Genomic DNA, 57,671 nt, shown 5'->3' on the forward strand with positions numbered 1-57,671 from the left:
CTACTCTCGATAATACATCAGCCCCATTTTCTTTGGCAGCTCTTACCGTAGTGACATTAAGTCTTGAGTCATTGAACTGAGCATCGTAGTAAGATATTCCTCCTTTGAGATTTTTCTTTTTTAAGGAAGCAAAATAATCCAATGCGGTAGCTTTGGAAATTCTTTCATGTCCAGGAACGACTGACCTACCAGCAAGAATGTCATACATGGTAAGTCCAATGGAATAAAATGGTTTCTCCCACCAAACATAAGTTGGTAAAACAAATTGTAGTGGTTTTACAAGATGAGGTGCATTTAAAAGAAGGCGTTTCCTTTCCGAAAGAGCCTCGTAAATTAGTTTGAAATGGAACTGTGCTAAGTAGCGAACGCCACCGTGGATGAGTTTGGTAGAACGAGAACTGGTTCCTGCCGAAAAATCTTGTTTTTCTAGGAGTGCTACCTTATAGCCGCGTAAACTTGCATCGAGTGCGGTACCGGACCCAGTGGCTCCACCGCCAAGAACTAAGACATCGTAGTTCGTTGTTTCTAATTGTTTTAGGGTTTGTTTTCTTTCATCTAAATGGTTCATAAGGTTTTTTACGTACTTTGGTGGTTGCCTATAGAGATTATACGGTTAGTATTGTCAAAAGTCACCATTTCGACCATCGAAAATTTTTTAAATTTGTTATGAAAACTGAAAGAGAATTGAACCAAGAATTAGATACCATTCGCCGAGGAACTGTTGAGATCATCAGTGAGCCAGAACTTTTAGAAAAAATCAAATCCAAACCGGCACTTACCATCAAAGCAGGTTTTGATCCGACAGCTCCCGATTTACATTTAGGCCATTTTGTTTTACTCAGAAAATTAAAACACTTCCAAGACCTAGGTCATGAAGTTTGTTTTATGCTCGGTGATTTTACCGCTATGATTGGTGACCCAACGGGAAAATCGGAAACAAGAAAACGTCTTTCCAAAGAAGAGGTTTTGGAAAATTCCAAAACCTACCAAAACCAAGTTTTTAAGATTTTAGATCCCAAAAAAACCAAAATCCTTTATAACTCGCATTGGTGTTCGGAAATGAAGTTCGAAGATGTTTTGGTTTTAACATCTAAATATACTGTTTCTCGAATGTTGGAAAGAGACGATTTTACCAAACGCCACAAGGCAGGAACTCCTATTTCCATGATTGAATTTTTATACCCACTCGTACAAGGGTATGATTCGGTTGCCATGAAAGCGGATGTGGAACTGGGTGGAACGGATCAAAAGTTTAATATGTTAGTTGGTCGCGACTTACAGAGAGAATACGGACAAAAACCTCAATCTGTCATTACCTTACCTCTACTTGTGGGACTGGATGGTGTGAAAAAAATGTCCAAGTCACTTGGTAACTATGTTGGTGTGACTGAAAAACCAATTGATATGTACGGAAAAATCATGTCGATTTCGGATGATCTGATGTGGAATTATTTTGAATTACTCACCGACCTTCCCGTATCGGAGATGGAAAAAAGAAAGGAAGGCATTCGTTCCAAATCTCTTCATCCCAAAGAAGTCAAAACGGAGCTTGCTCTTCTTGTGATGGACCAACTCCATCCAGAAGAAGAAAATAGAAAAGCTGTGGAAGAGTGGACTGCCATTCACAATACAAAAAACCGAGCACTACCGGATGAGATTCCCACAGAAACTTTAGATCCTTCTTACTTTTCCGAAAAACCTCCACTTCTGGTTTATGTTCTATCTCAATTAAAATTCATTCCCAGTGTTTCGGAGGGGCGTCGGCTCATCCAAGCGGGTGGTTTGTATTTGGATGAGGAAAAAATCACTGACCCAGGCCTCACTTTGGAGCCGGGAAAGGAATACCTCATCCGCCAGGGCAAGAAAGGAAAATTTTTAAAGATTAAGACTTAAAGAGGATTGTCGCCTGTTTTAGAACGACAGGTCAAAATCCGATATTAGAAAATAAGGAAAACCAAATACCCGCATGTCTCTCGATCCGACAAACGAAGAAAAGGAAATTCAAGATATTGTTCATGAACTTTCACAGGATATCGAGAAAGACAGGTTGTTTGCAAAAAAACTAAAGAAACTAGCACTTGTCTCTGCTCTGACATTTGTCGGAATCACTGTCCTTGTTCTTTGTGGGTATTTACTTTATTTAAGTCTTAGTGTTACCAAACTCGAAACTGAAGTTAAAGAAAAGGAAAGGAACTTAAGAGAATTAGAACAATCTCTTTTTTCTCTTATGTACCAAGAGCAACTTCGGGAAGAATATGCTTTGGCGGGGGATACCGAACCCGATACAGAACTTGCCAAACAAGTGGAAGAGAACATTCAGTTTTTAAAAGAAGTCAGTCAAAACTCTAAAGGTCGAAACATCCTTCGAGGAAATGAATCTCAAAAAGAAATTGCGCTTACTTTTGATTTAGCAACGGGAGAAGAACTTCCCGTTTTATACAATTATATCAAAGAACATAAAATCAAAGTGACTCTATTTCTTTCCAACGAAAGACCTTCTGATATTAATGGTTCTTTTTTTATCCGTAATAATTTAGATTATATAAAAAAAATGGCAAAAACAGGCTCTGTGGAATTCGGAAATCACACTTGGTCCCATTTCAATTACCAAAGGTCTGTGACGGAAACCTCATTAAAAAAGAGATTGGTCCTAGAATATTTATCCAAATCGGTTTTGGATCTACCTCGTATGGCAGAAGAGCTAAAACGTGTGGAAGATACCTTCCATTCCCTCACCAAACAAGAGTTAAAAAAGTATTACCGACTTCCTTACGGAGCCCTTAGCCAATTGATTTTGGATGCCCACGCAAGTCTTGGTTATACCGATCATATTATGTGGTCCAATAACTCAAAAGGATCTCTTGATTTACCTGATTATATCAGCAAACAATTCCTTTATAAAAAAACATCCAAAGGTAAAAAGGAAGTGGTTCGAAATCCCCATTACAAAACGGGCGAGGAAACTTTAACCTTTTTAGACAACTGGGAAAAAGCAGATCCGAACGGAATGAACGGTGCCATCATCCTTATGCATTTAGGTGGGCCAAGAAAATTTGATAAATTGATTTATATCCTTCCTACCTTCATTGAACGAATGAAGGAAAAAGGATATAAGTTTGTGACTTTATCTGAAGTTTTAAATGATAAAAAGGATTAAATTTTAAATCCTACTAAAGTCTTCTATCTTTCTCTCTAAATGCAGGTTCGTACGTCTCTTTTTTTTTAGTTTTCAAAAGGTACATTCATAAACTAGATTTTTTGATTTTGATCTACTGCGCTACGGTTCTCATCCATGTTGCAGTAAATCAGAGAATCGAATTTATCTTATACGTATCCTTTCTTTCTGGATTGTCTTGATTGGAATTTTGTTACTACCCAATCCTTAAACATATAAAGGTTGAGGTAAAATACCGGCACCATAATGAGTGTGATAAAGGTAGCAAAGGCAAGCCCCCATCCAAATGCTAAAGCCATAGGAACAAGGAATGGATCTTTTCCACCAATTCCATAAGCTGTAGGAAGAAGGCCAAGAACAGTTGTGACTGTCGTAAGCATAACGGCTCTTAGACGAATGCTTCCGGCTTCCACTAATAACTCAAAAGTGGATTTACTTGGATCTTCGATTCGTAACTGGTTGGCACAATCCACAAGAACAATGGAGTCATTGACGACCACCCCCGCAAGTCCGATGATTCCAAGGAAGGCAAGGAAAGAGAAAGGTTGTCCGTGGATTAAAAAAGCAAAAATCACCCCAATGACCGCAAAAGGAATGGCACTCATCACAATCAGTGGTTGGGCAAGCGAACGGAAAAGGGAGGCAAGGATCATATAAATGATAAGAAGTCCCACAAGGAAGGCCCGGCCCAAGGAAGCCATTGATTCTTCTGTATCTTTGTTTTCTCCAGAAAAACGAACCGAATACCCAGGGTATTTTGCGATAATTCCTTCTGTAAGTTTTTTTGCTTCCATATTGACTTGTCTCGATGTCGAAATTGTTTCGTCGATATTAGAAGTTACGGTTAACAATCGTTTGCCGTCAAGATGGTTGATGGAGGCTCGTCCTGGGTTTCTATCATAGCTTGTGAGCCTAGATACTGGAATTAAGTTTCCTGTTAGGTTATTGACATAAACTTTGTTTAGGTGGGTTAGAGAGGAACGGTATTCTTCTGGAAAACGAACCCGCACATCCACTTCCTCATCAGCACGTTTGATTTTTGTGGAAACCGTTCCTTGTAAAGCTGTATTAATAGCAAGAGAAACCGATTGGACACTGACTCCAGCAAAAGAAGCAAGTGTTTCATCTACAGAAACTCTGATTTCATCTTTTCCTTCGTTAAAATCATCTCCAATATCGGTGACTCCATTGATTTTGGCAAGGGCGGCTTTGTATTCGGCACCAATTTTAAGTAAGGTGGCAAAATCATCACCTTTGATTTCAATGGCCACAGGTTTTCCTACAGGAGGTCCACCTGCCAGTTTTTCAAACTCTAAATTTACGAGTTTTCCTTTTAACGGAATATATTCTTTGGGAATTTCGGACGTAGGGAGCGGGTTTTCCTCATTTTTTCCAAGATTTTCTTTGGCTAATTTTTCTTCTAAAAGTTGAAGTGCCTTTTCGTTTAACATGAATTTGGTGTTTTGTCGCACCACTTCTATGATTTTTTCTGTTGACCTCTCTCTATTGTCATCGGGGGTTAAATACACCATAACTTGTGCATAATTTTTTCCACGTTTGGTAAAAGGATCATTGGGATCTTTTTGAATGATCCCCACTCTGGAAATATAATTTTCTACTTCCCCTTCAGGAAGTTTTCCCACGGCATTTTCAATGGCTCGAATGAACCTGTCCGTTTCTTCTAGTTTGAGCCCTGTTTCTGCAGTCACTCGGACTTGAAAGGTTTCAATCGCACCAGGGAAAAGTTTGAATTTTCCAAATTTTACTTGGATGGCGAGTGAAAATACAAATAGACCCATAAGAAGACCCACCATCTTCCAACGGTTTTTGAGAGCAAAACTAAGCAGTGGTAAATAAGTTTTTTCTTTAAACTTTATAAACCAATGAGACTCTTCTTTGACTTCTCCTTTCATATCACTTGCTTTACTCACATCATACAAGTGGGAAGGCAACATAAAGAAGGCTTCAAAAAGGGAACTACATAATGATAAGATAACCACAAGTGGGATAGAATGGATGAATTTTCCGAAAATCCCTGTCATAAATAACATGGGTCCAAAGGCAGCAATGGTTGTTGTGACAGTCGCTGTTACGGGGGCAAGCACTTCGCTTGTTCCACGCATGGCTGCTTCAAATGGTTCTTCTCCCATTTCTAAATGGCGGTAAACGTTTTCACAAATGATGATGGCATCATCTACCAAAATCCCCACGACAATGATAAGCCCCATCATGGAGATTAAATTTAAAGTTAATCCCATATAGTTCATGGCAACAAAGGTCATAGCGATGGAGATCGGGATTCCTAGAGCTGTCATCAGAGCCATTCTCCAGCCGAGAAAGACAAATAGAGAAGCCGTTACAAGGAATAGTCCAGATACGGCATTGGAAGTTAAAACCCCAAGTCTTCTACGTATGTATTTAGATAAATCGTTTACAAAGGCATGTTTGACGGTGCCACCAGTAGACTTTATGAACTCTTCTACCACTTTTTTGGAATCGTCTACCACAGTGATGGCATCGGCTTTTTCTCTTTTGATAACAGTTAGTGCAATGGCAATGTCACCATTGGACTTATCTAAATATTCAGAGTCTTCAAATCCTTCTGTCACACGAGCTACATCCCGAATTCGCACGGATCTCCCAGCATCATTCGAACGAACAAAAACATTCTCAATTTCTTCTGCGGTATCAAATTCACCCACAGTGCGTACTATGATTTCTCTTGTTTTTTCGTTAATATTCCCACCAGGAAAATTAATGTTTCGTAAACGAAGTGCATTGATGACTTGTGTGGACGATAGGGAAAGTGCTCTTAGTTTGTCTGGATCTAAGTCCACTTTCATTTCCCGTTCTCTCCAACCTCGTTTGGTAATCCTTGCAACGGATGGCAGATCCTTTAGTTTTTCCTCTAAAATTTTTGCCTGGTCTCTGAGTTCTTTTGCGTTTAACAGAGGTTTACCGTCTTTTGTGGTAGAAGACAAATGAATTTCAATGACGGGTTGTCTTGCCGTTGTGATTTCTGTAACTATGGGATCATCCACATCTTCTGGCAAATCCTGGATCCGGTCAATGGCTGACTTTAAATCATCGACTACTTTTTGAGTATTCTTTGTATTCGGATCAATAGTGACAATGATTCCAGATCTGTTTTCTAATGAAGCCGATCGGAATTCTTTGATTCCATCTACTTCTTTAATCGCATCTTCCAAAGGTTTTGTGACTAATTTTTCAACATCGGCTGGTGCGGCACCAGGATAGATTGTTGTGACACTAACAATATCAAAGTTGATATTGGGAAATGCTTCGCGGTTCATCGTGGCAGCCGTAAATCCACCGACAAGAATGATGAGAAAGGTAAGAAGGTTTACAAATAAACTCTTCGAAAGAAAATACTGAACGATGGATGAGCCCATAAAACTCCTTAAGGAGAAAACTTTTTAATCTAACAATTTACCTGCAGTATCAATGTCTTCGTTATAACCAAATAACTTTGTACTTTTGAGGCGATCTACATAAAGAACACCGAATAGGTGGTCGCACTCGTGTTGTAATACGATGGCCCTGTAACCTTCAATGATTTCTTCATGTTCCTGGAAATTTTCATCCCGCCATTTCATTTTGATTTTACTGGGTCGTTCTACAAATCCGCGCATTCCCGGAACTGAAAGACAACCTTCCCAAAAACCTTCCCCTGGAGGAGAAAGTGGAGTAATTTCTGGATTTAAAATGATTTGGTTTGGAACTTCTGGAGTTCCTGGGTATCTTCCGTTATCATCATCCTGTCCAACAACTACTAGTTTTTTTAAAACACCAATTTGCGGTGCGGCTAAACCAACACCATCTGCATGACGCATGGTTTCAAACATATCGCGGATCAGTTTTTTGAATTCCTTGGTTTGGATTTCGGTTTCAGTTACGTCTTCGCTTGTTTGACGGAGTAAGGGATTACCAATCTTGAGGATTTTTCTAACAGCCATAATCTAATATGGAATAGATTGAAAAAGGTCACTGATTGATCAAGTGATCTCCAATCTAAATGAAAAAGAATTTGACAGGGGAGGCTTTGAACTGTGAAATTCCGGGAGGGATTTTGGAGACGAGGGGAATCGAACCCCCGACCTTTTGAATGCCATTCAAACGCTCTCCCAACTGAGCTACGTCCCCTTGTGCTAATCCAAGGTGAGTGAACGCGTTTGTCTGTCAACAGAATCCCAAAATGGCTAAGGAACCAGAGATGTTATGGGACAAGATACGGTAGAAGAACTGACTAAAAAATTGAAAATCCAATCGGATATCATCAAAGGCTATGAAAAAGTTCTTAGACTCAATGAACAAGAATTAGCCAATGCTGATGAAATCATCCGTATGTACGAACAGATCATTGATTATTCACGTATGGAACTCCGGGAAGCGAAAGAAACTGTGCAAGCCAGTTCCATGGTATCCAATCTTAGTCGAGACGAGCTGATGTCAGCCTTCGACAAAATCAAGTCTTTGGAAGATGCTAATCGTAAACTAAGAGAAGAATCACTCAAATTTAACAAAGATTAAACCATTGAAACCAAGCTCTCTTCCGCCGATCATTCGAAAACATAACGAAGGCGGATTTTACCTTTCCTCATCGTCCGAACTGGATGACTTGTACCATTTTATCCTTGGTCAAGCAAAACGCTTAGTTTCGGCAAAATCTGCGGCTTTTTACTTCCGAAATGAAAGGGGAAACTTAAGCCGTTTGGGTTTGGTAGGTGATAAATCGAGTGCTGGTTCAATTGCAAAACATGTTTTTAAAACCAGAAAAAGTATTTTAATTAAAAAAGGATCTCATATCAAAGATTCGGACGGACCTGTTGCCGAATCGTATATTGCCTGTTATGTGGGAGATGAGATAGGAGATTTGGCGCTCGGAGTTTTGGTTCTTGAGGGAATCAAACATTTCCAAAATTTTTCCGAACAAGATTTAGACTTAATCAACTATTTTAGTGCCAATCTCAATGCCTTATTTAAAGACACTGTCCTTTCGGAAAGAGAACCACAATTTTTTAATTCGCTTACTACTTCTATTCTCCTTCTTATCGATAATGCCAATATCCATAACAATAATAATCGACTGCAGTACTTTTTAGAAGAAATCATTCGGGTTGCTGTTCTCATCAACACGAGTGTGGAATTAGAACATGTTCTTGTAACGGTGATGGAATCTGCAAAATCAGTGTTTCGAACCGAAGCAAGTTCCTTACTTTTATTAGATGAAAAAAAAGAGTTCCTAAATTTTCATACGGTCACTGGGGAAAAAAGAGAAGAAGTCGCCAAAATTAAGGTCCCTGTGGGACAAGGAATTGCAGGAACTGTGGCTGTGACAAAACAGCCAATGATCATTAATGATGCACAAAACGACAACCGTGTCTTTCGTGATGTAGATAAAGCTTCTAATTTTATTACTAGAAATATTTTAGCAAGTCCCCTCATTGTGGGAGATGAGGTAATTGGCGTCATCGAAGCCATCAATACCATTGACCGAAATAATTTTAGCCAAGATGACATAGATACCTTTTTGTCCTTTTCCAGTGCTTGTGCTGTGGCCATCCAAAAAACAAGATTACTCGAAAATCTAAATGAAACAAACTTAGAACTCAAACAAAAACTTAGCACTTTGGAATCTATTTTTGATTTGGGACAAGCAGTACTCGAATCCCATGACGAATTGGGTTTGATGTCCAAAACTTTAAGTATTCTCACCAAAGAGTTGTCATGCGAAGATGCAGGAATGGTCATCATAGAGGAAAAAAACAAAAACAGAATCCAGGTGTATGCAAGACAACTCGGTATTGTTAGGGAATCATTTTTTCCAATGCAAGAGAGCCGACTTTTTTTAAGCCTTATGGAGTCAGGTCATCCGCGAATGGCCGTTGTTTCTTCACAGTTAGAGGAATCTTTTTTAGAATTAGAGTTTTATACTTTAAAGAAAAATTTTTTGATTTTGCCGATTGCCCCTCGAGGAGGGAATTTACGTGCCGCTCTTTATGTCAGTGGAAAACAAAATGCTCATTCTTTTAATGAAACAGACCTTAGGATGTTAAAAACACTTTCTTCACCGCTGGCAAAGGCCTATGAAAACCTTCGATTAAACCAAGAAATCATTACAAAGAAATCGATCGAAAAAGAAATCGAGATTACAAGAAAAATCCAAAATAATATTTTACCCAATTCTTTATTGCAGTCTCCCTTATTTGATTTGGGTGTGATGTCGGTTGCCGCCAAAGAAGTGTCAGGTGATTTTTACGATTTTCACTCCTTTGGGGAGGATCAGTTTTCTTTTCTCGTTGCTGATGTGTCTGGAAAAAGTTTGCCCGCTGCCATTTTTATGGCCATGTCAAGTTCTATCATTCGAACTTTGTCTCGGACTACAGATATTTCCCCATCCGAACTTTTGTTTCGGGCCAACCAATTGATTTATGAAGATTCCCAATCCGGGATGTTTGTTACCTTGTTTCTTGTGAATTACCAAAGGCGAACGCGGACTTTAAAATTTGCCTCGGCAGGTCATAACGACCAAATTTGGATTCGTAGGGATGGAAGTTTTGAACTTTTAAAGGGTAAGGGGGCCCCGCTAGGTGTGGTGCCACAAACCAATTACCAAGGGGGAGAAATCCAAATTGAACCCGGTGACATTTTGGTTTTTTATACGGATGGTGCCATCGAAGAGAAAAACCCCGATGAAGAAGAATATGGATTGGACCGTTTTATCGAGTTTATTATTGCGAGACGGAAAGATTCTTCCCAAAACATAGTGGAAGCGGTATACGATGATATCCGTAAGTTTTCTCGGTCTGAAGACCAATATGATGATTTTACGGTAATGATCCTAAAATTTGCGGAAGTAACGAGTTTTGAAATTTCAAAAGTATTTCCCGCTCATCCGGATTCAATTCCCCAGTTACGCGATTTTATTTCTGAACATTTGGAAGGGAAAATCACAAAACCCTTTGCATTCGATGATATTCTGATATCTTTGGATGAAGCAGCGACCAATATAGTCATGCACAGTTATAAGGATACAGAACTAATCCACCCTAGTTTTGAATGTAGGTTGGAACTCCTTGGAGACAATCTCAAAGTTGTACTGATTGACGAAGGCAAACCCTTTGACAGAAAAAAAGTTCCTAAACCTTCCGTGGAAGCCAATTTAAAAGGCGAAAGGAAGGGGGGATTTGGCGTTTATCTTATGGAGACTCTGATGGACAAGGTGTCCTACGACTTCAACGGGAAACAAAACATAACCTATTTGGAGAAAACTATTGTATGAACGAAGAAAAAATTGGAATCCATTCAGAAGCGGTTGGGGACAAAGTGGTTGTACATGTCCAAGGCAATTTGGATGTCCACAATACACATAAAATTGAAAAGGACTTAATGGCCCTTGTGAGTGCCGCAAGAAAACCAGTTGTTTTCAATTTAAGTGATGTGCCTTTTATCTCTTCTGCCGGACTTCGGTTGCTCGTCACAACACTCCGTCTTTGCCAAGAACAAAAAATAAGCATTTCTATCTGTGGATTGCAACCCGCGGTCGAAAAAGTATTCGATATCATTGGAATGCAGCAGCTATTTACAATTTATCCTGATTTGAGCTCTGCTCTGAAGTAAAAATCACTTTTCTAAGTGATCCTAAACAAAACATTGGAAAAAACTTATGGAAACCAAGCAGTATTCCCTAAACAACCCGTTCAAAGAATCCAAGGCTCCGGAAACACAAACCGGAATTTATGATGATGCACTCAAACTAGGAAAGGAACTCATTGAGAAACCCTTCCTTGGAGGTGGCGAAGATAGAATCCGCGTCCAACACTCCAAAAACCGGATGACGGTTTGGGAAAGAATCAAAGTCCTAACTGACGAAGAACCTAATATCACTTATCAAAACTGGGGTCCTAATTTAGATGGAGCCTCTATTGTTACAGGAATTTTAAATATCAAAGGTCGTGATGTGGCGGTCTACGGACACGACTTTACTCTACGTGCTGGATCCATGGATGCCACAAACGGAAGTAAACTTGCTCGCCTCATCCAAATGGCTGGAACTCATGGGATTCCACTCATCGGGATGAATGATTCGGCAGGGGCTTATGTTCCTGCAGGAGTGGGTGGACTTGACGGATATTCAGAAGCATTTACAGCACTTCGCAAAATCAGTGGTGTCGTTCCTTCCGTCATGTTAATGTTTGGTTTTAACGCAGGTGGGGGAGCTTACCTTCCACGCCAAGGATCCTTTATGATCCAATGTGATAATACTTTCTTCGGACTCACAGGACCTGGTGTTGTGAAGTCAGTCCTTGGGGAAGATATTTCTGCGGAGGATTTAGGGGGACCAAAAGTACATGGCCAATCGGGTGTGGTTGACCTTGTGACAGGTGATGAGTTAGGATCACTGCGAACCGCGATTCGTCTTTTATCTTATTTGCCAGACAATAACCATAGTTTTGCGCCGTTTTATCCAACATCAGATCCGGTTGACCGATTTATTTACGAAGAAGATATTCTTTTTAGAAAAACATTCAATTCACCTACCGGAATGAACACTCCTTTTGACATCACACTTTATTTACAACAAATCTGTGACCATGGTGAGTTCTTTGAATTACAACCACAAAGAGCAAGAAACATCGTAACTGCCTTTGGTCGAATTGGTGGTCATGTTGTGGGTTTTCTTGCCAATAACTCTGCTGTATCCTCAGGTCAGATAGATATCGGGGCCTCTCGCAAAGGAACTCGTTTTGTTCGTTTCTGTAACTTATACAATATCCCTATGGTATTTGTAGAAGATACAACAGGATTTTTACCAGGACGTGACCAAGAACACAATGGGATCGTTCTCGAAGGAAGAAAACTTCTAGATTCGATCATTGACCTTCGCACTCCAAGACTCACTCTCATCATTCGTAACGCGTTTGGTGGTGCTTATGCAACGTTTAACTCCTATTTTACGGGAGCATCCATGGTGTTTGCGCTTCCTACAGCAAGGATTGCAGTTATGGGTCCAGCTGGAAAAGAGTATGTTTACAAAGATGAAATCACGAGTATTCAAAAGGAATTTTTGGCCAATGTGAAAAAGGGAATGAGTGAAAAAGAAGCGATCACCATTCGAGATTCTAAACTTTTTGAAATTGGACAACGATACGAAAAAGAACTCATGAATCCAAAAGAGGCACTTTCTCTTGGTTCCGTTTCCTCCATCATCCTACCAGGTTATACAAGAAACGTATTATCGAAAAACTTGAATTTCCTAATGTCAAAATACAAACCGGCGGAAATGTCCGGTCCTCAAAGGGAGTTTGAATAATTTCCATGTTAGATAAGAATTTAAAACGCATTCAGTTCCAAGAGTCCGAGTCCGCATGGATTCGTTCCTTTACTGTAGAATCGATCAAATGTCTCATTGTTTGCCGTGGTCCTGTTCGAAAGGAAACGATGGATGTATTTGATGCCATTGGTGTGAAAGAATATGGAATTTTATTATCTGAAAAAGATTCCATTGTTTATCCAAAAGCTCTTGCACCAGAACTTCGTAACTTTCGATTCCCAGAAAACATTCACCGAGTTCCTGATTATATGGGAGCGGGGAAAGAAGAGAAAGAACAACGCATTCACCAAATTATTGGTATTGCCAAAGACAATGGATACACTCATATCTTTGCTGGTTACGGATTTATGGCAGAAGATGCGGAATTCATTGAAGCCATTGAAAAAACAGGGATTATTTTTATGGGACCAAGTTCCCATGTTGCCAAAGGTGCCGGTGCCAAAGATGAAGCAAAGAAACTTGCAAGAAGTCTTAATGTATCTGTAACGCCTGGTGTTGATAATATCACAGCTCTTGCTTTACTTCGTAAAACTGGAAATTCAAAAGATGGACTTTTGAAAGTTGCAAAAGAAAACAATCTAAACTTTTCTTTCAACGATTCCAAGTCATTGGAAGACAATGCGGAAGATTTACTCCAACTTTCTTATGAAAAAACCATAGACATCACTTCTATCCCTGATTTACAAAAAGAGTCTTCCATCCTTTGTGAAGATATTTGGAAAAAATATCCGGGCAAACGAATCCGATTCAAATACATCGGTGGTGGTGGTGGAAAGGGACAAAGGGTCATCAGCGAAAAATCAGAAATTGATGCTGCTGTGATGGAAATCCTTGCTGAATCAAAAGTCACTGCGGTTGGTTCGAATAGAAACTTCCTGATCGAACTTAATATCGAAAACACTCGCCACAACGAAATCCAGCTCATCGGTAACGGGGAATGGTCTTTATCACTGGGTGGTCGGGATTGTTCCTTACAAATGCACGAACAAAAACTTTTGGAAATTTCACAAACTGTGGAGTTATTACAAAAAGAAGCAGATCTCGTTCGTTCTACCAATGCCAAAAAAGCTGCCATCCTCGATAAGGATGTCCAAACTTTAAAGGATATGGAACACCAAGCGGAAGTGTTTGGTAAGGCCATTCGTTTGAATTCCGTTTCTACGTTTGAATGTATCGTAGAAGGAAATAGTTTTTTCTTTATGGAAGTTAACACAAGGATCCAGGTGGAGCACCGTGTTACAGAGATGGTGTACAAAATGAAGTTCACCAATCCAAACGACCCGAATGATTTTTTCTATATCGATTCTCTTGTGGAAGCAATGGCAGTTCTTTCCATCCACGGACCAAGAGTTCCAAAACCAGAAAGAATTTTACGAAATATTTCTGGGGCAGAAGTTCGAATCAATGCAACAAACCGAGCTCTCCAACCACATGCGGGTGGGATCATACAAAACTGGTCCAAGGCTCTCCCTGAAGAAATCAGGGACGACCAAGGAATTTGTACTCGTAACCCAGATACAGGCGCTTTTGTACATTATAATCTTGCAGGTGCGTATGATTCAAACGTGGCTCTTCTTGTTTCCTATGGAAATTCAAGAACAGAAAACTTGGAAATTTTAGGAAATATCCTTCGCAAAACAGAACTTAGAGGGCAAAACCTAGAAACCAACTTACTAGTTCACTATGGACTCATCCAATGGATTTTAGGTAAGGACGCGATGTTCAAACCATCCACAGCGTTTATGATTTCCTATTTAGCTGGAATTGGTGCCTTACAATCGATCATTAATGATTTGGATTTAGAATACCTTTGGACAGAAAAAACAAAGGCTTCTGATGCTGATCTAAAGAAAATCCTAAACAAAAAAATGACTCTTGTCATTCGTCCTATGGAACGGCTTCTTGCAAACCCACATCTTCTTGGTGGATTCCTCGGATACTTTGACGGAAAACTTTGGACTCGCACTGGGTCTAATGTAGAATTCAATGAAAACCCAATCCAATTTTTAGATTCTTTGTATTACTATTTGAACCTAGATACAACAGAAGAAAAAGCAAGTTCTGAAAAGATTTGGGATCATGATGCTAAGTTACTGAGTGAAGCAAAAGATTTTTATACTGAACTTTCAAAAAGAACAGGACTAAGTTCATGGAAAGAATTATCAGATGCTTTAACCAAAGGCAAAAATCCTTCCAAGTCTCTCACAGATGATCTTTGGAACGCTTCTGTGGCAAGCCATAATGGGTTTCAAGCTGGTCTTGAAACACTACTCTTACTTCCTAAAATCGGTATCAAATCAAACTTCTTTGGTTTGGATGTGAATGCTGACTTGGACGGGGTAGTGCCTGATGAATTCAAAAACAAAGATACAAGAGATGCCTTTATCAAAATGCTCAATCCTCCACCAAAAATGTCTGGGGATGAAATTGTGGCTCCAATGGGTGGAATGTTCTACTCAAAAGAAGCTCCCAATCTTCCTCCACTGATAAACGAAGGAGATCATTTCCAAGCAGGGCAACCTCTTTTTATCATTGAAGTCATGAAGATGTTTAACAAAATCCTGGCTCCAGTGAGTGGAACCATTGTTAAAAACTTAATGGTGGATTCGGATGGAAAAATTGTGACTAAAGCACAACCTATCTTTAAAATCAAACCAGATGAGGTTTTAAAGGAAGAGTCTCCTGAAGAAATTCGGGCAAGAAAAGTAAAGGTAACAAAAGAACTGGGTCTCGGCTAATCAACCGTAACCCACAATTGTTTTGTAAATTTCATTAAGAGGGAGGATGTGGTTCACACCTCCTCTCTTAATCGCTTCTTTTGGCATTCCAAACACAACAGAAGTTTCTTCATTTTGGGCAATCGTATCTGCCCCAGCTTCTTTCATTTCCAAAAGTCCAGAAGCACCATCATCACCCATACCTGTCATAATGATTCCTTTGGAATTTTTACCCGCTTGCCTTGCGACAGAACGAAATAATACATCAACGGAAGGTTTGTGGCGATTGACAAGAGGGCCATCTGTGACTTCAACAAAGTATTGAGCGCCTGAACGTTTCACTGTCATATGTTGATTTCCTGGAGCAATGAGAGCAAGGCCCCTAACGACACGGTCCCCATCTTTCGCCTCTTTAACGTTAATTTCGCAAATGGAATCCAGACGTTTTGCAAATGCTTCGGTAAATTTTTCAGGCATATGTTGGACGATGACTATGCCTGGTGTTTTATCTCTGGGAAGTTTGGTGAGAACTTGTTCTAACGCTATGGTTCCTCCTGTGGAAGTTCCAATCGCAACAATTTTTTCCGTGGCTTGGAGTTGGGAGATATCTTGTTTTTTGTCAGATTTGTTAGTGAATTGTTTTTGATTAGAAAATAAGGGAAGTGTTTTTAAAGAAACAGATGCTGCTGCCAGTACGGCATCTGTGAGTTCAACTATACTTTCATTTAAAAAATCTTTTAATCCAATTTTAGGTTTTGTAATGATATCGCAAGCACCAAGGCTCATGGCAATCATCGCAGTATCAGAACCTTCAGTAGTTAATGTAGAACAAATCACAACAGGAGTTGGCCTTTCTTGCATGATCTTTTTTAAAAAAGACAAACCATCCATCCTTGGCATTTCGATATCCAAAACAATGACATCTGGCCATTGATTATTCATTTTATCTAAGGCAAAAATGGGGTCAGAGGCACTTCCCAAAAATTCGAAATTAGAATCTGATTTGAAAATTTCGGTTAATACTTGTCTAACGACAGCAGAATCATCAATTACAAATACTTTTATTTTCTTCATAAGATTACTTTTTTTCTACCCAAACTTCGCCATCCCAGACGGTGAAATATATCTTTCGAGATAAGTTTCCTCCGGTATCTTCAGAAATTATTTTAATTTCATTTTCACCTAAAATTTTTTTTGCAAATTCTGAATTCCTCGCTCCCACATGAGAATTTGAATTGTCTTTTAAAATTTCTCTTTCTTCATGAAGAAACATATTAGAACCACCAAAAACTTTCGCAAAATATTCATTAGGTTTTGAATTGTGTTTCTTTATTTCGTTTAAAAAAAAGGATACGGCATCAATCCCATATTTATGAGTTTTTTCTGAGTGAATTTCGGCAGGTGAGGGGAGTAGGTAATGGCACATCCCCCCTATATGCCGATTCGGATGCCATAAAATAATAGAAACACAGGATCCAAGTAAAGTTCTAACTCTAAATTCGGGGCCACCGAAGAAAATTTCTCCCGGATTTAAAAAACGGTCTATTACTTTCTTCGGTGCTTCCATTTAAGTAACATTAGTGGATGTTTCATGGATTGCTTGTATTTCGGAAAGTTCCAAAATTTGGTTCACTTTTAAGATGATCACAAATTTATTCTCTAATTTTCCAAGACCTTGGATGAAATCCAATCGGATCTTGGAGCCAAAACTAGGAGGTTCTTCTATAGATTCGGGTGGTATGTCTACCACTTCATTTACTGCATCTACAAGAAGTCCTACATCCACAATTTCGTTTTCCAATTTGATTTCTGTAATGATGATACAGGTTTTGCGATTGGTTTCTGTTTTTCTTCTGTAGAACCTCATATTGAGATCAATCACTGGAACTACATTGCCGCGGAGATTGATGACTCCTGGGATGTATTCCGGCATCATAGGAACATGAGTCACTGATTCATATTCAATGATTTCTTTGATATATAAGATTCCCAAGCCAAAGAGTTCCTCGGAAATCTGGAAGGTTAAGTATTGGAGTTCCTGCATATTGGTAACCTACTTAATACTTTTGGAACTTTTTATTCTCATCGGCTGGTTCCGTTTTTCTGGCATTTGGGGTTTGTAACCTTCCACCAGGTTTTGTTTGCGGTTTTGAATGTTTTGATTCTACTACTGATTGGAAACCAACCTGTTTTCCTAATTTAAAGAAACTAATAGAAGAAAGAAGTTTTTCTGCTTGGGCTTGTAATTCCTCTGCAATGGCAGCCAATTCTTCCGAAGCGCTTGCCGATTGTTGTGAAACTTGGTCTAGTTGCCCCATGGCTTTATTCACTTCATTGACACCCGAGGATTGTTCCTGACTTGCCGCAGTGATTTCTTGAACAAGATCCGCAGTTTTATTAATGGCTGGTACAATTTCTTCGATTAGTTTTCCTGCCGATTCTGCAATTTGAACCGAACTTCCTGCCAAACTACCAATTTCATTTGCTGATTTCTGCGAACGTTCAGCCAATTTTCTTACTTCTGAGGCAACTACCGCAAATCCTTTTCCATGTTCACCTGCTCTGGCCGCTTCGATAGCAGCATTTAATGCAAGTAAGTTGGTTTGGTAAGCAATGTCTTCAATGATTGAAATTTTATCTGCAATCTCTTTCATTGCTGTAACAGTATTTTTGACTGCTTCTCCACCTTGTTTTGCATCTTTCGCTGATTTAGTGGCAATTGTATCAGTTTGTTTTGCATTTTCTGCATTTTGATCAATGGAGGCACCCATCTCTTCTAATGAAGCAGAAGTTTCTTCGACGGAGGCGGCTTGTTCACTGGCACCTTGCGAAAGAGTACTTGCCGTTGATGCAACTTCATCTGCTGCATTGACAAGTGCATCTGTATTTGCTCTCACATCGTTGATGATATCTACAAGTTTTTTTGAAGTATTATTGAAGGAATCTCTTAATCTTGCAAATCCACCATCGTATTCATTTGTTATGAGTTGTGTTAGATCACCATTTTCTAAAGCAGATAGACCAATGACGAGATCGTCCACAATACGTGCTGTTTCAATTGCAATGTTTTTTTGTTCTGTGATATCCGTTGCAAATTTGATTACTTTGTATGGTTTTCCGTTTAAATCGAGGATAGGGTTGTATGTAGCTTGTAACCAAACATTTTTTCCTTCCTTACCAATTCGTCTGTACTCTGCAGTTTGAAATTCTCCGCGATTGAGGGCAGCCCAGAATTGACGATACTCTTCTGAGTTTACCATGGATGGTTCCACAAACATTCTATGATGTTTTCCAACAATCTCTTGTAACCCATAACCCATAGTTTTTAGAAAGATATCATTGGCTGTAATGATAGTTCCATCCATATTGAATTCTATTGTTGCCTGGGCTTTGTTAATCGCCTCAATTTGACCAATATACTCTCTGACTATTTTTTTGTTAGCTGTGATATCTGTTGCAAATTTGATTACTTTAAATGGTTTTCCATTGGAGTCCAAAATGGGCGTATAGGTAGCTTGAAGCCAAACTTCTTTTCCATTTTTACCGATACGTTTGTATTCAGCAGTTTGAAATTCACCTCGATTAAGGGCAGCCCAGAATTGACGATAAGACTCCGAGTTTGCCTCTTGAGTTTCTAAGAATATTCGATGGTGTTGGCCTTTGATTTCATTTAAACTATAGTCCATTAAGTTTAAGAAATTCTCATTAGCGGTAACTATGGTTCCATCCATATTAAATTCAATCGTTGCTTGCGACCTTTCAATCGCTTTCGCGTTGGCATTCGCTTCTGTTACATCTGCCCATTCCACAACACTTCCAAGTCTTTCTCCGGAACTAGTAATGATTGGGTTTGCAGTTAAGTTAAATTCTCTATTTGCAATTTTGATACTAGATTTATGTTCTGAAGTGAACGTACCGAGAAGTTTTCTTTGGTGACTTGGGTCTTTATGGTAACTGTCAATATTACTGCCCATTAAATTACTTAATGAAAAATTTCTGATTTGCGATTTGATCTCGGTTTCGGACTTCGCAAACATTGACTGGATTGCTTTGTTCATATAAACTACATTCAAATTTAAATCAGAAATCATTACGTTGGTGGATACACTATCCAAAGCAGTTTTGATTTGAATGGCATCTTTTAGCGGTTTTTCAACTTGTCTCAGAAGTAATAAAAGAAGGCTTGCTGTGATAATCAGAAAAACTACTGCTGAAATAAAAACGGGTAAAAACTTTTCTTTTGATGGAGTAATTTCTTTTGTAACTTCAATGATACTATCTTTAGCAAGTTGTGAATTCCATTTGGAAATAGAACTAGAATATTTTTTCCAAAACTCTTGAAGATTGTTTTTTAGGTTTTCTTTTTTAGCAGAATCCTCTGGCTCATTTATGTATGTCTTAATTGCATTTAGATATTCATCTTTTTCTGTTTTTGTAGTTTTTTGGATATTTAACTCTTCTTTAGAGGATGGAAAAGAACTAGTTTTATCCCATTCTGTGTTTAGTTTTTCTAAATCATATTTAATTTTAGCTACTGAAGTTTTATCTATCTCTTGTGACTGGAGGACCGTAGAGATATCCGATTGAATCGATTGGCTAAGATTCCAAATGGATGTTAGGTGCTCTGTTTTTTGTAACTGTAAGTTCTTTTTATCCTCCGAAATACTTGAATCCATAAGTATTCCCCAGGAGTAAACTAAAGTCCAAATTGCAAATAGTAAGCCTGTAAGGAAAAAGCCTATTAGCTTTGTGCTTATCTTTATGTTTTTCATATTATCCTCTTCATTTATATAATTTTTCGTTTTCTATAGCGATTGTCCTTTCAAAAAGGGAAGGAATGTCTATAATGAGTGCAACATTCCCATCTCCTAAGATACTTGAACCACTGACACCTTTTACATGTCGAAATACAGAACCCATAGGTTTGATAACTGTTTGGTATTCACCTAAAAGTCGTTCTACGACGATTCCGGCTTTTTTATCTCCATTGCGGACTATGACAATATTTTCACGGGAAGTTTCCTCTGAGGGCTCTGTTGGATAATAATCTCCTAAACGAAGGTATGGTATTAAATTCCCTCTCAGTGGAAAGAACTGATTGGCTTCGGTTTTGTTTTCTTCTGTAAAGTGAAGGCATTCCAAAACCATGTCCATGGGGATTATAAAATGGTTTTTTCCTACTTCTACTAAAAAACCATCAATGATCGCAAGTGTGAGCGGTAAGCGAATGGTGAAGCGACTACCTTGGTTTTCTGTGGATTTTACTGTGATTGTTCCACGTAAGGATTCTATGTTTTTTAAGACAACATCTAGTCCCACACCTCTACCTGATACGTTAGTTACCTTGGTTGCAGTTGAAAATCCAGGATGGAATAGGAGTTTAAATATTTCTTCTTCTGATTCTGGTATTGGTCCTGATACAAGACCTTTATCAATTCCTTTTTGCCAAATTATTCCTTTTTGAATTCCGTTTCCATCATCTGTAATCTCAATCGCTACACTTCCTGCCTCATGGAAGGCATTTAGTTTAATAGTACCTAGTTTTGGTTTTCCTTTTCTTAAGCGTTCTTCCGTAGTTTCTAATCCGTGGTCGCAAGCATTTCTTACTAAGTGGGTAAGGGGATCACCTAACTTATCTACTATGTTTCGATCAAGCTCAGTTTCATTTCCTTCTGTAATCAGATTAATTTCTTTACCTAGATCCTTTCCTAAGTCACGTACGGTTCTTGTGTATTTTTGAAAGGTATCACCAATTGGTACCATTCTAAGTTTTAAAGATATTTCTCGTACTTCGTTGAGAAGTCGCATCGTATGCATTGACGACTCTTGTAAGATTGAATCTTCCAAGGTGCTTATGAGTTGATTCATATTAGCGCAAGATACAACTAACTCGCCTACACGATTGATCAAATTATCTATTCGTTTGGAATCTACCTTTATCGTTGCTGATTTATTTTGATCTTTAAGATTTAGGTTTAAATCTGCATTCTCCTGAACTTGATTTAAGGTTTCCTGTGTAGTGTTTGGTATTATGGATTGGGAGGTGTTCTTTATAATCCCCGTTTTTCTTGATTTTAACTCCTCGAAGTAACTGATTAAACTAGAATTTGTTAGTATGTCGATTTCTTTCCAAAGGTTACCTAGAAGGATTTCTTCTTCTGGTAGTTGCATCGATAGATCTGCTAAATATTCTATTGGAGTGCCAGGAGGTAAAATATGGAGAAATGAATCGTTCTCAATAAAGTTAAAAACTTTCCTAATCGTATTTATATCTTCCTCTGAATCAAAATGGATTTCAAAACCTAAATAACAAGATTCAGCATCAAACTCGTCGTTTGTCGGAATTTCATCTGTTATTGTTTTTAACGACTTGATCGTTCCTAGTTTTTTCAAATAACCAATAAAGGAAATGGGGTCGAGGCCTTGCGAAAAAACATTCCGATTCGGTCGAAAAGAAATCAGGTAACCTGGTATAGAATCTACTTGGTTGTTTACATTCTTAGTTCTATCTGTTTCAACTATCGCTTGCGATTCATCTGATTTCCTTACAGCTTCATTATCTTTATGAATTTCCTTTTTTAAAGAATTTTCAGATTCAGGATTTTGGAAAGGTTTCATTAATTCGATGATAGAATTACCGATCAGTATTTTTGAATCAGGAATTTTGCCTTTAGTTTCTTCGATAACTAAATAAGAAAGATGATCTTTTGCTTTAAGAAGAATTTCTGTTAAATCCTGTTGAAACGGTATTTCATGAGAACGTAATCTGTCTAAAAGGTTTTCTACTACATGGGTAAACTTTACCGTGGAATCAAAACCAAACATTCCGGCAGTACCTTTGATAGTGTGCACTGCTCGAAAAATAGCATTTAAGTCATCCTCCGTTGGTGAAGACTTTTCTGTACGTAGGAGGATTGCCTCCATATCACGAAGAAATTCTTCAGATTCAACTAAATAGGCATCTATAACCTCTGTTAAATCCATTAATTGATTTTCCTTGTGCCGTAGCGGAACTCTACTTCATTAGAGTGTTCTTTTTTTACTTTAACTCTATCTCCGAAAAAACTAACAAGCCCAAGTAAATCGAGTATCTTTAGAATCGGTAGAGAATGATTTTTTAATTTGATCGAAAAATGATTTTTTTGGCTCAAATTTTTTAAAAATATTAAAAGTTGAATTCCGGCTGAATCAACTCTCTCAATTCCATTTAAATCTAATTCTATGTTTTTTCCTTGGGAGGAGACGGTCCAAATTTCGGATTGTTTTTTCCATTCTTTGATAAAAGGTACTGTTAAATACCCATTCCAAGTAACTTCAAAACTCGAATTTGTTTCCTTTAAATTTTGGACAGGTTCCATGGTTAAGGTAATAATTTCGAAATAGTATCTAATAACTCTTCCGGTGAAAATGGTTTAGTGAGCCAGGCTTTGGCGCCGGCGTCCATTCCTTGTTGCTTTTTTTCCGGTTGAGATTCCGTAGTTAACATAATGATCGGTGTGAATTTATATTTTGAATTTTCTTTGACCTTTTTGATGAAACTAATTCCATCCATATTAGGCATATTCATGTCAGAAACAATCAAATCTACTTCATTAGATTCCAATTTTTTTAAACCTTCCAGTCCATCGCCTGCTTCTATCAATTCAAAATTTGCATTTTTTAGATGCACTGAAATGATTTTGCGGAAAACCGCAGAGTCATCAATGATCAAGATCTTTCTATTCATATTTATTTTCCTTTGTGTTTTGGATTGGCAAAAATATTTCTGCAATGATGCAGTCAGCTTTCACTTCGGTTGTGTGATCGATTGCGTTTCTAATAAAAAACATTCCGTTGTGCCGATGAAGTATGAATTCTACCATTGAAAGGCCAAGACCTAAACTGAATTTTTCTTTGGAATAAAAACTTTCAACAGGTGGATGGATTCGGTAAAATGGCTCAACGAGATTTTTTTCAGAATGAGTTAGCTGTTTCGCATATTCGTCTTCAATAATGTTGTTTTTTGCAGATAAACAAAAATATCCATCTACGAATGTTACAAAAACATCAAAATGAGATTTTCTTTTGGAATACTTTAATCCGTTTGTAATGACTTCATAAAGGGCTAATTTTATAGTCTCCATGTCGAGATCTAAATAAACAGATTGTTTAATAACAGGAAGATTCACTTTTAATTCTTTTTCTTCTATTTCCTCGCTAAACGTATTTACGAGTGTGGGAAGAAGCTGAAGTAGGGTTTCACTTTTTGTTCTGATTAGGGTAGTTTCCTTTTGAATCACATCAACAGCAAGATCCAATCCTTTCATCATGCTCATGTTGTGCTCATGGTTCTCATACAATAAATCCCAAAATTCTTTATTAATTAGGTAATCCTTGCCAGAATCTATTTTCATTTGTTGGATTGAATCGATTATAGTCGACATGGCGCCAAGCCCAGAGCCTTGCATTAAAGTGGTCTTTAAATTTAGAATTGAATGGAGCTCTGAATTGATTTCGTTTGTTTTCCGGTGTGATTCTTTATAATTCAGCCATTCCAATTGGCTTTTTAATTCTTTTGATTCCTCATCAATTAGGAGAGATTCCATCCTCTTTAAATAGACGTATTCTAATGCTTTTTCCAAACGATCTGACACAATTTCGATATGAAGAGGTTTCAAAAGGTAATCATAAACTCCTAACTTCATGATTTCTATGATTTCTTCTGTTTGGTCAATGGCGGTTTGGACAACGAAAACTGCATTAGGTTCTCTTTTTTTCTGTTCTAAAATGAATGACTTTCCGTCAAGAACTGGCATCATCAAGTCCACCAAATATAAGCTATATGGTTGTTTGGCTGCCATTTCTAAAGCTACTTTTCCATCGCAGGCAATGGCGGTTTCCATGCCGATTCGTTTGCAAATTGCCTCTAATAGAACCTGGTTTTCCTTTTTGTCCTCAATGATAAGGATTGGTTCTTTGGGACGCCTTAAACGTTCCTTGGCCCGAGCCGGAGAGGGGATTGGATTTGGATTTACGTTCGATTCCACCATATAGATTATCGGAAATCTTAGGGGAGAATTCTATAGGGTTCAATTCCTTTATTTTATTATTTCAGGTAACTTGAGTTTAAATACGGAGCCCTGGCCCAATTGGGACTGGAGCTCCAGGGTACCTCCAAGACGGATGGCAAGTCCTTGGGAAATAGTGAGTCCGAGGCCAGTCCCTTCTATATTTCCATCGTCGTTTAACCGGGTGAAGGTATGGAAAATGCGGTTTTGGTCATCGATGGAGATTCCTGGTCCAAAATCTCTAACGGAAATTTCTAATGAACCATCAATCCATTCACAATCTAGCTCAATGTATGGATGATTTGTATATTTAATTGCATTGGAAAGGAGGTTTAAAAGGATTTGTAGAATTTTTCCTGAATCAGAAGTCACAGGTTTTGATTCTATTGGCGGGCGAAACCTTATCTCCATTTTTTTAGCATTTGCCTGAGGTTGGATTAATTCTAAGGTTTGGCGACATATATCTTCTGGTCTAAACGTTGTTATTTGGATCTTGATCTGTCCCGACTCAATTTTCATTAAGTTCAGGATTTCATTGATCATATTTAGTAGTCTTGTTCCGCCAGTGTAGATGTAATTTAAATATTCTTTTCCTGTTTCATCAGTCTCTGGTAATTGAATTAGTTTCGAAAACCCAATAATGGAATTCAATGGTGTCCTTAGTTCATGACTCATATGGGCCAAAAATTCTGTTTTCGCTTTATAGGCGCGTTCCAATTCCTCTTTTGTTTTTGTAAGTGCTAAGGTTCGTTCTAAAACTAAAGATTCTAAACTGGATTTGTATCGGTTAAGCTCAGTTAAATCCAAATCTCTTTGGACAAACAATCCCATCCAACGACTAACCGTCTGATAAATTAATAGATTTTCGTGTTGGATCGGTGAATTTTTTTTGTATTTTAAAAAACCCATGATGCCTAAGAATTTATTTTCAAATAAAACGGGTATGAGGAGTAGAATTTCGGCTTTGGTTTCCGTTAAAAACCATTTCTCTCTAGGTAGTGCCTTGTTCGGAGTAAGATAAATGGTTTTTCCATTTTTTAGTTTATGAAACCAACGACCTAGTCCCAAATCATACCAATTTTCATTTTCACATTTCTTGGGGATAAGAGGATACTTTGTTGTTTTTCTTTCATTTGCCCAAATCTGAAATTTGTCTTTTTCTCCTTCTAATTCGTATTTGAGAAAAAAAACCGAATCCATTTCCGTAAAATAAAGTAGTTGGTAGAGCGCTTGTGGTAATCCTTCCCGGATGGAATGTTGTTGGATGAGAATTTGGATAGAAGACGCTACACCCAATTCAAATCGCAATCGCCAAGCAATTTCTTCCTCTTGTCTTTGTTTGGTGGTAATGTCTTTTATAAAGAACTTAGTATACTCTTTGTTTTTGAGACCTTCTGGAAATTGAAACTTACCAAAAGAGGTTTCAAGAATTTTTCCATTTGTTTTGTAAATGAGTTCTGTCGTATAATCTGAGTTATTTATTTTTTGGGAAAGAAATTCCTTTAAATCAATTTCTTTTTCTAAAAATGCAAAATTCTCGTTTTTTAAAATGATCTCAAATTTTTTTGAGGAACGATCAATAGAAAGAATTGCTGTTCCCGAGTCATCTCCTTCAAAAGAAGCCTTTAGTAATGACCAGGGATCCAGATTCATTTTAATATTGTTTCAGTAACTCTTTGGGCAGTTTGAAACTCATTGTATCCTCTCGGCTTTCTGGAAATAAGGACACCTTTGCATCAGGAAAATGTTTTAATATTTCACCCACAATTTCATCCACAAGAACTTGGGGGCTTGAGGCTCCAGCTGTGATTCCTAGTATTTTAATTCCAGAATTTTTAATATGATTCGGATCTACATCCTCTTTCCGAGAGATTTGGAAACTGGCAGGTCTTGTTTTTTTCGCCAATTGACAGAGTCTTACGGAGTTGGAAGAATTTTCTGCTCCAATGACAAGCATGGCATCCACAGATTTTAACATGGACTGTACTGCTTCCTGTCTTTCCGTTGTCGCATAACAGATATCATCTTTTTGCGGGTGTTCTACATAGGGAAATACTTCTTCAATTTTTTTAACCACATTCTTTGTATCTTCCACCGAAAGAGTGGTTTGCATAAGATAAGTAAGTGGTTTTTCTCTAGTAATTTTATTTTTTAGATTTTCTACATCTTCCGGCGATTCGACAAGAAACATCTCAGCCTCGCCCATAGTTCCTATGGCCTCGTCATGACCTCTGTGGCCAATATAAATGATTTGGTGTGTATCTTTGATATTACGAGCTTTTTTGTGTACTCTTGTGACAAGGGGGCAAGTCGCATCGCCAATTTTCATTTTCCTTTGGGTCGCTTCTTTTACCACTTCCGGGGAAACGCCGTGAGCTGAAAAAACAACGGTGGCACCATCAGGGACTTCACCCAGCTCATTGATGAATTGAATCCCTTTTTTTTTCATTTCTTCCACAACTCTTTGGTTATGGACAATTTCTTTACGAACATAAAGTGGGGTCTCTGGATTTTCTTGGTAGGCTGTCTCCACATAGGAGATGGCATATTTCACTCCTGCACAAAATCCACGGGGGTTCGCCAAATATATTGTCTCTAACACTTAAAAAAGCCTGCCTTTTTCTAAAATCCAATTCCATAGAAATCTTAGGACATATTTTAGAAAAGGGGAAGTTCTATTTTTATTCAATTTTTATTTCATTTTCCCTATTATCCTCCCTCCCAGAATGACCGATCCTTATCTTGAAAAGGCCAAGGATGGCCTCTTCGAAAATTCATCAATTTCTCGGGCTTTAGGCGAAAACCTGAAGTGGCGAGGGAACGGATTCAAGGAGGAACCCGGATGATTATCAACCACAACGTAAGTGCGATCTTTGCACACAGAACTTTGAAGTCTAACGACGCGAATCTGAGCAAAGATATCGAAAAGTTGTCTTCTGGTATGCGTATTAACAAAGCAGGAGATGACGCATCTGGACTTGCAGTGTCTGAGAAAATGAGAACTCAGATTGCTGGTCTTCGACGTGCAGAACAGAATACTGAAGATGGTATGTCCCTCATTCAAACGGCGGAAGGATATCTTCAAGAAACACACGAAATCGTTCAACGTGTTCGTGTACTCGCGGTGCAAGCTGCGAACGGTATCTACTCGGAAGAAGATAGACAACAGATCCAAGTCGAGGTTTCACAGCTAGTGGACGAGATCGATCGTATTGCTTCTCAAGCAGAATTCAACAAAATGAAACTGCTTACAGGAGCTTTTGCTCGTCTCAACCCAACTGCTAGTATGTGGTTCCATATTGGAGCTAACATGCACCAAAGAGAGCGCGTGTACATTGAAACAATGAACACTGCGGCATTAGGATTAAGAAACCCTACGGTTCTTACTTTCATCTCTCTTTCGACTGCAGGTAAAGCAAACTCCGTAATCGGACTTTGTGATGATGCCCTAAGAGTGATCTCTAAACAAAGAGCTGACCTAGGTGCTTATTACAACCGTATGGAGCATGCTGCGAAAGGACTTATGAATGCTTATGAAAACACACAAGCTTCTGAGTCTCGTATCCGTGACACTGACATGGCTGAACAAATGACCAGCTTCACGAGATACCAAATCTTAACTCAGGCTGCTACATCAATGCTTGCGCAAGCGAACATGAAGTCTCAGTCAGTGATGAGATTGCTCCAGTAATAGGATAAGAGAAACTAAAGGCCGGGCAGGGTGGTTGGGGCCCCGTCTTTGGTTTCTCGATTTTCTTTTTTTATTGTAATTTTCATTCTTTCCTTTGTTTTCCTCTATGAAATTAGAAATCGAATCTGCTTACAAAGCGATCCATCAGGTTGTTTCAAAAACTCCATTACAATTGCATTCAAAATTATCAGAGAAATTCGGTGCAACCATATTCATCAAAAGAGAAGACTTACAAATAGTTCGTTCTTATAAAATTCGAGGTGCTTATCATTTAATTCAAAATTTATCTGCTGAAGAAAGACAAAAGGGAGTTGTTTGTGCAAGTGCAGGCAATCATGCCCAAGGTGTGGCGTATTCCTGTAAAGTTTTGAATCTTCGTGGTGTGATTTACATGCCAGAAGTCACTCCTAAACAAAAAATTAAGCAAGTCAAAATGTTTGGTGATAAATGGATTGAAGTTGTGTTAGTTGGCGACACTTTTGATGATTGCCAGACACTTGCTTTAGAATATGCTAAAACACATAATATGGTATTTGTTCCACCTTTTGACCATATCAAAATTATGGAAGGACAAGGAACTGTTGCTAAAGAAATTTTAGAGGAAGAGTCCGGAATCGATTATGTTTTCCTTCCCATTGGTGGAGGCGGATTATGTGCAGGTGTAGGGAGTTACTTTAAAGATAAATCTCCCAACACCAAAATCATTGGTGTCGAACCATTCGGTGCTCCTTCTATGACTGAAGCTCTTAATCAAGGGAAACCCGTTGCTTTAGACAAAATTGATAAATTTGTCGATGGTGCTGCAGTCAAAAAAGTGGGGGATAAAACTTTTCCAATCTGTAAGGAAGTCCTTTCTGATATGTTACTCGTTCAAGAAGGGAAAGTTTGTACCACTCTTTTGAAATTGTACAACGAAGATGCGATCGTGGCAGAACCTGCAGGTGCTCTTAGCATTTCTGCTTTGGATTTGTATGCAGATCAAATCCGGGGGAAAAAAGTAGTTTGTATTTTGAGCGGTGGGAATAACGACATTGATCGAATGCAAGAAATCAAAGAAAGATCACTGCTTTATGAAGGCTTAAAACATTATTTTATTGTTCGGTTTGCCCAGAAACCTGGTTCATTAAAACAATTTGTAAATGAAATTCTTGGTCCAAATGATGATATTGTTCGCTTTGAATTCATTCAAAAAAATAATAAGGAATCTGGACCTGCCTTGATCGGTATTGAGTTAAAATCGAAAGACGATTTTCAATCTTTGTTAGAACGAATGAACGTATTTCATTTAAATTATACATTAGTCAATCAGGATGAGAATTTATTCGAATATTTGGTTTAATTTCTGTTCACATAACTTTGGTTTGTTCTAAGATTTGTTTGGTTTTTTTAGTTTTAACGTTGGTCCCAATTTTCTAATTTTTTCAATGGATTCCCTAAAGGATTCTGAAAACAGTTCGATATCTATATTGATTGAATGATCGTCGTACAGCTAAAAGCCCGGAGTGATTGCCGGGCTTTTGTATAACTATGAACTTTCTGAATTAAAAAACCATCCAAATAGAATTTAAATTTCTTTTTATTAAAATTTGTGATAAACAGGCGTTATTGGGTGGCGGGTGGATTACCCCTCCCAGTTCGATCAGGGCGGGGATGGTATACAATTTTATACCACCGCTAAGAATCATTATTCTCCTATTTATTTGTCAAAAAAAACTTTAATTGTAATCAAACAAATTGAGATTAGTTTTACTTTGGAGGGAGACATTTTGTTTGATACGTTTGGTTTCTATAGATCAAAACAGTTTTTGATCTTGGGGATTTTCCTATTAAATCTTTTTTGTAATCCCGACTGGAAACACAATTCAGGCGATCCATTTACGAAAACATATTGGGAAAATCGATTATTAGAAAATGACATCATTGCTTACCCTCGATTTTTCTTCATAGAAGGACTGGTCACTGGTTTAAACCAAACCCCACTCACCATTCTTTCTCCATCGGACGGAAGTTCGATCACTGTCAATGGAAATGGACCATTTAAGATGTTTGTATTTGCCTCTCCCAAATATCTGCAACTGACTTTCCCAACACAACCTTCCAATGTTCATTGTATGGTTTGGGACCGTGGAAATTGGGACGGATTCAGTCTCGTCAATGTTCAAATTTCCTGCCCATTTGCTAAAACCATTGTTTCTGGGAAAACTCTGTTATGGGATCGTTGTACTTATGGTTCTTCTTGGAATCCATTGGGGAATAGTCTTGGAGAGGGGTTAGGTGACTGCTCTCGTGGCAATCCCGAGCCATTACAGTTTTGTACCGCAGCAGACGGTTATGATTCTGCTACAAATCCTAATGCTTGCAATGGAGGAATCAATTCACAGTTAGTTAGTGTTGGTGCCGTGTATCGTTCCTGTGTTAGTCGCAACACTTCAAAAGCCTACCAAAGAGAAAACTGGAGACTTCCTTTATATACTGAAATGTTTTCTGTGATTCGTTGTAGTGAAACTAACACGGGAGAAATTACAGGGGAAGACGGGTGTTTAACCGTAGGTAATGCTACTAAATACCCAGGAGCCACAGCAGATCCAATTTTATTTCCCAATGCACAACCAGCTCATTATTGGGGTCCACAAACGTTTCCGGGATTAGGAGATGTCCAAGTAATCACTGTAAATTTTGACCCTGGGAATGAATCTTATTTGAATAAAGATTTGAATGCATTTGTTCGTTGCGTTTCGGATTTATAGATTGATGGAAAGTTAAAATTGATTCAAACGATTCTATAAGAATTTGAATCAGAAAATAGAAAGCGATACTTCCATTAAGCTCTTATTACAAACAAAGCCAATGTGGCAAATAAGTTTGGAAACAGTTTAATCTGTCTGGTTCGATTAAAAAAAGCTCTGTGTAAAACTTTTATCCTTTCAAACTCACAAAAATCCTCAAAGTCTTTTCCTGATAAATAATGTAAGTTAGGTGTGTCATACCAATGGAAAGGCATAAGATCAGTGACAGGAGTTTTCCCGCTGAGAAGGATGGAAGCACGAATTTGCCAATGTGAAAAATTGGGAAACACTATGATTACTTGTTTTCCAATACGCAAACATTCTTTTATAATCTCCCCAGGATTTAAGGTCTGCTGGATGGTTTGGTTCAGAATTACAAAATCAAAACTATGATCCAAATGATGTTTTAAGCCATCATCAATATCACCATGATGAACATATAAACTTTTTTTTACACATTGGATGATACATTTATCATCTTTTTCGATACCTTGGACTCTGACTCCTTTGTTTTTTAAAATTAACATAAGTTCGCCGTATCCACAACCCAGGTCCAAAACTCTCTCACCTGGTTTGACTAAATTCGCAATATAGGAAATGTCTGGTCTATTTTTTAAATCCAAACCAAGGGCTTCATTTGTGTGAATGTTCAAAGGAAAACTCCTTCATCCGTAGAACCTAAAAAATCTCTTAGGATCGAGTCTTGTTGTTCACTTGGTAATAAAAAACTATCATGACCTGCCGGATTGTTGAGTTCCACAAAACTAACAGGTACTGCATTCACTTCTAAAGATTTGACAATTTCTTCCGATTGATAAGGCGGATATAGCCAGTCTGAAGTATAGGCAACTACCAAGAATCGGCATCTCACTTTTGCTAAAACTTTGGTTAATTCTTTTCCTGTTCCTAAACTAAAATGATCTAATGCTTTCGTTACATAAATATAAGAGTTTGCATCAAAACGATCAACAAAGGATTCCCCTTGGTAAATCAAATAACTTCCCACAGCAAAATCAGTGGATTGAATATTTCCTTTGGGCGGTTTACGACCAAATTTTTCTCTCATCATTTCATCACTAAGATAAGTGATGTGGCCCATCATACGTGCAAGAGCTAGTCCCTTGGATGGTCTATTTTCCTGGGTGTACAATCCTTGGTTCCAGTTGGGATCAGAAAGGATGGCTTGTCTTCCCACTTCGTTAAAGGCAATTTGTTGGGCGGAGTGTTCTGAGGATGATGCCATCACAATACAATTTTTCAATCGATCAGGATATGCCACTGACCATTGTAAGGCTTGCATTCCCCCCATCGAACCACCTGCGACTGCAAATAATTTATGAATTCCAAAAGAACTGATCAGTTTTTCCTGAGCATTTACCATATCTCCAATGGAGACAAAGGGAAAGGTGGATTGGTAGGGTTTACCCGTTTTGGCATTGGTTGTCAATGGACCACTAGAACCCTTACAACCGCCGATTACATTAGAAGAAATGATGAAATACCGATTGGTATCAAAGGCTTTACCTGGGCCGATATAAAAATCCCACCAGCCTGGACGTTTGTCACCTTCATGAAATCCAGCAGCATGGGCATCTCCGGATAGTGCATGACAAACAAGGATCGCATTGTCCTTTTTTTCGTTCAGTGTGCCATAGGTTTCATAGGCAATTTCAAGAGGAGTGATGGACTCACCCCCCTCTAAAGTAAAAGAGTCAAATCTGACAACTTGCGTCTGTACGACACCTACGGATCCGCGGAAAAACTCGTTTTGTTCGGAGGTAGGCATAGTCTTAATCAGATATTTTTTAATGCCTCTTCCAAGTCTACCAGAATGTCATCAATGTTTTCTAGTCCTACACTCAATCGAACAAATCCTGGAGTGACTCCCGCAGAAATTTGTTCAGGTCCTGTCAACTGTTGGTGTGTTGTGGAAGCCGGATGAATGGCAAGAGACTTCGCATCACCGATGTTAGCGAGTAGGCTAAAAAGTTCCAAACCATCAATGAATTTTTTGGCTTTTTCCACTCCACCTTTGATTTCAAATCCTACAATGGCACCGAAAAGTCCACGTTCATGGTATTTTTTAGCAGTTTCGTAGTTTTTGTTTGAAGGTAGGCCTGGATAGTTGACCCATTCCACCTTTGGATGTTTTGATAAAAATTCAGCAACTTTTAATGCGTTGGCAGAATGGCGTTCCATACGAAGAGGAAGAGTTTCTACACCTTGTAAAATTTGCCATGCATTGAATGGAGAAATGGCAGGACCAAGGTCTCTTAAACCTTGCACTCTTGCTTTTAAAATAAACGCAATATTCACTCCACCAAAGGGTTCGAACTTCCCAAAAACTTCCCAAAATTTTAATCCGTGGTAAGATGGATCTGGTTCTGTAAAGTTTTTGAATTTTCCGTTACCCCAATTGAAACTTCCGCCATCGATAATGATTCCTCCAATAGAAGTTCCATGTCCTCCCAAAAATTTAGTGAGAGAGTGCACTACAATATCTGCACCATGTTTGAGTGGGTTCACTAAAAAAGGAGATGGCATTGTATTATCAACCACAAGAGGAACTCCCACTTCTTTTGCGACTTTACTCACTGCTGCAATGTCGAGAGTATCTAACTTTGGATTTCCAAGAGTTTCTGCATAAAATGCTCTTGTTTTATCATTGGAAGCTTTGCGAAAGTTTTCTGGATCTGATTGGTCAACAAAGTGAACTTTGATTCCGAGTTTGGGAAATGTATAGTGGAGAAGGTTGTATGTTCCACCATATAACGAAGAAGAGGCGACAATTTCTTGGCCTGCTTCCACAATGTTTAAGAGGGCTAACATTTCTGCACTTTGTCCTGAAGCCGTTGCAAGAGCCGCGACACCACCTTCCAAGGCGGCTACACGTTTTTCCAAAACGTCAGTGGTTGGGTTCATGAGACGAGTATAGATATTTCCAAACTCTTGAAGACCAAATAGCCTTGCTGCATGATCAGTGTCTTTAAATACATAGGATGTAGTTTGGTATAAAGGTACGGCCCTTGATGTAGTCGTCGGGTCCGGTTCTTGTCCCCCGTGAAGTGCGATGGTTTCTGGTTTAAAATTACGTGGCATAGATTCCCCCAAATGGTCTGACCTAATGTGCGGCTCCTCTCCCATTCGTCAAGAAAATATCCAATAAAATAGAAACTTGTTCTGTTTTATTGGATGGCCTGTTTTCAGATAATTTCTTATTTTCAGGGTAAAACCTTACGATAATGATCGTATCGTGATAAAATACCGTCTGTTCCAAGGTCTGGGAATTTTTTTCCTGCTGCCAATCCTTACTCTGGAAGCCCAAGTTTGGGTACCCACGGGGACTGAGTCCAGACGTGCCTCCGCCTTACAGTTTGATGCTGGTGGAACCAGTTTTCAGAAAGACTACTATGGGTATGTTTCTCCGAATTTTACCTACAACCATGGAAGTAACTTTGGGTATTCCTTTTCTCTTCCGATCAACGCACTTGCTGTGGATAAAGACCCTTTGCAATTGGATACCAAAGCGGGCAAAATTCGGGAGATGGATTATAACAGTAAAAATGATTATTCACGTGTTTTGAATTACATTTCTTATGGAACTTACAACCAACAGATTCCAGGAAAGGTGACTTATTCCGCTTATACAGGTAAGATGGTCGATGGATACATTGGTCACGGAACCATAGTCAATAAATACCAAAGTTCTTCTCGGTTTGATGCCTACAATCCTGGGGTCATGGCTGATTTGAATACGGATTATGTTGGTGTTCAATACTTTGCCAATTCTGTGGTAAATTTTGAAGTCAATGCAGCAAGGGTGTATATAAAACCTTTAGCGATTGGTAGGTCTTTATTTTCTTTATTTGATAAATCATCGGATTTGGTTTATTTAATGAATCTGAGAGGAAATGTTTTAGATGAGTCAGGACGACTCAGTGTTGAGGAAGAAGCAGGAAACGAAGAATTAAAAAACAAAAAAACAGAAGAGGCAAGAAAAAAGGAAATTCGTCCCGTTAGTAAAGATTCTCGAATGGAACTGGTAGACAACGATCCTTGGTACAACCGTCTGACCATTGGTTATACGAAAGCTTGGGACAGGGCAGCTCCTGTTCAAATGTCCTATAATACAAATGGATCCCCAGTGACTGAAAAAAACTTGGACAATCCAAAAACGGCTCAAGTGACTCGTGCCTCTATCGAAGGGATGGATATTGAATATCGTCTTCTCAATTTACCTTTTGTTGAATTTACACCCTATTTAGACTTTAATAAAATCAAAGGCCTTGATGGAGCACAAGGAACACATTATGGAAGTATATTCCGATTAGGTACAAAAGACCTAAATATCATTTTAAAACCTGAGTTTCGCCAAATGACGGCAAACTATGCTCCCATGTATTTTGATAGTTTTTATGAAGTGGAAAGGTTTCAAAAATTTCCGGTTTCTTCCCCGCTTCGACCTAAATATGAATACTTAGAAAACCAGTCCAATTCCAAAGTAACAGGTTATTATCATACAGTTTATGTTAATTTTTATCATTTAGGTTTTGAATTTGCACTAGAGGATTATGGTGTAAAAGGAAACAAACGTGTGTTTGCTGCGGCTTATATTCCACTTGGATCTTCATTTTTAATGTCATTTTACTATACGAAAAAAGGGTTCGAATCTCAAGGAAAAGCCTTTGATTTAGACAATAACACACAAGCTGCTGCGGAAATTTCTAAATCTTTTGGTCCCATTGTATTGCGATTACAAAACTATCGAAAATATTATTTAGATAGCAGTGAAAAATCTTTTGTAAGCATTGATGAAATCAGATTTTTAGTTTCAGGTGGAATGAGTTTCTAATCGAAAACAATTGGTGTAAAAGTGCAGAGTAAGCAAACTCTGTCCTTAAGTTGATTTTCCCTAGACTGATCAGTGGAAAATTGTTTTCGTGAAAGAAGAGAATATCCTCTGGTTTCCATCCAGATTCTGGGCCAAATACAAACAGGCAGTTATCCAAAAGCTCAGTTTCTGCTTTTAAAAGGGAATGGAAATTGGTCCCTTCTCGGTCTAATACCAAAACTTGTCCCTTCCAATCCTTTAAAAAATTTTTCCAAAGAAAAGACTTTTCCTGAATGACCGAAGGTAACCGACAATTCCCTGTTTGGCTAAGGCCTGTCTCTAAATGTGATAGGGTTTCTTTTGTGTAAACTGGTGAGGTCCAGTATTCTTTATTTTTTGTTTCTGTAGCGTAAAAATAAACTGAGTATACTCCATACGCTCCTGCCAAGTGGAGAAGTTTTTTTCCCGTCTGAGGTCTGGGTAAGGAAAAGAAAGTATGGATGGGGAGTGGTTCTAACACATCAGGAAGTAAATTTAATTTTTCTACAGTGGTAGAGGAGTCAGAAAAGGTTTTAATTTTAAAAAGAAAATTACCTAAACTAGGAATGACAACTTGGATCTGGTCTTCCAAATTCTTTTTTAAAACCGTTTGGATATGTGTATGTCTTTGGTCTGTTAGGTTTACAAAAAGGTTTTCTTGTAATTCATTTTCATAGATTAGAATCCAATTCAAAGTTTAAATCTCGTAACTAGGTTTGGTATTTGGTTCTCTTTCTTCTTGTGAATCTTCTGGGGTATGTTCTTCGTCTGGACCGATCATTGGGGATGGAAGTTGGAGTTCTTCTTTTATTTCCGGGTTAGGAGATTCCGGCAGGGAAGACCATTTCCAAAAATAAAGAAGTAAGATAGTAATTAAAAGTATAGGTATGAGTTTAATTTCTCTTTTTTTGGGACCTTGTTTTGATTTTAAATAATCAATAGGTGCATAAAGTAAATCTAGGATCAGTTCTTTATAACTTTGAAAAGAGGGTTTAAACTGAAAGTTTGGGATTGGTTCTGAGACGTTTTGAAATTCTTCTGTCGATTCCAAATCGGGTACATAAGTAAAACGATGAGAACAAACAGGGCATTGTACCAAAATGGTTCCCTGGGTAGCAGGGAACCGTAACATCGTGGAACAATTCGGACATTGTTTAACGAGATTCAATGAAGAACCTACGTTATTAGTATTTTAAGGAACTCTTCAATGCTTCTACGTTTTTCTTGTAGTGTTTATTCGAGTCTCGGTCGTTATAATCGAAAACCTTTGTAAAGAGTTTGTCGAAGTAGTCCAAGTTCTTGAAATAGAATTGTTTTTTGAAATTATTTCGAATTGGGTTAGTTTTTGTATTCTCTACGTTTGCAAGAATGTATTTACCAACACCTTTTTCAGATGGAGTTTCAGGAGTTCCCCAAACTGGATAGTCATCATGTTGGTAGAAGAGTTCGATTTTATCATCATGTGCAGGTGTTCCGTTAGGTGCAACGTCTACAATGACAGAAATGATCTTATCTTCTAAAACAAAATTGTTTTGGTAAATATATGTTCTAACTTTTGTAAGGTTACGCGGTTGTTCTTTTCTTGGATCTGGATCCGCATTGTTAGCCCCTTCAAAAAAGAGTTCCATCTTTTTGAATTTGGCACCAAGATTTTTTCCGGATCGTCCATCTTCGCTTCCCACAAAGTCAAAAACTTCTAAGTGCAAACAAGTGTTATCTTGTGCTTCTTGTTTATCAGCGGCTTCACATCTTTCTCCATCAGCACTTGGTTTTCCTTTGTAAAGGACAGTGCGGTGAGGAAGAGTTCTCACTTTCATTTTAAATAAAACTGTGTGCAAACGAAGACGTTTGTTCACTTCAGAAATATTATCATCTAGTTCTTTTTCCGTCTCAGTAATGGATTTACCGGATTGGGTAGGATCAATTCCAGCAGAGGTGGAACCTGTTTCCGAGCTACCAGTTTGAGCGAAAACCCCAAAGTTGAGCAAAAGGATGGGGAGAATTAATTTTATTTTCATGTCCGAATCTTCCTAAAAGGTTAATTTGAGGATACCAAGGAACGACCGATGGTCGTAAACAACTATCCTGTAAAAATTATCGGTATTTCACCTAGAAGATTGAAGCCGAAACTCTTACTTTTTAGCGTTTCCATCCAAAATCTGGCAGGGATTCTAAATAAAAGGAGATTTCTGGAGCCTGTAAATTTTCGCCTTTTTCCCAGTTTTTAGTGATCCAGCGCCGCTCCACATAGTCACAATAATCCTTCAGGTTTCTTCCCGAAGCTCCCTCTAAGGCTTCTGCCAATTTCCTGTGATCATTTTTGCTTAATTGTTTGGCATATCCTTCCAAAATCTGTGCCCTTTCTTCTCCATTCGGCAAAGGAAAATAGATTTTTCTGTCAAATCGGGAAAGAAGGGCAGAGTCTAGATCGTTTTTTCTGTTGGTGGCACCAATGGTAATGGTTCCACTTCGTTCGGCAAATCCGTCTAGTTTCCGAAGGAGAACACTGAGTAAGTTTCGAGTCGCCTCAAATAACCCGTCCTCTCTGGATGTAGCAAGGGAATCTATTTCATCTAAAAAGAGCATACATTTCGGAAAAAGCGCCGCTGCATCAAAAACCATAGCTAAGTTCTGAGAGGATTCTCCATAGTATTTACTTAAGATGGATTCAATGGGCACATAAACCATAGGAACCCCGCAGAGATGGGAAACTATTTTGGCCATACTCGTTTTTCCCACTCCCGGTTCGCCTTCAAACAGGACAGCACGCGGGAGGTTGGGGCTTGGTTTTTTACGGGTGAGTTTGGTGATTTCAAAAAAAGGTTCTGGTTTCAAAATGGGGAATACCAAACTTTCTAAAATTTGGGCCTTCACCCCATCATAACCAAAAATAGAATCAAATCCTAAATCATTTCCTTTGGCTTTTTCCATAAGGGGATCGTAAACTTCAGCTCCGAGTTGGTGAAGGATGATTTTTGGATCTTTGGCTTCGCCCCCTTCCGCTTTTAGAAACAAATAGAGGCTAAGAATGGTCTGGATTTCTTTGGTAGAAAAATCACCTTGTTTGGAACATTCTACTTTTAAATCCGATTTAAATGAAAACCGAATCCGAAACTTACCAGAAAGGTTCTTTTGGGGTTCAAATAGATTTTCATTTAATGCTTGGATACTGATGTATCCTTCTTCAAAATTATAGATCCGGAAATTTTCGATATAATTTCTCACAATTCCTAGGCAGTCGAGGATTTTGTCTTTACTCGCATTTTCAGTCCGGAATCGAAATAGGGTTTCTTCTTTTTCCTGAACAAACTGATAATTCGCATTCTTTAGTTCAGAAGCGAAGAGTTCCTTGGCCTTGAAGTAATCCAGGTGGGATTGTGAATTGGACATAAGGAACAAAATATGGATCTTTCCCTTTTTTTTCAAGGAAGGATTTTGATTTCCACCGACGAATACATTGGAGAGGTTGTATTCAAATGGGTGAAGGTTCACTATCGCAAGAAGACATAGACGCATTACTTGGCGGTTTTAGTGGCGGAGCGAGTACTCCTGCTGGTGGTGGTTCTGGCGGCGGCGGTGGTCTTGATGATTTGGATGCCCTCGTTGGTGGTGGAGGAGGTGACGACAATGGTCCTTCCTTTGCTGATATTGCTGCTGCCTTAGGTCCAAGTGCCACTCCCGCACCGGCAAGATCGGGAGCAAAGACTCAATCTGGTTCCGGCAACAATACAGCAAACCTCAACTTACTATTAGATGTTACTCTTCAGTTAACCATTGAACTTGGTCGAACCACAATGTTTATTAAAGATGTTCTCCAACTCACGGAAGGAACAGTCGTGGAGTTAGATAAAAATATTGGGGAAGAGTTGGATATCTTAGCCAATGGCAAACTGGTTGGCCGAGGAAAACTCATTATCTTAGATGATTATTACGGAGTTCAAATCACTCAAATTGTAGATCCGATGGAAAGACTAGGTGGACCTGCCTTTTTATAAATAGTTTCCATTTTAAATTCAACCAAATTACAAATGAATTTTGAATCATCATATCAATTGGAACGGATTACAAATCCATCCGAAGATTTACAATCTGAACTCTGGAATCTTTTGCACGAATTCAGCATATCTAAGTTAGGTGATCCAAGTCTTGAAAAAAAAGAATTTTTTGCCATCCTTGTCAAAGAGGGAAAAACTCTTGTTGCTGCCTCTCTTTGTTATTTATTTTTTAATGGGCTCAACCTCCAACTCCTTTGGGTCGCAGAAGAAAAGCGGGGAATGGATTTAGGAACCAAATTGCTTATTCAAATCGAAGAAGAGGCCAAAACTCTTGGGGCAACGCTTGTGTTTGGATATTCTTTTGGGTTCCAAGCTCCGAAGTTTTACTTAAAACTGGGATATGAAGAAGTAGGGATGATTTCCAATTACCCGGAAGGGCAAAATTGTTATTTCCTCTGCAAAAAATTGACATCTGAATCTCCTTGACAACGATCCCATCCTTTCCAATCTGTTCTACATGTTAACTCTAGCCATTGTGTAGACCGCCAAAACGGTGAACTTGTTTTGGATACCCCGCCTAAATTCAATTAGGAGGCGGCTATCTTCGCACAGGCGGTCTATTCCTCTCATCCACTGTTTTGGTTCCTTTTTTTGTTTTGCCGCAAAAACTGGATATGGTACGTGAATCCGAACTATCTAAATTTCAAAAGTTCTCAAAGAAAAAACGTTTTGATGATGAAGACGAAGACTTTTCATCGCAAAAACTAAAAATCAAATCCCACAGGTATCGTTCTGATATAGAGGAATTCCGTTGTGTGGAATGCAAACAAATGGTGTTTCCTCCTGGGTTTGGAACCGACCAGAGAAACCATTGTCCGAATTGTTTGACGAGTTTGCATCTGGACAATTCTCCGGGTGACCGTGCTGCCACATGTGGAAGTAAGATGGAAGCGATTTCCATTTGGGTGAGAAAGGGCGAATGGGTGATTTTACACCGCTGTAAAGGTTGTGGGGTAATCCATGCCAATCGAATTGGGCCAGATGACAATGAGGCACTTCTTGTTTCTCTTGCTGCCCAAGCGATGGCAAAACCAAGTTTTCGATTGTTTAAAGAAAATCCGGTGGAAGTTCCACCGGATGACGAATGTTAAACTATTGTATAGGCATACTAGGATTGTTCTACTATGCTTTTGGTTTTTTCCCTTCGGTTAGGTTGGCAATGAGATTCGGTAAATTCATCACATCGGCCGGGATAAGGATTTCCGTATTCTCTTTGGCAACACTCAGGAAGTTATGGATAAAAGCCTTTGTGATTTGGAGTTTGATCGCTGAAGCTCCCCCTTGGTCAGAGATAGCACCTGCAATGGCTTCAATCCCTTTTGCTGTTGCTACAGCAAGGGCTTCAATCTCTGTTGCTTTCCCTTCGGCAGAGTTAATCCTTCTTTGTTTTTCCCCTTCCGATTTGTTCACAGCTTCTTCTTTAAAACCAAGGGAGCGGTTGATTCGTGAATCTCTTTCTCCTTCGGAAAGAAGAACTTGCGAACGTTTGGCGATTTGTGCTTTCTTTTCTTTTTCCATTGCATCAAGAACCGATTTCGGTGGAACAATATTCAAAATTTCATAACGATTGACTTTGATTCCCCAAGGTTCTGATGCTTGGTCAATCGCTGCTACAATTGTTGAGTTAATTAAATCTTTTTCCCCGATGGTTTTGTCCAGTTCCATCGTTCCAATCACAGAGCGCATCGTCGTTTGTGCTAGTTGGATCGCTGCAAATTGGAAGTCTTCGATTCCGTACGAAGCACGAACTGGATCAATGATTTTTAAATAAATCACTCCATCCACTTTCACCTGTACGTTGTCATGTGTGATACAAATTTGTGGTTGTACATCGATGGATTGTTCTTTGAGAGTATGGTAATACGCATCACGATCAATAAAAGGAATGAGGATATGAAATCCTGCTCGTAAAGTACGAGAATATTTTCCCAATCGTTCCACAATTAAAACATCTTGTGCCGGAATGATGCGGATGCAGCGAAAGATTTTATAAATCAAATATATGGCAATGACAGACCAAAAACCTAAATATGCAAATTCCATACTATTCTCCTACCTGTGGGATTTTTGTGGTGATTTTGGAAAGGCCTTCAAACACTCCACCGATGTTTGCTAAAGTTTCTGGAACCACTGTCGTTTTTGATGTTTTCAGAATTTGACCAAGGGCATCCAAATACTCTTGGGTGATTTGTAAACTCACAGCTTCCTTCCCACCTTTTTTGCTAATGGCTTCCGAGATGAGTTGTAAACCTTTTGCTGTCGCATTCGAAATCAGTGTAATTTCCTGGGCACGTCCGTCGGCTTCATTCACCAATCTGATTTTTTCCCCTTCGGAAATGTTAATTGATTCTTGTCTTTCCCCAACCGAATGATTCACACGAGCTTCCTTTTCTCCTTGGGAGATAGTGATCTCGGCTCGTCTTTCCCTTTCGGATTTCATTTGGTTTTCCATTTCCAGTAAAATTTGTTTGGGCGGAGTGATATTGCGAATTTCGTATCTTGTGACTTTGATTCCCCACGGATCGGTTGCCCTGTCAATGTTGGAAACCACACGACCATTGATTTCATCTCTTTCGGAAAGTAAGTTATCAAAAATTAATTTTCCAATTTCGGAGCGAAGAGTGGTTTGGGCAAGTTGGGTTGTTGCCAACATAAAGTTATCGATTCCATAGGATGCTTTTTCTCCATCGATGACTTTTAAATACAATACTCCATCCACTTCAACGGATACGTTATCCCTTGTGATACAAACTTGTGGATCAATATCGATGGTTTGTTCTTTTAGGTTTTGGCGGTAACGAATTTGATCTACAAAAGGAATCATAAAATAAAATCCCGATTTTAAAACTCCGTTCAAAACACCTAATCTTTCTTTAACATAAACACTTTGTTCTGGAACAATGATGATTGTTTTTTTGATGATATATACAACGATCAAAAATACAACGATGACAGTCGCGCCCATAGTTTCTCCTTTGTGACGTTTGAGCCTACAATTTGAGGAAAAAGAGAAAAGGGTTTTTTTATTTATATTCGAAAAAAATGAATTCTTTCTTAGGAATCCACACGTTCCACAGTGAAGGTAAGATTTTCTCGAGACAAAATCCGCACATAATTCCCTTTGGGAATTTTGGAATCTTTGGAAATTGCATCCCAAAGGGTTCCTTGGAATCGAATTTTTCCTCCATGTCTCCCGACTAAAATATCAATTTCTACAGGTACAATTTGATTTAGAAAATCATCTTGGATAAAAGGATCCACAGAGGATTCGGATTTAAAAAAACGTTTTATGGCAGTTCCACCAACGAGGATCGATACAAAACTTGAAATGACCCAAACCATCACTTGGGTATAAAATTCAATGGGCAATAAACGAGTCAAAATCCCTGTAAATATGGCACCAATTCCTAAAAACATCACAAAGGTTCCTGGGAGAAGAAATTCAGAAAACAATAAAGTAATTCCAAGGAAAATCCAGAGATAGGGTGAGTTTGCAAAAATAAAATCCAAAGGGAACCTCTAAAGAAAAGGAATATGGAATTCTAGATAAGGCAAGAAAAATAATACTTTGATTTCGGAGGAAGGCATAGAACCTGTCTTGTGTGAAACGAATTTTCCTTATTTTACTAGGAGTCTTTCTCCTCCTCCAATTTTTCCCTATCGATCGTTCCAATCCTCCAGTCAAATCGGAGATCCAAACGAGTGCAGAGATCAAAGAAATCTTAAAACGAAGTTGTTATGATTGTCATTCGAACGAAACAGTTTGGCCGGCTTACTCATATATTTTTCCTGCCTCTTTGCTTATTTCTCACCATGTGGAAGAAGGAAGAGATGAATTAAATTTTTCAGAGTTTGGACTTCTGGCAGAAAAGAAACAAAACAAAAAAATCTATGAAATTTGGGAACAAGTGGATGAAGGGGAGATGCCTCCCAAAGACTATTTGTTGTTACATCCAAACTCAAAGTTATCAGACAAAGATAAAGAGATTTTAAAACAATGGTCGGACCGTTTCAGTGAGGAATCGGAATGAAAGAAAAAAAACTATGGGGAGGGCGTTTTGAAGCGCCACCTTCTTCTCTTATGATTCGGATTGGGGAATCGATCAGTTTTGATAAAGAACTGTATGCTCACGATATCGAAGGATCTATCTCTCATTCTCGAATGTTGAAACGAATTGGAATTCTTACCGAATCGGAACAAAGAAAAATTGAAACAGGGCTAGGGCAAATCAAAAAGGAAATCGATTCCGGAAAGTTTGAATTCAAAATCGAAAACGAAGACATTCATATGTCTGTAGAGTCTCGCCTAACAGAGCTTTTGGGAGACTTGGGAAAAAAACTACATACTGGCCGTAGTCGCAATGATCAGGTTTCCCAAGATGTGCGATTGTATATCAAATCAGAGGTGGGGTCTATTTTAGTATACCTTCTGGATTTACTTGTGGCTTGGGTCACTAAAGCAGAAGCCCATACAAAAACCATTATTCCTGGATACACCCATTTACAAATCGCCCAACCCATTCGAGCTTCTCATTATTTTTTATCTCATTTTTGGGCCAATGTTCGTGACTTTGAAGATTTTTTAGATGCTTACGAAAGGGCTGATGAACTGGTACTAGGATCTGGTGCACTAGCCGGTGTCAATTATTCCACAGATAGAGATTTTCTTAAAAAAGATTTATCTCTGTCTCGGATTTCGGAAAACTCCATGGATGCCGTAAGCCAAAGAGATCATATCTTTAAGTTTCTTTTTGCAGCCTCACAGTTTATGATCCATGCTTCGCGATTTTGTGAAGAAATTATTTTATATACATCGCAAGAATTTAATTATTTTAAACTCCCGGACCACCTAACTACAGGTTCGTCCATTATGCCACAAAAGAAAAACCCCGATGTGGCAGAACTCATTCGAGGAAAGGCAGGACGTGTGATCGGAAGTTTGACTCACCTCCTTGTGATGGTAAAAGGAACTCCCTTATCGTATAATAGGGATTTCCAGGAAGACAAACTCCCGTTATTTGATACTGTCAAACAAATTAAATTGAGTATTGAAGGTGTTCGGGATATGGTAAAGGGAATCCAAGTATTTCCTGAAAATGCCACAAAAAGCCTTCGTACTGGATTTTCTACGGCCACAGACCTTGCCGATTGGATTGTCAGTGCTAAGGGAATTCCATTCCGAACCGCACATGAAATTGTAGGTGAGTTAGTTAAAAATTGTTCTGCCAAAGGTTATGATTTGTTTAACATTCCAAGTGGGGAAAGGGGCCAAATCCACGCCGTGCTTACTGATCCAGGATATGAAGCTGCCATTTCGCTCGAAACATCTTGTGACAAAAAAGATGTGATGGGAGGAACTGCATTCCCTCGTCAAAAAGAACAAATCAAACGTGCCAAGGCAAAAGTAAACGAATTGACCAAAAAGCTAAAATCGATAGAATCTAAGGTTAAAAAGTAAATATGAATTCAAAGTTGATCCATAAAGTAGTTTTCTTCTCCATTCTCTTTTTGTTTGTTTCGCAAACCATCCAATGTAGTGAGCAAAGATTTAAAAAGATCACCTATGAACCGATTTCGTATTCGCCTACAAAGGTCATTGTCAAACGACAAGATGTAACCTCAGTCAAACTTCCTGAGAAACCTGCTATTTATGCGGTATTCAATACCAGCGTCGGGGATTTAGTTTTGGAACTTTATGATACAGCGGCTCCTAAAACTGTTCAGAATTTTATCGATTTGGCCCAAGGGGAAAAAGAATTCCGAACAGACAAAGGATCCGAAAGAAGACCATTTTATGATGGCCTTAAATTCCACCGTGTGATCGAAAATTTTATGGCACAAGGCGGATGTCCTAGGGGAGACGGAACAGGTGGTCCTGGATACCAAACAGAAGATGAAATCAATGCCAAGGCCTTAGGTTTAGACAAACTTAAAATCAAAGATGCCCCCCAATACCAGTCTCAATTGCAAAGGGCAGTCCTTGCGGAATTTAAAATCCAATCCAGGGCCGAGTTTGAGGAAAAACGAACTGAGGTGGAAAAGGCTTACCAAGAAGCAATGGAATTGCCTGTGTTAGAAGTATTACACCGAGTGGGATATAGGTATAACGAAGTCCTTCCGAGTAAAAAAGCCCTACGCGGGTCATTGGCTATGGCTAATGCAGGGCCCAATACCAACGGATCACAATTTTTTATCAACCAAGTGGACACTCCCCATTTGGACGGACTCCATACTGTATTTGGATTTTTGGTTTCGGGATATGATGTCCTTGACCGAATCATTGAAAAAGGAAACTTGCAGACAACCATTCGTAAAGTTGTTATCATAGACAAACGCCAATGAACTACTTAGAAGGAATTGAAGTCATACAGAAATATACATCTGGTTCTTCCGTGGAACCAGTGTTAAAATTTATTATGACAGTTCCTCATAATGAAGAAGCCTTTGCGAACGCACTGGATGAAATCGGGGGAATCAATCGTTATCCCGATACCTTTGTGGGTCTTCTTAGTTTTATTAGTTTCATCCTGGGCCAAAAGTCAAAAATGAACCAACTTTATGAAACGGCCCTGGAACGATACGAATCCTTAAACCAGGTCACAGCCAAACGCAGACCAACCGACGAAGAATCGAAAATCAAACGCACCTTAACTGACTTTATTTTAAAAATCGAGAAGGTATTTGAAATTCAGGATTTAACAGATGAGAGTTTGGTGAAGGAACTCAACCGGTTTGTTTCCGAGGCAAATCTTTATGGTGTCACAGACAATGAGATCAAAAACCTAAAAGTTTCCTCCAAAACTGTGGCGCTTGTTGAACCGCATTTGGACAAACAAAGGGAAAACTATTACCAATACAAAAAATTAAGTTCTGTCATGACAAGACTCATTCGGATCGCCGATTACATTTTGGCAGAAGCCAAAATGGGTGCCGGATAGGGTTTTTATGTCCTAAAAATTCTTTCGGAAAACCCAAGTCCTGCCGAAATCTTTAAGTGTATGTGGTCTTTCCGAACATTTATTCTTTTAGGTATTCTTTTGGTCAGATCCCTTGTTGCCTTTCCGGATCGAGATGCGCGTGGGGAAAGGATTGATAATTTTGTCTCCCTCCAATCCAAAATCAGTCTTTCTTTGACAAAAAGAAGTTACCAATCCGGAGAAAGAGTTCCGCTTACTTTTACCATCACTAATACTGGGAAGGAAGTGGTCCGCATTTTCCCTTCCTTTGATTACAGATATTCCTTTCAAATCATCGTAAAGGATGAAAATGATCGGATTTTGACTCCCATCGAAGATCCTGAATTTCCAGATCCCATTCTCAAACGTAGGACCACTATTGTGAACCTTGTGGGAGATGAAAATAAGGAAGTAAGCCTTCACCGTAATGAATCCTTTTCCAAAACCATTTATTTGGATGAACATTATAGCTTTTTGCCAGACCAAAAGTTTTTTGTGACTGGTTATTTTTATCCCAATTATACAGAAGATAAATCCGCCTTTCTTCGTTCCCAGAATACAGTGGGGTTTTTATTTCAAAACCCAAAAGCCGAGAGAAAAGAAACGGTCACTCGCCAAATCACAGAGAATGGCGGGCTCTCCCCAGAAGAGACAATCTTCTTATTTCTCGGTGCCGAGATGAAAAAACATTGGGAATACCATTTTAAGTGGATCGACTTTTCGGAATATATTTTAGCTTATGATCGTTTCAGCAGTGCTTATACCGAAGCGGGGGTAGGAGAACGAGAAACTATCATTGAGGACTTTAAAGAGTATTTGACGGAGACACCCTCTGGTGTTTTAAAATACTTTAAAGTGATGAATGTGGACTATCCCTCTAAAAGAGATGCAAGGGTCCAGGTCTATGTGGAAAGAATGATGGGTCGGTTCAAAACAAGGTACGAATATATATATACCTTGCGACAAGAAGAAGGAAGCCGTGTTGGATTTTGGCAGATTAAAAACTTACTCGTAAAGGTAAAAAAATGACGGAAATCCTTTCCCAAGACGAAATTGATGCCCTGTTAAACGCCATCTCCTCGGGAGAAGTTTCCGAGGATGAATATTCATCGGTGGGGGAACAGAAGAAAGTCAAAATTTACGACTTCAAACGTCCCGATAAATTTTCAAAAGACCAAATTCGTACACTCCAGATGATGCACGAGACCTTTGCTCGTTTGGCAACCACAGGACTTTCTGCGCAGTTACGGGCCCTGGTTGTGGTGCACGTGGCATCAGTTGACCAGTTAACTTACGAAGAATTCATTCGTTCCATTCCCAATCCTACTACACTTGCGGTGATCAATATGGACCCTCTTCGCGGGTCTGCGATTTTAGAAATTGACCCTTCGATTTCCTTTACCATCATCGATCGTTTGTTTGGTGGTAAGGGGGAATCATCCAAGGTTAACCGCGAACTTTCTGATATCGAGTTATCGGTAATGGAAGGGATTATTGTTAGGATTCTTGGAAACTTACGAGAGTCCTGGTCAACGGTAATTGACCTACGTCCAAGACTTGGTAACATCGAAACTAACCCACAATTCGCACAGGTAGTTCCTCCCAATGACATGGTGGTATTAATTACCCTAGAAACCAAAGTGGGGGAAGTGGAAGGGATGACAAATCTTTGTATTCCTTACATCACCATCGAACCAATCATCAATAAACTTTCTGCCCAGTATTGGTATTCCTCGATTCGTAAAGGGGAAGTCGATGAAAACCGGGCCGTCATCCAAGAGCGTCTCGACCAGGTCAAAATCCCTCTCATTTCCGAAGTGGGAAGTGTAGATATTTCTCTGAATGATCTTATGAACTTACATGTGGGTGATGTGATCAAACTGGAAAACACACCAATTAAAACCGACCTTATGGTAAAAGTTGGAGATCGTAGTAAGTTCAAAGCCACACCAGGCCGCGTAGGAAACCGCCTTGCCATCCAAATTGGGGATAGCATTGAGGACATTCCAGACGAACTTCTCGGTTCCACACGTTCGGAACAAGAATACTAGATTTTCGCTAAACAGAGTTTATGCGAAAGAATCAAACGTTTGAGAATTTTTTTTACCGATTGGGAAAGTTTGATTTATACAAATCTTTCTTTTCGAAGAATGATCGGTATAAATTCTCTTCCATTAGTAGAATTTCCCTGAAGGTTTCTATTCATTTTCCAATATTGACACGTTTTGTCACTCCACTAGCCATTCTTTGTTTCTGTTTCTCAATCATTTCGATTGATGCCAAACCTACTAAATCATTGGCAAAAGAGAAGGGGAAATCCGTAAAGATTCGCCAAACCATTGTTTTGTCCATTGATGGATTTCCTGCTTACTACTGGACTGATCCTAGATACCATTCCTATTTTCCGCATTTAAGCGAACTCTTTTTGAAATTCGGGGTTTTTGAAATTGAAACCATCAATCCTTCGGTTACGTATCCAGCTCACACTTCGATGGTGACAGGAAAAGACCCAGGCGAACATGGAATTTACAACAATACTTTGTCCGATCCTTTTGAAAAAAATGATGGGGGATGGATGTGGTATGCAGAAGACATCTTAGTGCCTACTCTTTGGGATTTGGCAAAAGAAAATCACAAAACGACCGCGAATGTTTTTTGGCCCGTGACAGTGGGTGCCGGGATTGATTGGAACCTTCCCCAATACTGGCGAAAAAAAATCCCAGAAGATGACAAACTCCTTCGAGTGCTTTCCACAAAAAACCTTCATAAAGAAGCAGAACTTGCGGTAGGAACTCCGTTAAACGATGTTTCAAAAGATGAAGTGAAACTGAACACTGCCGCCTGGCTCTTTCAGAAAAAAAAGCCCGACCTGATGTTTGTGTACACCACCGATTTGGATACCAACCACCACGGATTTGGACCTGGGTCTGAAAAAGCGCTTTCGCGGCTTGTGGAAATAGACAAGGCCATTTTTTTATTCCTAAAATCCGTAGGAGCCTTTACTCCCAAAGGGCCGGCCGTTGTCATTGTCTCTGACCACGGATTTCATTCCGCTGAAGCAGTTTGTGCACCAAATGTGCTCCTGAAACAAAAGGGTTATATCAATGACGATACAGGCACGTTCCAGTTAACCTTTAAAAGTTCTGGTGGTTCTGCCATCCTGTTGCCTGGAACCAATGTCAATGTTTCTACCGAAGAAATGAATTTCATTGTTTCAGAAGTTTTAACTGCCTGTCCTGGAGCGGAATGGGTTCCCGTTTCCACCAACGAAAAGTTAGGTGGAGTTACTAACTCCACTACAGAATCCGAAGAAAATCGTATCCTTCCAAAAAAAATACATCCGCAGGCTTTGGGAATGTTTCGTACAAAGGGACCACTATTTTTTAGTGGAACAAGAAAAGGGGAAGTCTATACCAAATCACAATCCAAAATTCATGTACATGGGTATTGGAATCAAAATCCTGAGATGAAAACCATAGGATTTGTGTACGACCCAACGGGGAAAAAACACCAATTTCACTCAGTAAAAGATGTGTTTTTTATCGTAAAAGATATGTTAGGTTTAAAAGAAAGGAAATCCAAAGGGCCCAGTTTTCCCACAAAACCCTAATTCAAAAATGAATTGGTGATTTCGTTAGTTTTTTTTCCAGTGGATACATTCCCCGGGGCACTCATCCATTTCCTTTTGCACTTTTTTTTCGTCTTCATCAGGAATCATGGCATCGTTGATTGAAGTTCCTCCAATATGAGTTTGAGAAACATCATCCTCATCCATCATAAAGTATTTAGGTAAATTATCAGCACATTGGTTGCAAGAAGTACAATTGTCTTTATCTACATAAGCCTTTCTCATGTTACATCCTCTCTCAATTTATAATATAGTATAATGGATACAAAAAATATGGTGACAACGTTTGCCAGAATGATCGGAAAATCAGATTTTAAAATTCCGTAAATAAACCACAAAAGCACTCCTAAAAAAAACATGATGTACATGTTTCTGCTGATATCTCTTGTTTGTTTGGTCATGACCACTCGTAATACTTGCGGAAGAAACGAAACTGTGGTTAAAAAAGCTGCTACGTAGCCAATGAGGTTTTCCATTTAGGCTTTGTACTCTCGTTTCACAATGGTTTTTACACCACCCCTAACATTATAATCTCCTACCACTTTGACATACATGGGATCCACAGCTGAAACAAAGTCTTCGAGGATTTTGTTTACAACGTTTTCATGGAAAATTCCAATATTTCTGTAGGACATCATATATTCTTTCAGTGATTTGAGCTCTACACATTTATCCCTTGGGATATAATCGATATAAATGGTTCCGAAGTCGGGAAGACCGGTTTTGGGGCAAACGGCAGTGAATTCGGGGATGGTGAATTCGATATTGTATTCTTTTCCGGCATAAACATTGGCAAACCATTCGATTTCCGGGGTTTTCCAGGACGGGATATGGTCTTGTTTGTCCTCGTAAGAAGATTCTGATTTTTTTTCCGACATTTGTTTACCCCGACAATTGCAAAATTATTTTGGAATCATCCCATGAAAAGTGATAAAAAAATTGCAGTCGTCGATTTCGGCGGTCAATACGCTCACCTTATTGCATCCCGGATTCGTAGGCTTGGTGCCTATACAGAAATCCTTTCCAATGAAGAACCTCTCTCTGTTTACGCATCCTATGCGGGAATCATTCTTTCGGGTGGCCCAAGCAGTGTGTATGAAAAGGGTGCACCACTTTTACCAGATGGTTTCTTTCAAATTTCTGTTCCAATATTAGGGATCTGTTATGGACACCAACTTTTAATGAAGGCCCTCGGTGGTGAGGTGGTTTCTTCTAATGCAAAAGAATATGGACCTGCCATTTTAGAAATTCAAAATTCAGATTCCTTACTTTCGAAATCCCTTTCCCCTAGAACAAAAGTTTGGATGAGCCACGGGGATGAGGTGGTTCGTATGCCTGATGGATTTCAAATCGTTGCTTCCTCGGATCATTGTCGTTATGCGTTTGTTTCTAATGAGTCTAAAAAACAATTTGGAATCCAATTCCATCCAGAAGTCACTCACTCGGAAGAAGGGGAAGTTTTACTTCGTAACTTTGTAAATCTATGTAATGTTGGTTCTAGTTGGAGTATCTCACAATTTTTAGAAGAACAAATCGTCTCCCTACAAAAGAAAGTCCCACCAGGTAAAAATGTGTTTTTGCTCGTTTCGGGGGGAGTGGATTCTTCTGTTGCTTATTTACTTCTTGCCAAAGCTCTTGGGAAAGACCGGGTGAAGGGCCTACTTGTAGATACAGGTTTTATGCGTAAAAACGAAGTGAAGGACCTTATGGACAACCTCCACCACGTTGGCTTCGACCTCACCATTTGCGATGAAAGTGAAATTTTTTACAAACATCTAAAATCAGAATTTGAACCTGAAAAAAAGCGCCGTATCGTGGGTGATTTATTTTTAGAAGCACAAGGGAAAGCAACCGATTCCCTTGGTTTGGATTCGGAACATTGGCTCCTTGGCCAAGGAACCATTTACCCTGATACCATCGAATCTGGGGGAACCAAACATTCTCATAAAATCAAAACCCACCACAACCGTGTGCCTCAAATTGAAAAACTCATCCAAGAAGGTAAAATCATCGAACCGATCGCTGATTTGTATAAAGATGAAGTGAGAGAACTGGGAAGACTTCTTGGACTACCCGAACGTTGGATCGAAAGACATCCTTTTCCGGGTCCAGGACTTGTGGTGCGAATGATTGCCAGTCCAGAATCAAAACCACCGGTCATCGATTTTTCAGATTTGGAACTTTCTAAAAAAAAGGCAGAAGTCAAAATTTTACCCATTCTTTCTGTGGGGGTCCAAGGTGACCAAAGAAGTTACGCCCACTGTGCTGTGTTAAATGACTTTACTACCAACTGGCATGAGTTAGATGAATGTTCTGTAGAAATCACTAATTTTAAAAAAGAAATCAACCGTGTGGTTTTTGCTCCAGGGATCAGTCAATTTACTGGATCTTTTCATTATACCAAACTGACATTAGATAAAGAACATTCGGATATTTTAAGAGAAGCAGATGCTATCGTGAACCGGATTCTTTACGAAGAGGCCATCCATACATCCATCTGGCAAATGCCTGTGGTTCTTGTTCCTGTGGGTTTACGCGCAAATTCGTATGGAGTTGTGTTACGCCCTGTGGAATCTACAGAAGCCATGACTGCCAACTTTTATGCGATGGACAGAAAGATTTTAGAACGAATCACCAAAGAATTGTTAGCTTTACCTCAAATTTCTTTGGTGTTGTATGATCTCACTCACAAACCGCCGGGAACCATTGAATGGGAATAACGTTTAGATTTTTTTTAAATCCTAAACGTTAGGTTGGATTTAAGGCAAAAGGAGCCAGAGAAGGGCCATTCCCCCCATAGCTAGTTCAGGTAGTTTTCTTCTGAAAAAACTTTGGTTTTCTGGGTTTTCTTTCGGCTCTTCGGATTTTGTTACTTCTGTATTTGGCGTATCCTTGGTTTCCTTGGAAGAAAATAGTGTACCCAAAAAACCAGGTTTCTCTTCTTCTTTTTGTGATTCCCAAACCACAGGAAGAGAAACTACTTCTACCGCATTTTTTTTATATGCTTGTTTTGTGCCGTCTTTCGATTCCACCAGAACATAATTTGCAGTTGGGGAAGATGTTTTTACGTTTTCCAAAACCTCTTTGGTTGCCTTCACAGTGACTGTGTCTGCAAAAGTAACATGAGAAAAAATCAATAGAATGAATAAGGATAGGATGGTCTTTACGTTCATATCTACAGCCCAATCCTAAGAATTGGATAGGCAATTTGATTTTTGAGTGAAATGTTACAATCCGATGAAAAGTGAATTCAGTTTCCATTTGACACCAGACCTTCGTATTTTAGCCTATCCAAAGTCACGATTGGCGTCGTGGCCAAGTGGTAAGGCATGGCTCTGCAAAAGCTTGACCGCCGGTTCGAATCCGGCCGACGCCTATCACTGAAAATTCGCCTGGATGGTGGAACTGGTAGACACACAGGACTTAAAATCCTGTGGGAGTAATCCCGTGCGGGTTCGATTCCCGCTCCAGGTATGAATCGAACGATTGCGAGTCAAAAAAAAACGTAGCGACCCCGCGTAGGCTTTATAAAAGCCGAAGGCGAAGTTGGCCGTAAGGCCAAGGGTGGATGGAGCGTAAACGTTTTTTCCGAAGGCAGGACGCCTTTCGGTGACGAGCAAGACGGGCTGAGATCGAAAGGCCAGGATGGCCGAAGATCGAAGCGATTCCCGCGGACGTTCCAATCAAATCAAACTTAATTCAAGCCTCTCTTACTTTTGGCGACTCAAGCACAGTACCCGCGCACTTATTCACAATTCCCAGAAATTTCGATTCGCGGAAGGAATGGTTTTTCCCTTTTCCAAGAAAATAAAAATCCAAAATCAACAAATTCAATCCCCTGTCCTAGAGATTCCAGAAACTCATTCGGATTGACTTGGACTCTTTGGATTTGTTTTGGATTGGTAAAAATTTCTTTTTTTACCATTTGTTCCCCCTGCACTCGGTATTCTTTGTCCTGGTCAAAACTCTCTCGTTTTCGAATTTCAAGGATGAGTGTTTGCGGTAGATGGCCTTCTGGAATTTCTTCCCAATGGATAAAAAACTGAATGGGGGAAACTCGAACCTTGGGGATAGTATGAAAATTCATTTCATGATCCAAACAACCAGCGAGTTTAAAATAAATTTCATTCGTGCCTTTCGGCATAGGTACAGCTGTTTTTGCATTGATAGCCGATTGAGCCAGGGCCATTGGGAAGTTGTGTTCTGTGCGAGCCCTATGAAAAAAAAGGTCTTTGGATGGAGTTTTTGTTAAGTAAAAAGCCCCAATACTAGAAATCAAAATCCAAAAAACGAGACTTCCATATACTTTGGTTGGGAACTTTTGTGTAGAATTCTCTTTCCCCTGGTAAGCCGAGGGAAGTAAAATTAAAAGACCTAAAAAGGGAAGTAATACCTCGTCATCTAACAGAAAACATTGGAAACTACCTGCAAAAATCACACTGAAAAAACCTAAATAAAAAAGATTATTTTTGCCAACTTGTAGAATTTTTTTTGTGATCAAATACAAAAAACAAAGATAAGCGGTTACAGAGGTGATCCCACCTAAAATCCAAAAATGCAGAAAATCAAAATGTGCATGGGATTTGGGTGTAATCGATAAATCATAATATAACTCCGGGAAAACTTTCACCAAAGGAATTGCTTGGGTTATGAATTCTTTTGTGTAATTTCCACTGCCAATTCCCCATAAAAATGAATCTTTTAAAATTGCAAAATTCATTTTGTGAATCCATATTCTTTGATTCTCTAACGAACGTTTAGCGAATAAATCATCAATAGCTCTTTGGAATAACCAGTTATTGTGGTAAAACAGAGTCAGAAGAACCGCTATAAGAAAGAGACCAATTCCTAACCAAGGTAAATATTTTTTTAAAGATATTTTTTTTTGGAAAGATAGAAGGAAAAATCCAAAGAGTAACCCAAACCAAACGGACCTGCTTTGATTGAGAAAAAGTAAAACCAGTCCTAAAAAAGAAAGGATCAATAAGGAAAAAAATAGAAACTTAGATTTGTTTTTCTTTTTAAAGGAGGGAATGTCCCTGTATGTTTTTAAAAAAAGAGAAGGAAGGTAAAGTGCTAACATCCCTCCGTAGGTTAGGTGAGTGCTTTGGAAGCCAATTGGTAAATAAAAAGGGAAAATGCCAAAAAGGTTTCCCAACTGGTGGGGCAAACGTCGGCCTTCGACGTATTGGAAACCATCCATCACAAATGGGGCCAAGCGATAAGGGGAAAAAAGCGATATGGTTCCTGAAAGAAGAAGAAATACGGCTCCGAGAAATACTGCTTTTTTTAAATTTGTTTTTTCTTGTTCAGTGAGGTTTGAATGGTGTAATAATAAAAATGCCATCCATACATCCCCAAATTCTGATTTTAAAATGATTTGTTTCCAAAAAGAAAATTCAAAATGGAAGAGAGGGTAAATCAAAAAACCCAAATAAATAAGGATCCAAAAAAAGAAAAAGGATTCAGACCTCGGAATATTTTTTTGCCAAAGGAAATCTAAAAACAAAAAGAAAAGGGAGGCACCGGCAAAAATTTGGGAAAGGCTAATCGAAAACGGTGAAAGGACAAAGAAAAGGTAGAGAAAAACAATAGAAATCTTATGAAATGTTTGTTTCCCAATCATATTTGGTTAAAAGAATAGGTTTTAACTCGTATGGAAGGCAAGAGAAAAAGAAAATTGTCGGTGGCTATCATCACCTTCAATGAAGAAAAAAATATTGGGGACTGCATCCGCTCCATCGAATCGGTCGCAGATGAAATTATTGTTTTAGATTCCCTAAGTACAGACCGTACAAAAGAAATTGCTACCTCCTTTTCCAAGGTTAAATTTTTTGAATCTCCATTTCCTGGGCATGTAGAACAAAAAAATAAGGCCATAGGTTTTTGTTCCCATGATTGGATTCTTTCTTTGGATGCGGATGAACGAGCAGACCAAACTTTGGTCCATTCGATGGAAACCTTTTTAGAGTCAGAAAATATTTTGGCAGATGGTTATAAAATTGCAAGATTGACCTATCATTTGGGACGTTGGATTCGACACAGTGGTTGGTATCCGCTTCGTAGGTATCGTTTGTTCCGAAAAAATGCCGCCACTTGGGTGGGAGAAAACCCACATGATTACATCGAATTAAAATCTGGTTCTGTTGGCAAAGTCATGAAGGGAGATATCCTTCATTATAGTTTTACAGATTTTAGTCACCAAATCACGACGATCAATCAGTTCTCAAGTATTGTTGCTTATACTCGTTATGCGAAGGGAGAAAGATTCTCTCTTTTTAAAACTTTTTTTAAACCATTTGGGAAATTTTTAGAAATTTATATTTTTAAATTTGGGTTTTTGGATGGAATTCCTGGCCTTTGGATTGCTATAGCCTCATCGTTTTCAACCTTTCTTAAATACGCAAAATTATATGAACTGGATCGTAAACAGATTGATCGCCCGTCCAATATAAGAAAAGAGTATGGCAAAAACTAAAAAAACGTCCAAAGGAAGTTTGTTTTTTCGGATCCTTGCATTTTTCAGATCCAAACGAAAGACAAATAAAAAGGACTCTGTCCAAAGAAAAAAACAACCCAAATCTTTTTCTTTGGAATGGGCGGCTGCATTAGAGAACTGGAAAAAGAAACTCCGCACAAAACAAGTGAGTTCCGGTATCGTGGTTGAAACTCCTAAGTTTCGCTTAACAAAAACAAACGAGAAACTGTTCCGTGCAGAAGGCGAAAACTATTCATTGATTTTGGTTACAGGAAACCATTTGTACAAAAATAAGGAAGATAAGTGGGGAGGGGTCCTTTTTGTAGACGAAGGGGAATTGAATAAAAATCTTTCAAAGGATCTCTCTGGACTCGATGGACTACTTTCTTCACTTTCCATTCCAAAAACAGATTTATTTTTAGAGGCAGATGCTCCTAAAGAAGATTGGAAAGTTGTCCTTTCCTTCGAACGATTTTGGAAAGAACAAATTATCTTACAAATGAAACCAAATTCTATGGCTCTTGCAATGCTTGCAATTGGTGAAGAGTGTCGTGAGTTTTTTGAATCTGTGGCAACAGAGAGACAAAAACGATTGGTGAGAGATGAGTTATTTTATTTAAATTTAGGAAATGGGACAGAGAACAATCCCTATACAAAAGCCAAAAACCTATTTGGGTTTGGTTCTGCACTAATTGAATTTGGAAATACTATCAATTCCGTAAAAGAAAGAAGGGAAAAGGAAAATAATCATGGATCATAAATCACTCATACAAACACAAATTGAGGATTCGATTGCTGTTAAACAACAGTTATTACCACTTCTTTTACCATCCATTGAATCTGCGGGAAAACTTCTTGTGAATTCTTTGAAACAAAATGGATTATTATATTTCTGTGGTAACGGAGGATCCAG

General features: G+C 38.8%; 52 protein-coding genes, 3 tRNA genes and 3 pseudogenes (2 of these 58 only partly in view). 27 read left to right on the plus strand and 31 right to left on the minus strand.

The window, feature by feature from the left end; genetic code table 11:
* A protein-coding gene (locus tag EHR07_RS05565) for a glycerol-3-phosphate dehydrogenase/oxidase (RefSeq protein WP_135744159.1) crosses the window boundary here: on the minus strand, positions 1-568 show its beginning. The gene continues 1,040 nt to the left of window position 1, outside the view; only the first 568 of its 1,608 coding nucleotides appear in the window; the start codon lies at positions 566-568; the stop codon falls past the left edge of the window.
* 98 nt (positions 569-666) lie between these two features.
* Here EHR07_RS05565 and tyrS point away from each other — a divergent pair, with 98 nt between their 5' ends.
* The gene (gene tyrS, locus EHR07_RS05570) at positions 667-1,893 is read left to right on the plus strand and encodes a tyrosine--tRNA ligase (protein ID WP_135744160.1); all 1,227 of its coding nucleotides are present in this window, start codon (positions 667-669) and stop codon (positions 1,891-1,893) included.
* Between the two features lie 73 nt (positions 1,894-1,966).
* Positions 1,967-3,157, plus strand: a complete 1,191-nt coding sequence (locus EHR07_RS05575) for a polysaccharide deacetylase family protein (protein WP_135744161.1) — start codon at positions 1,967-1,969, stop codon at positions 3,155-3,157.
* Between the two features lie 167 nt (positions 3,158-3,324).
* Here the strand turns inward: EHR07_RS05575 and EHR07_RS05580 are convergent, their stop codons facing one another.
* The 3 genes from EHR07_RS05580 to EHR07_RS05590 form a co-directional block, all read right to left on the minus strand.
* Positions 3,325-6,588 carry an efflux RND transporter permease subunit gene (locus EHR07_RS05580; RefSeq protein ID WP_135744162.1) on the minus strand — a complete coding sequence of 1,088 codons (3,264 nt, stop codon included), beginning with the start codon at positions 6,586-6,588 and terminating at the stop codon, positions 3,325-3,327.
* 24 nt (positions 6,589-6,612) lie between these two features.
* The gene (gene def, locus EHR07_RS05585; RefSeq protein ID WP_135744163.1) at positions 6,613-7,152 is read right to left on the minus strand and encodes a peptide deformylase; all 540 of its coding nucleotides are present in this window, start codon (positions 7,150-7,152) and stop codon (positions 6,613-6,615) included.
* A 114-nt stretch (positions 7,153-7,266) separates the two neighbouring features.
* Positions 7,267-7,339 (minus strand) — tRNA-Ala (locus EHR07_RS05590).
* A gap of 75 nt (positions 7,340-7,414) precedes the next feature.
* On the opposite strand from EHR07_RS05590, the gene EHR07_RS05595 reads away from it, so the two are divergent.
* Genes EHR07_RS05595 through EHR07_RS05615 form a run of 5 tightly spaced genes read left to right on the plus strand, consistent with a single transcriptional unit; the run spans position 7,415 to position 15,268 of the window.
* Complete coding sequence (locus tag EHR07_RS05595) at positions 7,415-7,726, plus strand: hypothetical protein (protein ID WP_004788640.1); 312 nt, start codon at positions 7,415-7,417, stop codon at positions 7,724-7,726.
* A 4-nt stretch (positions 7,727-7,730) separates the two neighbouring features.
* Complete coding sequence (locus EHR07_RS05600) at positions 7,731-10,478, plus strand: SpoIIE family protein phosphatase (protein ID WP_135744164.1); 2,748 nt, start codon at positions 7,731-7,733, stop codon at positions 10,476-10,478.
* Complete coding sequence (locus tag EHR07_RS05605; RefSeq protein ID WP_135744165.1) at positions 10,475-10,816, plus strand: STAS domain-containing protein; 342 nt, start codon at positions 10,475-10,477, stop codon at positions 10,814-10,816. Before EHR07_RS05600 ends, EHR07_RS05605 begins: the two co-directional genes overlap by 4 nt.
* Before the next feature lie 46 nt (positions 10,817-10,862).
* Complete coding sequence (locus tag EHR07_RS05610; protein WP_135744166.1) at positions 10,863-12,509, plus strand: acyl-CoA carboxylase subunit beta; 1,647 nt, start codon at positions 10,863-10,865, stop codon at positions 12,507-12,509.
* A 5-nt stretch (positions 12,510-12,514) separates the two neighbouring features.
* Entirely contained in the window at positions 12,515-15,268 is a 2,754-nt protein-coding gene (locus EHR07_RS05615; protein ID WP_135744167.1) for an ATP-binding protein, read from the plus strand.
* On the opposite strand, the gene EHR07_RS05620 is transcribed toward EHR07_RS05615, so the two are convergent.
* From EHR07_RS05620 to ispH, 12 genes and pseudogenes are all read right to left on the minus strand, one after another.
* A complete protein-coding gene (locus EHR07_RS05620) occupies positions 15,269-16,321 on the minus strand; it encodes a protein-glutamate methylesterase/protein-glutamine glutaminase (RefSeq protein ID WP_135744168.1) in 1,053 nt (350 codons plus the stop codon).
* A 4-nt stretch (positions 16,322-16,325) separates the two neighbouring features.
* Positions 16,326-16,814 (minus strand): chemotaxis protein CheD, encoded by a 489-nt coding sequence (locus EHR07_RS05625; protein ID WP_135744169.1) that lies wholly within the window; start codon positions 16,812-16,814, stop codon positions 16,326-16,328.
* The gene (locus EHR07_RS05630) at positions 16,815-17,291 is read right to left on the minus strand and encodes a chemotaxis protein CheW (protein ID WP_135744170.1); all 477 of its coding nucleotides are present in this window, start codon (positions 17,289-17,291) and stop codon (positions 16,815-16,817) included.
* A 13-nt stretch (positions 17,292-17,304) separates the two neighbouring features.
* Positions 17,305-18,342 (minus strand): annotated as a pseudogene (locus tag EHR07_RS19330) (methyl-accepting chemotaxis protein); the annotation flags it as partial.
* A 27-nt stretch (positions 18,343-18,369) separates the two neighbouring features.
* Positions 18,370-18,978, minus strand: a pseudogene (locus EHR07_RS19335) (PAS domain-containing protein); the annotation flags it as partial.
* Positions 18,979-19,026: 48 nt separating this feature from the next.
* Positions 19,027-19,371, minus strand: a pseudogene (locus tag EHR07_RS19340) (PAS domain-containing protein); the annotation flags it as partial.
* Between the two features lie 658 nt (positions 19,372-20,029).
* A complete protein-coding gene (locus tag EHR07_RS05640; protein ID WP_135744172.1) occupies positions 20,030-22,231 on the minus strand; it encodes a chemotaxis protein CheA in 2,202 nt (733 codons plus the stop codon).
* Positions 22,231-22,605, minus strand: a complete 375-nt coding sequence (locus EHR07_RS05645) for an STAS domain-containing protein (protein ID WP_135744173.1) — start codon at positions 22,603-22,605, stop codon at positions 22,231-22,233. Before EHR07_RS05645 ends, EHR07_RS05640 begins: the two co-directional genes overlap by 1 nt.
* A gap of 2 nt (positions 22,606-22,607) precedes the next feature.
* Positions 22,608-22,973 (minus strand): response regulator, encoded by a 366-nt coding sequence (locus EHR07_RS05650; RefSeq protein WP_135744174.1) that lies wholly within the window; start codon positions 22,971-22,973, stop codon positions 22,608-22,610.
* The gene (locus tag EHR07_RS05655; RefSeq protein ID WP_135744175.1) at positions 22,966-24,276 is read right to left on the minus strand and encodes a response regulator; all 1,311 of its coding nucleotides are present in this window, start codon (positions 24,274-24,276) and stop codon (positions 22,966-22,968) included. Before EHR07_RS05655 ends, EHR07_RS05650 begins: the two co-directional genes overlap by 8 nt.
* 48 nt (positions 24,277-24,324) lie before the next feature.
* Positions 24,325-25,947 carry a sensor histidine kinase gene (locus tag EHR07_RS05660; RefSeq protein WP_135744176.1) on the minus strand — a complete coding sequence of 541 codons (1,623 nt, stop codon included), beginning with the start codon at positions 25,945-25,947 and terminating at the stop codon, positions 24,325-24,327.
* 1 nt (position 25,948) lies between these two features.
* On the minus strand, positions 25,949-26,896 hold the full coding sequence (gene ispH, locus EHR07_RS05665; RefSeq protein WP_135744177.1) for a 4-hydroxy-3-methylbut-2-enyl diphosphate reductase: 948 nt from the start codon (positions 26,894-26,896) through the stop codon (positions 25,949-25,951).
* A gap of 240 nt (positions 26,897-27,136) precedes the next feature.
* Between ispH and EHR07_RS05670 the strand changes: the two genes are divergently transcribed.
* The 3 genes from EHR07_RS05670 (at position 27,137) to EHR07_RS05680 (ending at position 30,732) form a co-directional block, all read left to right on the plus strand.
* Positions 27,137-27,985: a flagellin N-terminal helical domain-containing protein gene (locus tag EHR07_RS05670; RefSeq protein ID WP_002974229.1), complete on the plus strand. Its 849-nt coding sequence runs from the start codon at positions 27,137-27,139 to the stop codon at positions 27,983-27,985.
* A gap of 106 nt (positions 27,986-28,091) precedes the next feature.
* A complete protein-coding gene (gene ilvA, locus EHR07_RS05675) occupies positions 28,092-29,324 on the plus strand; it encodes a threonine ammonia-lyase IlvA (protein ID WP_135744178.1) in 1,233 nt (410 codons plus the stop codon).
* Positions 29,325-29,601: 277 nt separating this feature from the next.
* On the plus strand, positions 29,602-30,732 hold the full coding sequence (locus tag EHR07_RS05680) for an Lcl domain-containing protein (protein ID WP_244288913.1): 1,131 nt from the start codon (positions 29,602-29,604) through the stop codon (positions 30,730-30,732).
* 74 nt (positions 30,733-30,806) lie between these two features.
* Here EHR07_RS05680 and metW read toward each other — a convergent pair whose 3' ends face one another.
* The 3 genes from metW to EHR07_RS05695 are packed head-to-tail and all read right to left on the minus strand — an operon-like array spanning position 30,807 to position 33,870.
* Entirely contained in the window at positions 30,807-31,424 is a 618-nt protein-coding gene (metW, locus tag EHR07_RS05685) for a methionine biosynthesis protein MetW (RefSeq protein ID WP_135744179.1), read from the minus strand.
* Positions 31,421-32,557 (minus strand): homoserine O-acetyltransferase MetX, encoded by a 1,137-nt coding sequence (metX, locus tag EHR07_RS05690; RefSeq protein WP_135744180.1) that lies wholly within the window; start codon positions 32,555-32,557, stop codon positions 31,421-31,423. Before metX ends, metW begins: the two co-directional genes overlap by 4 nt.
* An 8-nt stretch (positions 32,558-32,565) precedes the next feature.
* Positions 32,566-33,870 carry an O-acetylhomoserine aminocarboxypropyltransferase/cysteine synthase family protein gene (locus tag EHR07_RS05695; protein WP_135744181.1) on the minus strand — a complete coding sequence of 435 codons (1,305 nt, stop codon included), beginning with the start codon at positions 33,868-33,870 and terminating at the stop codon, positions 32,566-32,568.
* A gap of 154 nt (positions 33,871-34,024) precedes the next feature.
* On the opposite strand from EHR07_RS05695, the gene EHR07_RS05700 reads away from it, so the two are divergent.
* On the plus strand, positions 34,025-35,623 hold the full coding sequence (locus tag EHR07_RS05700) for a hypothetical protein (RefSeq protein ID WP_208739708.1): 1,599 nt from the start codon (positions 34,025-34,027) through the stop codon (positions 35,621-35,623).
* On the opposite strand, the gene EHR07_RS05705 is transcribed toward EHR07_RS05700, so the two are convergent.
* The 4 genes from EHR07_RS05705 to EHR07_RS05720 form a co-directional block, all read right to left on the minus strand.
* A complete protein-coding gene (locus EHR07_RS05705; protein ID WP_135744182.1) occupies positions 35,589-36,335 on the minus strand; it encodes an RsmE family RNA methyltransferase in 747 nt (248 codons plus the stop codon). The two genes, EHR07_RS05700 and EHR07_RS05705, sit on opposite strands and share 35 nt — an antisense overlap.
* A 3-nt stretch (positions 36,336-36,338) precedes the next feature.
* Positions 36,339-36,773 (minus strand): hypothetical protein, encoded by a 435-nt coding sequence (locus EHR07_RS05710; RefSeq protein WP_135744183.1) that lies wholly within the window; start codon positions 36,771-36,773, stop codon positions 36,339-36,341.
* Between the two features lie 52 nt (positions 36,774-36,825).
* The gene (fcpB, locus tag EHR07_RS05715) at positions 36,826-37,659 is read right to left on the minus strand and encodes a flagellar-coiling protein FcpB (protein ID WP_135744184.1); all 834 of its coding nucleotides are present in this window, start codon (positions 37,657-37,659) and stop codon (positions 36,826-36,828) included.
* Positions 37,660-37,780: 121 nt separating this feature from the next.
* Positions 37,781-39,031, minus strand: a complete 1,251-nt coding sequence (locus tag EHR07_RS05720) for an AAA family ATPase (RefSeq protein ID WP_208739724.1) — start codon at positions 39,029-39,031, stop codon at positions 37,781-37,783.
* An 86-nt stretch (positions 39,032-39,117) separates the two neighbouring features.
* On the opposite strand from EHR07_RS05720, the gene fliN reads away from it, so the two are divergent.
* From fliN to EHR07_RS05735, 3 genes are all read left to right on the plus strand, one after another.
* Positions 39,118-39,636, plus strand: a complete 519-nt coding sequence (gene fliN / locus EHR07_RS05725; RefSeq protein WP_135744185.1) for a flagellar motor switch protein FliN — start codon at positions 39,118-39,120, stop codon at positions 39,634-39,636.
* A gap of 33 nt (positions 39,637-39,669) precedes the next feature.
* Positions 39,670-40,122, plus strand: a complete 453-nt coding sequence (locus tag EHR07_RS05730) for a GNAT family N-acetyltransferase (protein ID WP_135744186.1) — start codon at positions 39,670-39,672, stop codon at positions 40,120-40,122.
* A gap of 188 nt (positions 40,123-40,310) precedes the next feature.
* Positions 40,311-40,787 carry an RNHCP domain-containing protein gene (locus EHR07_RS05735; protein ID WP_208739710.1) on the plus strand — a complete coding sequence of 159 codons (477 nt, stop codon included), beginning with the start codon at positions 40,311-40,313 and terminating at the stop codon, positions 40,785-40,787.
* Between the two features lie 31 nt (positions 40,788-40,818).
* Here EHR07_RS05735 and EHR07_RS05740 read toward each other — a convergent pair whose 3' ends face one another.
* From EHR07_RS05740 to EHR07_RS05750, 3 genes are all read right to left on the minus strand, one after another.
* On the minus strand, positions 40,819-41,739 hold the full coding sequence (locus EHR07_RS05740) for an SPFH domain-containing protein (RefSeq protein WP_135744188.1): 921 nt from the start codon (positions 41,737-41,739) through the stop codon (positions 40,819-40,821).
* Position 41,740: 1 nt separating this feature from the next.
* Positions 41,741-42,661: an SPFH domain-containing protein gene (locus tag EHR07_RS05745; protein ID WP_135744189.1), complete on the minus strand. Its 921-nt coding sequence runs from the start codon at positions 42,659-42,661 to the stop codon at positions 41,741-41,743.
* Positions 42,662-42,750: 89 nt separating this feature from the next.
* Positions 42,751-43,206 (minus strand): NfeD family protein, encoded by a 456-nt coding sequence (locus tag EHR07_RS05750; protein WP_135744190.1) that lies wholly within the window; start codon positions 43,204-43,206, stop codon positions 42,751-42,753.
* A 92-nt stretch (positions 43,207-43,298) separates the two neighbouring features.
* Here EHR07_RS05750 and EHR07_RS05755 point away from each other — a divergent pair, with 92 nt between their 5' ends.
* Genes EHR07_RS05755 through EHR07_RS05785 form a run of 7 tightly spaced genes read left to right on the plus strand, consistent with a single transcriptional unit; the run spans position 43,299 to position 50,262 of the window.
* Entirely contained in the window at positions 43,299-43,727 is a 429-nt protein-coding gene (locus EHR07_RS05755; protein WP_135744191.1) for a heme-binding domain-containing protein, read from the plus strand.
* Positions 43,724-45,154, plus strand: a complete 1,431-nt coding sequence (argH, locus tag EHR07_RS05760) for an argininosuccinate lyase (protein WP_135744192.1) — start codon at positions 43,724-43,726, stop codon at positions 45,152-45,154. The genes EHR07_RS05755 and argH overlap by 4 nt, the downstream gene beginning before the upstream one ends.
* A 2-nt stretch (positions 45,155-45,156) precedes the next feature.
* Positions 45,157-46,038: a peptidylprolyl isomerase gene (locus tag EHR07_RS05765; protein ID WP_135744193.1), complete on the plus strand. Its 882-nt coding sequence runs from the start codon at positions 45,157-45,159 to the stop codon at positions 46,036-46,038.
* A complete protein-coding gene (locus EHR07_RS05770) occupies positions 46,035-46,634 on the plus strand; it encodes a hypothetical protein (RefSeq protein ID WP_135744194.1) in 600 nt (199 codons plus the stop codon). Before EHR07_RS05765 ends, EHR07_RS05770 begins: the two co-directional genes overlap by 4 nt.
* Positions 46,635-46,694: 60 nt before the next feature.
* Positions 46,695-47,681, plus strand: coding sequence for a hypothetical protein (locus EHR07_RS05775; protein ID WP_135744195.1), 987 nt, complete (start codon positions 46,695-46,697; stop codon positions 47,679-47,681).
* Positions 47,678-48,703 carry a flagellar motor switch protein FliM gene (fliM, locus tag EHR07_RS05780; RefSeq protein WP_002974265.1) on the plus strand — a complete coding sequence of 342 codons (1,026 nt, stop codon included), beginning with the start codon at positions 47,678-47,680 and terminating at the stop codon, positions 48,701-48,703. The genes EHR07_RS05775 and fliM overlap by 4 nt, the downstream gene beginning before the upstream one ends.
* A gap of 20 nt (positions 48,704-48,723) precedes the next feature.
* Complete coding sequence (locus EHR07_RS05785; RefSeq protein ID WP_135744196.1) at positions 48,724-50,262, plus strand: alkaline phosphatase family protein; 1,539 nt, start codon at positions 48,724-48,726, stop codon at positions 50,260-50,262.
* Positions 50,263-50,286: 24 nt separating this feature from the next.
* Here EHR07_RS05785 and EHR07_RS05790 read toward each other — a convergent pair whose 3' ends face one another.
* The 3 genes from EHR07_RS05790 to queF are packed head-to-tail and all read right to left on the minus strand — an operon-like array spanning position 50,287 to position 51,158.
* On the minus strand, positions 50,287-50,505 hold the full coding sequence (locus EHR07_RS05790; RefSeq protein ID WP_135744197.1) for a ferredoxin: 219 nt from the start codon (positions 50,503-50,505) through the stop codon (positions 50,287-50,289).
* A complete protein-coding gene (locus EHR07_RS05795; RefSeq protein WP_135744198.1) occupies positions 50,502-50,756 on the minus strand; it encodes a SemiSWEET transporter in 255 nt (84 codons plus the stop codon). The genes EHR07_RS05790 and EHR07_RS05795 overlap by 4 nt, the downstream gene beginning before the upstream one ends.
* Positions 50,757-51,158 (minus strand): preQ(1) synthase, encoded by a 402-nt coding sequence (gene queF / locus EHR07_RS05800; protein WP_135744199.1) that lies wholly within the window; start codon positions 51,156-51,158, stop codon positions 50,757-50,759. It abuts the gene before it with no gap.
* A gap of 42 nt (positions 51,159-51,200) precedes the next feature.
* Between queF and guaA the strand changes: the two genes are divergently transcribed.
* Positions 51,201-53,000, plus strand: coding sequence for a glutamine-hydrolyzing GMP synthase (guaA, locus tag EHR07_RS05805; RefSeq protein WP_135744200.1), 1,800 nt, complete (start codon positions 51,201-51,203; stop codon positions 52,998-53,000).
* A gap of 39 nt (positions 53,001-53,039) precedes the next feature.
* Here guaA and EHR07_RS05810 read toward each other — a convergent pair whose 3' ends face one another.
* Positions 53,040-53,453, minus strand: coding sequence for an LIMLP_04285 family protein (locus EHR07_RS05810; RefSeq protein WP_135744201.1), 414 nt, complete (start codon positions 53,451-53,453; stop codon positions 53,040-53,042).
* A 132-nt stretch (positions 53,454-53,585) separates the two neighbouring features.
* Between EHR07_RS05810 and EHR07_RS05815 the strand changes: the two genes are divergently transcribed.
* Both EHR07_RS05815 and EHR07_RS05820 read left to right on the plus strand, forming a co-directional pair.
* Positions 53,586-53,656, plus strand: a tRNA-Cys gene (locus EHR07_RS05815).
* Between the two features lie 14 nt (positions 53,657-53,670).
* Positions 53,671-53,754, plus strand: a tRNA-Leu gene (locus tag EHR07_RS05820).
* A 271-nt stretch (positions 53,755-54,025) separates the two neighbouring features.
* On the opposite strand, the gene EHR07_RS05825 is transcribed toward EHR07_RS05820, so the two are convergent.
* Complete coding sequence (locus EHR07_RS05825; protein WP_135744202.1) at positions 54,026-55,906, minus strand: O-antigen ligase family protein; 1,881 nt, start codon at positions 55,904-55,906, stop codon at positions 54,026-54,028.
* A gap of 30 nt (positions 55,907-55,936) precedes the next feature.
* On the opposite strand from EHR07_RS05825, the gene EHR07_RS05830 reads away from it, so the two are divergent.
* The 3 genes in view from EHR07_RS05830 to EHR07_RS05840 are tightly spaced (each overlapping or abutting the next) and all read left to right on the plus strand, a layout consistent with a single transcriptional unit that may run on beyond the window.
* Positions 55,937-56,758: a glycosyltransferase family 2 protein gene (locus tag EHR07_RS05830; RefSeq protein ID WP_135744203.1), complete on the plus strand. Its 822-nt coding sequence runs from the start codon at positions 55,937-55,939 to the stop codon at positions 56,756-56,758.
* Entirely contained in the window at positions 56,745-57,518 is a 774-nt protein-coding gene (locus tag EHR07_RS05835) for an LBBP_01157 family protein (RefSeq protein WP_135744204.1), read from the plus strand. The genes EHR07_RS05830 and EHR07_RS05835 overlap by 14 nt, the downstream gene beginning before the upstream one ends.
* Positions 57,508-57,671, plus strand: the beginning of a protein-coding gene (locus EHR07_RS05840) for an SIS domain-containing protein (RefSeq protein ID WP_135744205.1). It continues 424 nt past the right edge of the window; the window shows 164 of its 588 coding nt (coding positions 1-164); it begins with the start codon at positions 57,508-57,510; its stop codon lies off the right edge, out of view. The genes EHR07_RS05835 and EHR07_RS05840 overlap by 11 nt, the downstream gene beginning before the upstream one ends.

It is taken from the genome of Leptospira bandrabouensis (assembly GCF_004770905.1).
Classification (GTDB): domain Bacteria; phylum Spirochaetota; class Leptospiria; order Leptospirales; family Leptospiraceae; genus Leptospira_A; species Leptospira_A bandrabouensis.

Coding starts and splice junctions, on each gene's coding strand:
- EHR07_RS05730 (WP_135744186.1), top strand. CDS start 39,670: ATGAATTTTGAATCATCATATCAATTGGAACGGATTACAAATCCATCC.
- EHR07_RS05785 (WP_135744196.1), top strand. CDS start 48,724: ATGCGAAAGAATCAAACGTTTGAGAATTTTTTTTACCGATTGGGAAAG.
- EHR07_RS05765 (WP_135744193.1), top strand. CDS start 45,157: ATGAATTCAAAGTTGATCCATAAAGTAGTTTTCTTCTCCATTCTCTTT.
- EHR07_RS05575 (WP_135744161.1), top strand. CDS start 1,967: ATGTCTCTCGATCCGACAAACGAAGAAAAGGAAATTCAAGATATTGTT.
- EHR07_RS05810 (WP_135744201.1), bottom strand. CDS start 53,453: ATGAACGTAAAGACCATCCTATCCTTATTCATTCTATTGATTTTTTCT.
- EHR07_RS05795 (WP_135744198.1), bottom strand. CDS start 50,756: ATGGAAAACCTCATTGGCTACGTAGCAGCTTTTTTAACCACAGTTTCG.
- EHR07_RS05610 (WP_135744166.1), top strand. CDS start 10,863: ATGGAAACCAAGCAGTATTCCCTAAACAACCCGTTCAAAGAATCCAAG.
- EHR07_RS05825 (WP_135744202.1), bottom strand. CDS start 55,906: ATGATTGGGAAACAAACATTTCATAAGATTTCTATTGTTTTTCTCTAC.
- EHR07_RS05770 (WP_135744194.1), top strand. CDS start 46,035: ATGAACTACTTAGAAGGAATTGAAGTCATACAGAAATATACATCTGGT.
- EHR07_RS05630 (WP_135744170.1), bottom strand. CDS start 17,291: ATGCAGGAACTCCAATACTTAACCTTCCAGATTTCCGAGGAACTCTTT.
- EHR07_RS05735 (WP_208739710.1), top strand. CDS start 40,311: ATGGTACGTGAATCCGAACTATCTAAATTTCAAAAGTTCTCAAAGAAA.
- ilvA (WP_135744178.1), top strand. CDS start 28,092: ATGAAATTAGAAATCGAATCTGCTTACAAAGCGATCCATCAGGTTGTT.
- EHR07_RS05720 (WP_208739724.1), bottom strand. CDS start 39,031: ATGTCCAATTCACAATCCCACCTGGATTACTTCAAGGCCAAGGAACTC.
- fliM (WP_002974265.1), top strand. CDS start 47,678: ATGACGGAAATCCTTTCCCAAGACGAAATTGATGCCCTGTTAAACGCC.
- fcpB (WP_135744184.1), bottom strand. CDS start 37,659: ATGAAAATAAAATTAATTCTCCCCATCCTTTTGCTCAACTTTGGGGTT.
- EHR07_RS05620 (WP_135744168.1), bottom strand. CDS start 16,321: ATGAAGAAAATAAAAGTATTTGTAATTGATGATTCTGCTGTCGTTAGA.
- EHR07_RS05655 (WP_135744175.1), bottom strand. CDS start 24,276: ATGGTGGAATCGAACGTAAATCCAAATCCAATCCCCTCTCCGGCTCGG.
- EHR07_RS05670 (WP_002974229.1), top strand. CDS start 27,137: ATGATTATCAACCACAACGTAAGTGCGATCTTTGCACACAGAACTTTG.
- EHR07_RS05650 (WP_135744174.1), bottom strand. CDS start 22,973: ATGAATAGAAAGATCTTGATCATTGATGACTCTGCGGTTTTCCGCAAA.
- EHR07_RS05625 (WP_135744169.1), bottom strand. CDS start 16,814: ATGGAAGCACCGAAGAAAGTAATAGACCGTTTTTTAAATCCGGGAGAA.
- EHR07_RS05775 (WP_135744195.1), top strand. CDS start 46,695: ATGTGGTCTTTCCGAACATTTATTCTTTTAGGTATTCTTTTGGTCAGA.
- fliN (WP_135744185.1), top strand. CDS start 39,118: ATGGGTGAAGGTTCACTATCGCAAGAAGACATAGACGCATTACTTGGC.
- metX (WP_135744180.1), bottom strand. CDS start 32,557: ATGCCTACCTCCGAACAAAACGAGTTTTTCCGCGGATCCGTAGGTGTC.
- EHR07_RS05740 (WP_135744188.1), bottom strand. CDS start 41,739: ATGGAATTTGCATATTTAGGTTTTTGGTCTGTCATTGCCATATATTTG.
- EHR07_RS05640 (WP_135744172.1), bottom strand. CDS start 22,231: ATGGATTTAACAGAGGTTATAGATGCCTATTTAGTTGAATCTGAAGAA.
- argH (WP_135744192.1), top strand. CDS start 43,724: ATGAAAGAAAAAAAACTATGGGGAGGGCGTTTTGAAGCGCCACCTTCT.
- EHR07_RS05835 (WP_135744204.1), top strand. CDS start 56,745: ATGGCAAAAACTAAAAAAACGTCCAAAGGAAGTTTGTTTTTTCGGATC.
- EHR07_RS05605 (WP_135744165.1), top strand. CDS start 10,475: ATGAACGAAGAAAAAATTGGAATCCATTCAGAAGCGGTTGGGGACAAA.
- queF (WP_135744199.1), bottom strand. CDS start 51,158: ATGTCGGAAAAAAAATCAGAATCTTCTTACGAGGACAAACAAGACCAT.
- EHR07_RS05695 (WP_135744181.1), bottom strand. CDS start 33,870: ATGCCACGTAATTTTAAACCAGAAACCATCGCACTTCACGGGGGACAA.
- EHR07_RS05710 (WP_135744183.1), bottom strand. CDS start 36,773: ATGTTACGGTTCCCTGCTACCCAGGGAACCATTTTGGTACAATGCCCT.
- EHR07_RS05830 (WP_135744203.1), top strand. CDS start 55,937: ATGGAAGGCAAGAGAAAAAGAAAATTGTCGGTGGCTATCATCACCTTC.
- EHR07_RS05615 (WP_135744167.1), top strand. CDS start 12,515: ATGTTAGATAAGAATTTAAAACGCATTCAGTTCCAAGAGTCCGAGTCC.
- EHR07_RS05645 (WP_135744173.1), bottom strand. CDS start 22,605: ATGGAACCTGTCCAAAATTTAAAGGAAACAAATTCGAGTTTTGAAGTT.
- EHR07_RS05660 (WP_135744176.1), bottom strand. CDS start 25,947: ATGAATCTGGATCCCTGGTCATTACTAAAGGCTTCTTTTGAAGGAGAT.
- EHR07_RS05745 (WP_135744189.1), bottom strand. CDS start 42,661: ATGGGCGCGACTGTCATCGTTGTATTTTTGATCGTTGTATATATCATC.
- tyrS (WP_135744160.1), top strand. CDS start 667: ATGAAAACTGAAAGAGAATTGAACCAAGAATTAGATACCATTCGCCGA.
- guaA (WP_135744200.1), top strand. CDS start 51,201: ATGAAAAGTGATAAAAAAATTGCAGTCGTCGATTTCGGCGGTCAATAC.
- EHR07_RS05580 (WP_135744162.1), bottom strand. CDS start 6,588: ATGGGCTCATCCATCGTTCAGTATTTTCTTTCGAAGAGTTTATTTGTA.
- EHR07_RS05595 (WP_004788640.1), top strand. CDS start 7,415: ATGGGACAAGATACGGTAGAAGAACTGACTAAAAAATTGAAAATCCAA.
- def (WP_135744163.1), bottom strand. CDS start 7,152: ATGGCTGTTAGAAAAATCCTCAAGATTGGTAATCCCTTACTCCGTCAA.
- EHR07_RS05790 (WP_135744197.1), bottom strand. CDS start 50,505: ATGAGAAAGGCTTATGTAGATAAAGACAATTGTACTTCTTGCAACCAA.